The organism is Streptomyces sp. NPDC006326, from assembly GCF_040612915.1.
Taxonomy (GTDB): domain Bacteria; phylum Actinomycetota; class Actinomycetes; order Streptomycetales; family Streptomycetaceae; genus Streptomyces.
This window is the reverse complement of sequence record NZ_JBEXRC010000002.1, coordinates 57672-113108: the sequence shown is the minus strand read 5'-3', so window position 1 is coordinate 113108 and position 55437 is coordinate 57672. Positions and strand designations below refer to the sequence as shown.

Here is a 55437-nt window from a genome sequence, read left to right as displayed (position 1 = left end):
GGTCTGTGCGTCCGGGGCGGGCCACACCAGGAGCCGGCGCGGGTTGTCCAGCGGCTCCGGGGGCAGTTCGTCGTCCACGGGCTGCGGCACGGGCCGGTTGACCACCTCGACGGCGCCTCCGGGTCCGTCCAGCGGCTCGGGGCCCTCGGCGGCGCCCGCCTCCGGGGCTCCTATCGCGAAGGCCCGGCCCTGAGGTGCGGGCTCGGCGAGGCGGCGTCGGCGTCCGGAGCCGCTCGTGGCACCGGCGCCGCCGGTCGCGTCCACCGAGATGCCCTGGCCGAGGGTGCCGAGGGCGCGCACGCTGATCGGCTGCGCGGCATCGGCGGGGGCGTCCTGGGGCCGACGTGCCCCCGGCACCGCGAGGGGACCGGCGGCCTCGTTCTCCGGTGCGGGGCGGGCGCCGGGAACGGGCCACGCAGGGGTGGCGGGCAGCGCACGCCGCCGCCCGGTCGGCTGTACGGGTTCCTCCGCGGCCGCGGCCGCGGCCGCGGACGGCTGCGCGGCGCCGGCCTCGGGCGCGGCACCGGGCGCACCCAGCACCCGCCGCGCGCGCCGCCCGGCCGGAGCCTCGCCCGTCCCCTCGGCCGCGGCTTCGGCCGCGGTTTCGGGATCCGCGGAAGCGGGGACGGCTGCCGGTGCCTGGGCCGGGGTCGGGCCCGCGGGAAGGGCGAAACCGCCCTCGGGGGCGATGGGCCGCGCTGGGGCCGGGGTGGGGCCGAGCCCGGTCGCGGGCACGGGACCGCCCGGCTGGGGCGCCGCCACCGGGCCGAGGGCGCGACGCCGCGCGGCGGGATGCCCGGTCAGCGGAAGGGGCGGCACGGAGGGGATCCCGGGCACGCCCGGCGCCCCGGCCACCGGAGCCCCGCTCGGTACCGGGGTCGGCTGCGGGCCCACCGGCACCGGCGGCAGCGCGGGCATGCCGCCGGCCGGCGCCGCTACGGGCCGGGCGGAGCCTTCCGCCCCGGCCTCTGCGCTGCCGTCGCCGGCCCGGCCACGGCGGCGTCCGGTCCCCAGACCCGCCGGGTTCACCGGGGACTGGGCCAGCTCCGGCCCGGCCCCGGGCGTACCGGCGGCGCCGTCGGCACCCGGCGCCTCGCCCGCACGCCGCCGGCCCGACGGCAGCGCCAGCGCGGTTCCGCCCTCGGCCCCGCCGGGCGCCTGCGCCTCCTCGGCCGCGTCCTCCAGGAACGCGTCCACGCCGCGCCGGGCCCGCCGCCGCGCGGGCGGCGACGGCTCCTTGGCGGCCTCCGGTTCCGGCTCCGGCTCCGGATCGGGCAGGGTCACCGTCCCGGCTCCCGAACCCAGCGGCAGCTCCAGCACGTACGCCCCGCCGGGAGCCCCCGGAACCTCCACGGTCTGCAGGACGCCTCCGTGCTCGGTCACGATGCCCCGCACGATCGGCTCGTGCACCGGGTTCCCGCCCTCGTACGGCCCGCGCACCTCGATCCGTACGACCTCCCCGCGCTGAGCGGCGGCGACCACGATCGTCGAGTCGCCGTACCCACTGCCCTGGGGGGTCTTGCCGGTGGCGTCCACCCCGGCGACGTCCGCGACCAGGTGCGCCAGTGCGGTCGCGATCCGCTCCGCGTCGACCTCGGCCTCGATGGTCGGGGCGTGGACGGCGAACTGGACGCGGCCCGGGCCGATCAGCTCGACCGCTCCCTCGACCCCGGCCGCGACGACCCCGTTGATCAGGACGTTCTTCTTCTTGAGCTTCTCGCTGCCGGCGTCGAGCCGCTGGAAGCCGAGCACGTTGTCCACCAGCGTGGTCATCCGGGAGTACCCGGCGGCCAGGTGGTGGAGCAGCTGGTTGGCCTCCGGCCAGAGCTGTCCCGCGTCGTCCGCGGCGAGCGTGGCCAGCTCACCGCGCAGCTCCTCCAGCGGCCCGCGCAGGGACTCGCCGAGGACCGCCAGCAGCTGCGCGTGCCGCGCGGCCAGCGCGTCGTAGGGCCGCCGGTCGGTGAAGGTCATCACGGCGCCGACGAGCAGTTCGCCGTCCCGTACGGGGGAGGTGGTCAGGTCGACGGCGACCGGCTGCCCGGCCTTGTTCCACAGCACCTGCCCGCGCACCCGGTGCTTGCGCCCGCTGCGCAGGGTGTCGGCGAGCGGGGACTCCTCGAAGGGGAACGGCGAGCCGTCGGCCCGGGAGTGCTGGACGAGCCCGTGCAGCTCCCGGTTGCCGAGGTCGGTGGCGCGGTAGCCGAGGATCTGCGCGGCGGCCGGGTTGACGAGGACGACCCGGCCCTCGGTGTCCGTGCCGACGACGCCCTCGGCGGCGGCCCGCAGGATCATCTCGGTCTGCCGCTGCGAGCGCGCGAGCTCGGCCTCGGTGTCCACGGTCTCGGAGAGATCGCGGACGACGAGCATCAGCAGCTCGTCACCGGTGTACGGCTGCGGTTCGCGGTAGGCGTCGCGGCCGTCGAGGTGGGCGGCGGTGACCTCGACGGGGAACTCGGAGCCGTCGGTGCGGCGCGCGATCATCCGCTTGGGCTTGGCGCGGCCGCCCTCGTCCTCGCCGGGCCGGCGCATGGAGCCGGGGATCAGCTTGGAGTCGAAGTCGGGAAGGAGGTCCAGTACGCCGCGTCCGACGAGGGCGGTGCCGGGGCTCTCCATCACCTCAAGGGCGATCGAATTGGCGTTGACCACCGTGCCGTTGGCGTTGACGAGCACCAGCGCGTCCGGGAGTGCGTCGAGTATTGCTGCGAGGCGAGCAGCGCCTCGGGATGGCCTGCTGCTCACGACGAGCTTCCTCCCTGACCACGACTACCGGCATGTCACGGGAGGAGTCTAAGGGCACGGCCCCGGCCCGAGGTGGCCGATGGCGCGCTGATCCCGCGCGTCCCCTGCATCCTCCCAGGTCAGGAGCGCTTACCCGGAAGCACAGGTTCCAACTCGTTCCAACGTGCGATCTCGCACCCGTTCGTCCGCTGGAACACGGCGTCCACCCTGCGGCCTTGCCACGTTCCGGTGATGCGCGCGGTGGCCGGCCCGCCGTCCTGCATGGTGCACATCTGCCGCTTGTCGGCCGGGGCGAAGGGGTCCTTGCCCTCCTTCGCGAGCTGGTCGAGGCGGGCGCAGGCTCCTTCGGCCTCGGGGTGGTTCCCGCCGACGGGATCGCACTCAAGCCGGTACTCGCCGTCGGCCAGGGGGTTGCCGGTGCCGGAGACGGCGATGACCAGCCGGTCGGGTGTCGCCAGCAGGCGGCCCAGCGGCAGCGGGGGAAGCGGCCCCGCGGCCGTGGCGGCCAGGGCGGAGGTGACGGCGAAGGCGGCGAGACGCAGCATGGGGGCACTCCAGGTCGTCCGTACGTCGTACGCCTGCCCAACGACGCGGCGGGTGCCGACGTTGCGTACGGCCCGCCGGGGTGCCGGGGGCGTGGGGGCGCACCGGAGTGCAGGCAACGTGCTCCGCGCGTGCTTAAGGCTTTGCTCCGGGGCCAGCTGTCCTAGTACCGTGGGAGCGGATTGGTGACCGGCCCTGCGACTGTGTCATCATCTGCACGCACCCTCGTACGCGGGGGTGTGCTGGAGGCGTCGCCTAGTCCGGTCTATGGCGCCGCACTGCTAATGCGGTTTGGGGCTTACCCCCCCATCGAGGGTTCAAATCCCTCCGCCTCCGCACCTCACCGAAGCCCCGGTCCCCACGGACCGGGGCTTCGGTGCATTCCGGCCAGTGCCTTCCGCCCCAACACCTGCCCGACGCCCGTGCGAACCGGGCCGGATGATCTCGCTTGGGAGCGTTTTCGCAGGTCAGGGCCGGTTTGGATAACGGATTTCGCGTCCCGCCGAGGTCCATGTATTGTTGTTCTCGCAAGGCCAACGGGGCGAAAAACCCCGAGAAGCCCAAGCACTCGTAGCTTAACGGATAGAGCATCTGACTACGGATCAGAAGGTTGCAGGTTCGAATCCTGCCGAGTGCACAGCCGAAGAGGCCCCCCGGTTCGCCGGGGGGCCTCTTGCGTTGCCGGGGGGCCCGTCCTCCTCTGTGAGGAGGGGGACCCCGGACGGGGTTCGGGGTGGGGGTCCGTCCGGTGGGGGACGATCTCGGGCGGGGGCGTGGGTACCGTGCGGGGAGATCCGTCGAAACCGCAGGGGGGACTCTCATGGGACTGTTCGGCAACGCGCACACCGTCGATCCGGTGTCGGCGCAGCGCGACTACGCGCGGCTGCTCGGGCACGGGGAGCAGGTGCATGCCGCGTTCCTGCTGATACGGGACACCATCCTGTTCACCGACCGGCGGCTGGTGCTGGTCGACAAGCAGGGGCTCACCGGGAAGAAGGTGGAGTACCACTCCATCCCGTACCGGAGCATCACGCACTTCTCGGTCGAGACCGCCGGCCACTTCGACCTCGACGCCGAGCTGAAGATCTGGCTCTCCGGCAGCGCGGCCCCGATCGAGAAGACGTTCACCAAGGGCGTGGACATCTACGAGGTGCAGGCGATCCTCACCCAGTTCGTCGCCCGGTAGCCCCCGGGTCCGGTGGGCCGGGGGCTACCGCGAGGGTCCGGTGGCCGCTCACAGGACGCGGGGGAGGCCGGTCACCGAGAGGACCAGGGAGTAGAGCGACGTGGTCGCGGTGATGAAGAGGCGGTTGTTCTTCGGGCCGCCGAAGGCGATGTTCGAGACCGGTTCGGGGACGCGGATGCGGCCGATCAGGGTGCCGTCCGGGGCGTGGCAGTGCACGCCGTTCTCCATCGCCGCCGCCCACAGCCGGCCCTGGTCGTCGAAGCGGATGTTGTCGACGGGGCGGCAGGTCGCGAAGACGCGGTCGCCGGTCAGGGTGCCCTCGTCGGTGACCTTGAAGGCGCGGATGTGGCCGGCCCGGGTGTCCGCGGCGTAGAGCTCGCTCTCGTCCGGGGAGAAGACCAGGCCGTTGGGGCCGAGGAAGCCGTCGGCGACCAGGCGTACCTCGCCGGTCGCCGGGTCGGCCCGGTAGAGGTTGCAGGCGCCGATCTCGCTCTCCGCGCGGTGGCCCTCGTAGTCGCTGGTGATGCCGAAGTCCGGGTCGGAGAACCAGATCGAGCCGTCCGAGCGGACCACCGCGTCGTTCGGGCTGTTGAGGCGCTTGCCCTCGAAGCGGTCGGCGATCACGGTGAGGGTGCCGTCCGGTTCGGTGCGGGTCACGCGCCGGTTGCCCTGCTCGCAGGTGATCAGGCGGCCCTCGCGGTCCAGGGTGTTGCCGTTGGGGTGGCCGGCCGGGGTGCGGAAGACGGAGACCGCGCCGGTCGCCTCGTCCCAGCGCAGCATGCGGTCGTTGGGGATGTCGCTCCAGACCAGCTGCCGCCAGGCCGGCAGGTACAGCGGGCCCTCCGCCCAGCGGCAGTCGTCGTGCAGCCGCTCCAGGCGCGCGTCGCCGTTGGCGCAGCGGCCGGTGCGGAAGCGCTCGTCCAGGATCTCGTACAGGTTGAGATCGGCAATGGATGACATGCTTCCCCCTGGGGTATGGAACGCCGAATGGTGTTCGGCTCAGGGGTGAGATTGCAGGATCATGTACCGTCTGCGCAAGGGATTCCATGGACATCGGGTTGGGAAGGGAAGATCGCGTGGACGACATCGACCGGGCGCTCGTCCTGCGTCTGCAGCAGGACGCGGGCCAGTCGTACGCCGCCCTCGGCGCCGCCGTCGGACTCTCGGCCGGAGCCACGCACGAGCGCGTACGCAAGCTGCGCGAACGGGGGGTCATCCGCCGCACGACGATCGACGTGGATCCCGCGGCCGTCGGGAGCGGGGTGCTCGCCTACGTGATGGTCGACTCCAACGCCTGGATGGGGGACTCCCGCCCCGCGTTCGAGGCCATCGCCGAGATCCAGGAGGCGCACATCATCGCGGGCAGTGCGTCCGTCCTGGTCAAGGTGCGTACGGCCTCCACCGAGCAGCTCCAGGACGTGCTGCGGCGCCTCTACGCCATCGAAGGGGTCAGCGGTACGCACGCCACCGTCGTCCTGGAGACCTTCTTCGAGCGGGCCCTGCCGCTGTGACCTGGTGGTGCACCGGGATCCGGTGGAACGACGGGCGGCCCGCCGTCGGGTGGTACGCCGAGGGGCGCGGCGAGCGCACCAGCCCGCTCGTCTACGGACAGCGCCCGGCGTTCGCGGCGCGCGGGGAGCGGCGCTGCCTGGGGGTGCGCCGGGCCGGGAAGCGGACCCCGTGTCCCACCACCGCGACCGTGCCCGCCCGGGCGGGGAACGCCCAGTGCCCCGAATGCGCCCGCCTGGACCGGTCGTTCTCGGTGGCTGCCGACACCAACGCCGCCGATCCGCGTCCGTACCGGGTCTACCTGGCCTGGTTCGGGCCGGGCATGGTCAAAGTCGGCATCACCGTCGAGGAGCGCGGCCCGGTGAGGCTGCTGGAGCAGGGGGCGGTGACCTGGGCCTGGCTGGGTCGGGGGCCGCTGATGGCCGCCCGCCGCACCGAGGAACTGCTGCGGGCCGCCCTCGGGGTGCCGGACCGGATCGCGTACGCCCGCAAGCGCGCCGTACGAGGGCACCTGCCGGCCGTCGAGGAGCGGGCCCGGGAGGTCGCCGAGCTGCATGCCAGGGCCGGCGCGCTGGAGGGATGGCCGGAGTCGCTGGACCGCCTCGGCTGCGAAGTCGCCGACAACGCGGGCGCCTTCGGGCTGGCGGGTCCCGCCGGACTGCCCGCCCCGACGACGGTGGTCACCGCGATGGCGCCCGGCGGGACCGTCGTCGGCCGCCTCGTCGCCGCGGCGGGCCCCGATCTGCACTTCGCGGACGGGCTCGTGGTCGACACCCGCCTGCTGGCCGGATGGGAACTCGTCGCCCCCGGTGCCGATGCCGTCGAGGGCGCGGCCGGGGTGCCGGTCGCCGGGATCCCGCTCATGCCCCCCGGGGACCGCGGCGACGGCGGCGGGCAGGACGGTCTCTTCTGACCGACGCCGCGACCACGGCCCTGGTCGGCGGGTCAAAACTTGGATCCCTTTGGCCTCCCGGGCCTGTTAGCTGTGGACAGGCCGGGGGGTCGGCGCCGAGGGTGGTGGCCATGACCATCCAGCCCGTACCGGCTTTCGAACCGCCTTATGTGATGGCGGTGTTCAGCAACGTCCGCACACCCGACGACACCGGGTACCCGGAGACCCTCGCCCGGATGAACGAGATCGTCCGGGGCAATCCCGGCTTCCTGGGCTACGAGTCCGCCCGGACCCCCGGCGGCCTCGGCATCACGGTCGCCTACTTCCGCGACCACGAGTCCCTGGCTCTGTGGCGGCAGGACCTGGAGCACCAGGCGGCCATGAAGCAGGGCCGCGCCGACTGGTACGAGAGCTACACCCTGCACGTCGCCACCGTCGAGCGGAGTCACGGCTTTGCCCGCAACGACTGAGGCGGTCCGCGCCTTCCGGGAGCGGCTCGGGCTGCCCGGACTCGTCGATGTCCACACGCACTTCATGCCCGCGCGGGTCCTGGAGAAGGTGTGGGACTACTTCGACGCGGTCGGCCCGCTGACCGGCGTCGCCTGGCCGATCACCTACCGGCACGAAGAGGAGCAGCGGGTCGCGCTGCTGCGCGCGTTCGGGGTCCGCGCCTTCACCTCCATGCTCTACCCGCACAAGCCGGAGATGGCCGCCTGGCTCAACTCCTGGTCCGCGGACTTCGCCGCCCGCACGCCCGACTGCCTGCACACCGCGACCTTCTTCCCCGAGGAGCAGGCGGCCGCGTACGTCCGCCAGGCCGTCGAGGCGGGCGCCCGGGTCTTCAAGGCGCACCTCCAGGTCGGCGGTTACGACCCGAACGACGAGCGGCTCGAACCCGTCTGGGGCCTGCTCGCCGAGGCCCGGATCCCGACCGTGATCCACTGCGGTTCGGGTCCCGTCCCCGGCAAGTACACCGGGCCCGAGCCGATCGCCCGGCTGCTCGCCCGCCACCCGCGGCTGCCGCTGATCGTCGCGCACATGGGCATGCCGGAGTACGCCGACTTCCTGGACCTGGCCGACCGCCACCCCGAGGTGCGGCTGGACACCACCATGGCCTTCACCGACTTCTCCGAGCAGTTCAGCGGGTTCCCGCCGGGGGACCTCGGACGGCTGGCGGACCTCGGCGACCGGATCCTCCTCGGCACCGACTTCCCGAACATCCCCTACCCCTACGAACACCAGCTCCTCGCCCTCGAACGGCTCGGCCTCGGCGACGACTGGCTGCGCGCGGTCTGCCACGACAACGGAGCCCGCCTGTTCGGACTGGGACCCACCCCCTGAGGGGCGTTTCTCAGGAAATTCACAGGGAGGGACAAGAACGCTCTCAGAGGCGGCGGCCAGCGTGGTCGTATGACAGCGACGACCACCTCCCACGCGTCCACGTCCGCCGGCACGCCCACCGCCCTCGTACGTCCCGACGGCTCCCCGTGCCGGGTGCTCGTCGTCGACGACGAGGCCTCGCTCTCCGAGCTGCTGTCCATGGCCCTGCGCTACGAGGGCTGCGAGGTCCGCAGCGCGGGGGACGGGGCCGGCGCGGTACGGACCGCACGGGACTTCCGGCCGGACGTCGTGGTGCTCGACATCATGCTCCCCGACATGGACGGGCTGGCCGTGCTCGGCCGGCTGCGCCGGGAGCTCCCGCAGGTCCCGGTGCTGTTCCTGACCGCCAAGGACTCCGTCGAGGACCGGATCGCCGGTCTCACGGCGGGCGGCGACGACTACGTCACCAAGCCGTTCAGCCTGGAGGAGGTCGTGGCCCGGCTGCGCGGACTGGTCCGCCGCTCGGGTGCGGCGCAGGCCGCGCGCGGCGGCTCCGTACTGGCCGTGGGTGACCTGCGGCTCGACGAGGACAGCCACGAGGTGTCCCGGGGCGGTCAGGAGATCCACCTGACCGCCACCGAGTTCGAGCTGCTGCGCTACCTGATGCGCAACCCGCGGCGCGTGCTGAGCAAGGCCCAGATCCTGGACCGGGTGTGGTCCTACGACTTCGGCGGCCAGGCCAATGTCGTCGAGCTGTACATCTCCTACCTGCGGCGGAAGCTGGAGAGCGGTCCGGGCCTGCCCCCGATGATCCACACCCGGCGAGGCGCCGGATACCTGATCAAGCCGGCCGAGTAGTGCCCGTGCGACTGCCCCGCCCCGCATTCGGGGGTGCCCGCCCGCTGCGCACGCCGCGGTCCTGGTCCCTGCGGGCCCGGCTCGTGGTCTCGGCGGTGGCCTTGATCGCGGTCGTGGGCGCGGCCATCGGGGCCGTCACCACCCTCGCGCTGCGCTCCTACCTCGTCGACAAGCTCGACGAGCAGCTGCGCGTCTCCGTCGAGATGGCGACCCACGGCGCCGGAGCGGCGAAGGCCGCCCGCGACAAGGACGCCTTCATCCTGGGTCCCGGCAGCCCGCTCGGCACCGCCGGGATCCGGCTCGACGCCAACGGCCGGGCCGTCGGTACCGGCGGCCGCAGCGCAGCCGTCGGCGGCCCCGGGTACGAGCCCCGCCGGCCCCTCACCGCGGTCCAGGCGGCCGCCTTCGAGCGGGCCGCCCGCAAGGCCGCCGGACAGGACCGGCCCGAGGCCGTCGACCTGGACGTGCCGGGGCTCGGTGCCTACCGGGCGCTGACCGCCCCCGACGGCAGCCTGATCCTCGGCTTCCCGCTCGCCGAGGTCGACTCCACCGTGAGCACCCTGATCGCCGTCGAGGTCTTCGTGACCCTGGCCGGTCTGATCGCCGCCTCCCTCGCCGGACAGGCCCTGGTCGGGGTCGCCCTGCGTCCGCTGCGCCGGGTGGCGGCCACCGCCACCCGTGTCTCCGAACTTCCGCTGCACAGCGGCGAACCGGCCCTCCACGAGCGGGTGCCGGACGCCGAGGCCGATCCGCGCACCGAGGTCGGCCAGGTCGGCGCAGCCCTCAACCGGATGCTGGGCCACGTCTCCTCCGCCCTCACCGCCCGCCAGCAGAGCGAGATGCGGGTCCGCCAGTTCGTCGCCGACGCCAGCCACGAGCTGCGCACCCCGCTCGCCTCCATCCGCGGATACGCCGAACTGACCCGCCGGGGCCGGGAGGAGACCGGCCCCGACACCCGGCACGCCCTGGGCCGCATCGAGTCGGAGGCGACCCGGATGACCGGGCTCGTGGAGGACCTGCTGCTGCTGGCCCGGCTCGACGCGGGCCGTCCGCTCTGCTCCACCGACACCGACCTGGCCCCGCTCGTCATCGACGCCGTCAGCGACGCCCGGGCCGCCGGGCCCGAACACCACTGGCGGCTGACCCTCCCCGACGAGCCCGCGCCCGTCCGCGCCGACCCGGCCCGGATCCAGCAGGTCCTGGTCAACCTGCTGGCCAACGCCCGCACACACACCCCGCCCGGCACCACCGTCACGGCCCATGTTTCACGTGAAACATCCGCCGTCCGGCTGCGGATCGAGGACGACGGGCCCGGCATCCCGCCCACCCTGCTCCCCCACGTCTTCGAGCGGTTCGCGCGCGGTGACGCCTCGCGCTCGCGCAACGCGGGCTCCACCGGCCTCGGCCTCGCCATCGTCGAGGCCGTGGTGACCGCGCACGACGGGCGGGTCGACGTACGCAGCGAGCCGGGGCGGACCTGCTTCGAGGTCCTGCTGCCCCTGGCCGCGGACCCGGAGCGCCCCAGGCGGAACCGACCGTCGCACAACGCCCGGATGCCCAATGCGCTGACCCCCCAGACGCAGACCTCCCAGACGCGGAACGCCCAGACGCAGAACTCACAGTCAAGGCACAGGCTCAGCACACAGCGGTGACAGCCCGCCGGGCGAGGGTCGGGGCATGCCAATCGACACCTCTCTGGGCGCCCTCCCCGCTCGGTCGCACCTCGCGCCCGTGCCCGGCGAGCCCGTACTCGACGTGGTGATCCCGGTCTTCAACGAGGAGAAGGACCTCGGCCCGTGCGTGCGCCGGCTCCACGACCACCTCACCCGTACCTTCCCGTACCCCTTCCGGATCACGATCGCCGACAACGCGAGCACCGACCGCACCCCGCAGGTCGCGGCCGCCCTTGCGGGCACCGTCGAGGGCGTACGCAGCACCCGTCTGGAGGAGAAGGGCCGCGGCCGCGCCCTGCGCACCGTCTGGTCCCGCTCCGAGGCCCCCGTCCTCGCCTACATGGACGTGGACCTCTCCACCGACCTCAACGCGCTGTTGCCGCTGGTCGCCCCGCTGATCTCAGGGCACTCCGACCTCGCCATCGGCACCCGCCTCGCCCGCTCCTCACGGGTGGTGCGCGGAGCCAAGCGGGAGTTCGTCTCCCGCGCCTACAACCTGCTCCTGCGGTCCTCGCTCGCCGCCCGGTTCAGTGACGCCCAGTGCGGGTTCAAGGCCATCCGGCGGGACGTCGCCCAGCGCCTGCTGCCGCTCGTGGAGGACTCGGGCTGGTTCTTCGACACCGAGATGCTGGTGCTCGCCGAGCGGGCCGGACTGCGGATCCACGAGGTGCCGGTGGACTGGGTCGACGACCCCGACTCCACGGTCCACCTCGTGAAGACCGCCGCCGAGGACCTCAAGGGCGTCTGGCGGGTGGGCCGGGCCCTGGCCGTGGGCGCACTGCCGCTCGACCGGCTCGCCCGTCCCTTCGGCGACGACCCGCGCGACCGCAGCGCCCTGCCGGGACTGCCGAGCGGGCTGGCCCGCCAGCTGCTCGGCTTCTGCGCCGTCGGCGTGCTGTCCACCCTCGGCTACCTGCTCCTGTACTCCCTCTTCCGGCTCGGCACCGGCCCGCAGCCCGCCAACGCCGCCGCCCTGCTGCTCTCCGCCGTCGCGAACACCGCGGCCAACCGCCGGCTCACCTTCGGGGTCCGGGGCCGGGCCAGGGCCGTCCGCCACCAGGCGCAGGGGCTCGTCGTGTTCGCCGTCGGCCTGGCGCTGACCAGCGGCTCCCTCGCGGCCCTCGGCGCCGCCACCTCCCGCCCCGCCCACAGCACCGAACTGGCCGTCCTGATCACGGCCAACCTCGCCGCCACCGTGCTGCGGTTCCTGCTCTTCCGCGCCTGGGTCTTCCCCGAGCGGCGCACGACCCCTGTGAAGGACGACATCCGATGACCACGGCCGTACCACCCCTGGACTCCCCGTTCCCGGAACGGGCCACGACCCCGCAGCGGCAGGCGAGCGCCGGTGAGGCGGTGCACGCGCACCGGGAGCGCCCCCGCTGGGAGCGTCCCGCGTACGCGGCGCTGCTCCTGGCCACCGCCGTCCTGCTGCTGTGGAACCTGGGCGCCTCCGGCTATGCCAACTCCTTCTACTCCGCGGCCGTCCAGGCGGGCAGCGAGAGCTGGAAGGCCTTCTTCTTCGGCTCGTCGGACGCCGGGAACTCCATCACCGTCGACAAGCCCCCGGCCGCCCTGTGGCCGATGGCCCTGTCCGTGCGGCTGTTCGGGCTCGGCTCCTGGCAGATCCTCGTCCCACAGGCCCTGATGGGCGTCGGCACCACGGCCGTGCTATACGCCGCGGTGCGCCGCCACTTCGGGCCCGCGGCGGCCCTGCTCAGCGGCGCGGTCTTCGCGCTGACCCCCGTCGCCGCGCTGATGTTCCGTTTCAACAACCCCGACGCGCTGCTGACCCTGCTGCTGACGGTCACCGTCGCCTGCGTCCTGCGCGCGCTCGACGGCGCCCACACGGCATGGCTGGTCGGGGCGGGGGTCGCGATCGGCTTCGCCTTCCTGACCAAGACCCTGCAGGCCTTCGTCATCCTGCCGCCGCTCGCCCTCGTGTACGCCGTCTGCGCGCCCACCCGCCTGCGCCGCCGGCTCGGGCAACTGCTGCTCGCCGGTGCCGCGACGGTGGTGGCGGGCGGCTGGTGGGTGGCGATCGTGGAGCTCTGGCCCGCGTCCTCCCGCCCGTACATCGGCGGCTCGCAGACCAATTCCTTCCTGGAGCTGACCCTCGGCTACAACGGGCTCGGCCGGATCAACGGCAACGAGACCGGCAGCGTCGGCGGCGGTGGCCGCCCCGGAGGCGCCGGGGGCGGAGGCGGCGGCTGGGGGGAGACCGGCATCGACCGGCTCTTCTCGGCCAACATCGGCGGTCAGATCTCCTGGCTGCTGCCCGCGGCCCTGATCATGCTGGTGGCCGGACTGGTGATCACCTGGCGGGCCCGCCGCGCCGCCGACTCCCTGGAGGGCATGGCCCGCGCCGCATTCCTGGTGTGGGGCGGGGCGCTGCTGATCACCGCCCTCGTCTTCAGCTACATGCAGGGCATCTTCCACGAGTACTACACCGTGGCGCTGGCGCCCTTCGTCGCGGCGCTCGTCGGGATGGGCACCGCGCTGCTGTGGGAGGAACGGGGCAGCCGGGCCGCCGCGCTCACGCTGTCCGGGACCCTCGCGCTGACCGCGGTGTGGTCGTACGTCCTGCTGGGGCGCTCCTCCGGCTATCTGCCGTGGCTGCGCTGGACGGTCCTGGCGGCCGGTGCGGCCGCCGCCCTCGGGCTGCTCCTCGGAGCCCGGCTCGGCCGGCGCTTCGCGCTGGGAGCGGCGGCCCTGGGCCTGGGCGCCGCCCTGGCCGGTCCGCTCGCGTACTGCCTGACCACCGTGGACTCCGCGCGCGGAGGGTCGATCGTGACAGCCGGGCCGGCGGTCGCGGGCGGCCGGATGGGCATGCGGTTCCCCGGGGGCGGGGACCTGCCGCCGGGCGCCGCGCAGGGCCCGGGTCAGGGCCCGGGGCAGGGGCAGCAGGGCCAGGGGCCGCAGGGCCGGCAAGGCGGTCCGCAGGCCGGCCCCGGGGGCTCGCCGGGCAACCGGGCCCGGGGATTCCCGGGCGGCGGCCCCCTCGGCGCCGGGGCACCCGGAGCCGCCGCAGTTCCCGGCGGGCGTGCCGGGCGGGGTGGTTCCGCGGGCGGGCCCGGCGGCCTGTTGAACGGTACGAAGCCCAGCGCACAGGCCACGGCGGCGCTGCGCAAGGACGCGGACGCCTACACCTGGGCGGCGGCCGCCGTCGGCGCCCAGAACGCGGCTGGCTACCAGCTGGCCTCCGGTCAACCGGTCATGCCCGTCGGCGGATTCAACGGCAGCGACCCGTCGCCGACCCTGGCGAAGTTCCAGCAGTACGTGAAGGCCGGGCGGATCCACTACTTCATCGGTGAGGGCAACGGCTCCGGCGGCGAGGGCATGCGCGGCGGCGGCCCCGGCGGCCCCGGTGGCTCCACGAGCACCGCCATCGCGAACTGGGTACGGGCCAACTTCCGCTCCGTCACGGTTGGCACCGCCACGTTCTACGACCTGACGGCGCCTCTGAACGGCGCGTCCACCCCGTCCTGAACCAGGCGGAACGCGAGGGGCACCCTCTAGCATCAAGTGGGCGGACCGGGCATTCCGGGCTGATCCAGCTGTTGTGAGGAGGGTGCCTCCATGGTGACCGCGGCCGATCGCGGCAAGACCCGGACCAGCGTGTGGCTGGCCTCCCGGCCGACCGCCCCCGCCAGACGCCGCAGCGAGGCCCCGTCCGGCCTGGACCGGGAGCGGATCACCTGTGCGACGGTCCGGCTGCTCGACGCCGAGGGGCTGGCCCGGTTTTCCATGCGGCGGCTCGCGGCCGGGCTCGGGGTCACCGCGATGTCCCTGTACTGGTACGTGGACACCAAGCACGACCTGCTCGAACTCGCCCTCGACCGGGCCCTGGGCCAGCTCATCCTGCCGCAGACCGGTCCGGCCGGGCCCGCCCCCGAGGGCTGGCCCGGCCGGCTGCGTCTGCTCGCCTTCGGCTACCGGCGGCTGCTGGCGGACCATCCCTGGGTGGCTCCGCTGACCGCGGCGTACCCGAACATCGGCCCGCACGCCCGGGCCTTCGACGCGGCGCTCCAGCGGCTGCTCGACGCCACCGGCCTGACGGACACTGCCCGGACCGGCGCCCACCTCGCCGTATCCCAGTTCCTGCACGGCTGCGGGGGCACGGTCCGGGGGGCGACCGACGGCGATTTCGGCCTGGCGCTCGACGTCCTGGTCGCCGGCATCGAGGCGCAGGCCGCCGCGCAGGAGCCGGCCCGGGGCACGGCGTAGCGCGTCCCCCGCCCCGGGGCGCCCGGCTGCGCGGCTACTCGGCTGCCGCGGAGGCCGACGCCGAGGCCGACGCGGAGGCCGGCGCGGAGCCCGCGGCCGGGGTGTGCACCGCAGGCTTCGACTTCAGGGCGACCTCCTTGATGAACAGCACCAGGATCAGCCCGAGGAGCGCGCAGGGAGCGGCGTAGAGGAAGACGTCGCCGACGCCGTGCCCGTACGCGGACTCGACGACCTGGCGGAACGGCGCAGGCAGCTTGTCCAGGTCGGGGATCCCGCCCCCGGCGGTGCCGCCGTGGCCCATCGCCGCCGCCTTCGGGCCGAGTGCGGCGAGTCCGTCCTTGACGTAGTGGGTGACCCGGTTGGCCATGACCGCGCCGAGCGCCGAGACGCCCACGGCGCCGCCGAGCGAGCGGAAGAAGGTGACGACCGAGCTGGCCGCGCCCAGGTCCTCGGGGGCCACCTGGTTCTGGGTGGCGAGGACCAGGTTCTGCATCATCATGCCGAGACCGAGGCCGGTCAGCGCCATGTGGATCGCGATGTGCCAGTACGGGGTGTCGTACCGCAGGGTGCCCAGCAGTCCGAGGCCGGCCGTCAGCAGGACGCCGCCGGAGACGAGCCAGGCCTTCCACTTGCCGGTCTTGGTGATCACCTGACCGGAAACCGTGGAGGAGACGAAGAGCCCGCCGATCATCGGAATCGTGAGGATTCCGGACATCGTGGGGGACTCACCCCGGGCCAGCTGGAAGAACTGGCTGAAAAACACCGTGCCCGAGAACATCGCGACACCGACGAACAGCGAGGCCGCCGAGGCGAGGCTGATGGTCTTGTTGCGGAACAGGCGCAGCGGGATGATCGGGTCGCTCGCCCTCGACTCCACGAGCAGGAAGAGCACGCCGAGCACGACCGCGCCGCCGGTCATCGCCACGGTGGTCCAGGACAGCCAGCCGTACGAGTCCCCGGCCTGCGTGACCCAGATCAGCAGCAGCGACACGGCGCCGCTGATCAGGAAGGCGCCGAGCCAGTCGACCTTGACGTCGCGGCGGACGACGGGGAGGCGCAGCGTCTTCTGCAGGACGATCAGCGCGATGATCGCGAAGGGGACGCCGACGTAGAAGCACCAGCGCCAGCCCAGCCACTCGGTGTCGGTGATGACGCCGCCGAGCAGCGGACCGCCGACGGTGGCGACGGCGAACACCGCACCGAGGTAGCCGCTGTACCGGCCGCGCTCGCGCGGGGAGATCATCGCGGCCATCACGATCTGGGCGAGGGCGGACAGGCCGCCGACGCCGATGCCCTGGACCACGCGGCAGGCGATGAGCATCCCGGTGTTCTGGGACATGCCGGCGACCACGGAGCCGAGGACGTAGACGACCAGGGATATCTGGACCAGCAGCTTCTTGCTGAAGAGGTCGGACAGCTTGCCCCACAGGGGGGTCGCCGCCGTCATCGACAGCAGGGCCGCGGTGACGACCCAGGTGTAGGAGGACTGGGTGCCGCCGAGGTCGCTGATGATCTGCGGCAGGGCGTTGGAGACGATCGTGGACGACAGGATCGCCACGAACATGCCGAGCATGAGCCCGGACAGCGCCTTCATGATCTGGGGGTGGGTCATCGGGGCGGGGGCGGGCGCGGACACGCCGTCGGAAGTGGTCTCCGAGGGGCCGCCTGCCCGCACACCGGTGGGTGTGGGGCTAGCCATGTGGTTCCTTCGTCCGGAAGTGTCTAGAAGCTCGATCGGAGCCGGGACAGCAGGGTGTTGAGTACGTCGATGTCGTGGGCGGACCAGTCGGCGAGCGCTCTTTCGAGGGCGCCGGTGTACCGGGCGCCGAGCTCGGCGAGCAGTGCGCGGCCGGCCGGGGTGAGCCGCAGGATCCGGCAGCGGCCGTCCCCGGGGTCGATGTCGCGGGTGATCCACCCGCGGTCGGCCACGTGGGCCACGTGGCGGCTGGTCACGGAGATGTCGACGGCCATGTGGTCGGCGAGGCGGCTGAGCCGCATCTCGCCGTGGCGGTCGAGCACCGTGAGCACGGCGGCGGAGCCGGGCGGGCAGTCCGCGGGGAGGATGCGGGCGAGATCGCGCTTGACCGCGCCGATGCCGGTGAGCTGGCGGGCCAGCTCCTCGTAGCGGGTGGCGGTGGTCACGGGGTGTCCCCTTCTCCCTCTTTCGTCAGTTGTTGCTTAGGGCAACCATAGAAGCGATTGGTTGCTACAGGCAAATGAATCCAGGGGGTGGGGCGGTAAAGGAATCGGAAAACCCGCTAGGGTCCTGACCCATGGCTGCGAACCAGTACTCGAACCCGAACCACAACTCCCAGGGTCCCGAGGGCACCTACGACCCCGCGGGCAGCACCCAGATGTTCCGAGCGTTCGTGGAGGAGGCCGAGCCCGCGCGGGCGGCCGCCCCCGGCTCCCGCCGGCAGCCGAAGCCGGCCGGCTCGAAGACGGGGGTCTGGCTGGGCCTGGCCCTCGGCCTCGTGCTCCTCATCGGCGCGGTCGCCTGGCTGGCCCTGCGCTGAGCCGCCGGGTCCTGCGCTGAGCCGCCGGGTCCCGCGCTGAGCCGCCGGGTCCCGCGCTGAGCCGCCGGGTCCCGCGCTGAGCCGCCAGGCCCTGCGCGGAGCCCCGGGCCCCGGGCTCAGCTCCAGGTGGCCGTGGCCCGGCGGGTCTCCACGTGCATGCCCAGGGGGACCCGCCAGGACTCCACGCAGACCGTGTAGGTCTGCGTCCTCGTCGTGCCGCCCGGGACGGGTGCGGGCAGCGGCTGGGTCGTGGTGATCGTCGCCCAGTCGATGCCGAGCGCGCCGATGACGTGCGTCTCGAAGCCGACCGTGCCCGAACGCGCCGCCGTGCTGCCGCTGTTGGTGAATCCCACGGTCACCCGCTCGCACCAGCGGTCCGCCGCCGGAGCGCGCGTCAGCGGGCCGAGCGTCAGCCGCGCCGGCGTGGACGCGGGCGGCGGTGTGGTCCCCGGGGTGGTGCCGGGCGGCGTGGTGCCCGGCGGGGTGCCGGGGGTGCCGGGTGTGCCGGTGTCCGGTGGTGCGGCCGGCCCCGCCCCGGGCGCCGTGGAGGGCGGGGGCGGGGCGCCGGGCGCGGTGGTCGTGGCTCCGCCCCGGGCGGAGCCGGCCGGAGCCTGGGCCTGCGGTGCACCGGGAGACGTACGGACGGCGGACGGGGATCCGCCCGCCGCCGACGCGGTGGAGAGCGGCTGGAACTCCACCGGGTCCTGCGGCGCGACGTTGTCTCCCGCGACCCGCTCCGGGCCGGGGGCCACCGCGCCCGCGGCCGCGTAGCCGTCGCGCACGGGCCCGCCGCAGCCGGTCAGGCCCGCGGCGGCGGCCGTGCAGCACAGGGCGACGAGGGTGAAGGCGCGAGGTCCCATCCGCATCGCGGTAGTGTCACTGACTCCGCGTCAGATGGGAACCCCGTACGCACTCACCGGCCGGGCGCCGCCGTCACTCGCCGATCAGGCCCACCCGCAGCTGCGCGAGCGTGCGCGTCAGCAGCCGGGAGACGTGCATCTGGGAGATGCCGACCTCCTCGCCGATCTGCGACTGGGTCATGTTCGCGAAGAACCGCAGCATGATGATCTGCCGTTCCCGGGGCGGGAGTTTGGCGAGCAGCGGCTTCAGCGACTCGCGGTACTCGACGCCTTCGAGGGCGCTGTCCTCGTAGCCGAGGCGGTCCGCGAGCGAGCCCTCGCCGCCCTCGTCCTCGGGGGAGGGCGAGTCGAGCGAGGAGGCGGTGTAGGCGTTGCCGACGGCGAGACCGTCGACCACGTCCTCCTCCGACACCCCGAGCACGGCGGCCAGTTCGGGCACCGTCGGCGAACGGTCGAGCTTCTGTGCGAGCTCGTCGCTGGCCTTGGTGAGGGCGAGGCGCAGTTCCTGGAGGCGGCGCGGGACGCGCACGGACCAGGAGGTGTCCCTAAAGAATCGTTTGATCTCGCCCACGACCGTCGGCATGGCGAAGGTCGGGAACTCCACCCCGCGTTCGCAGTCGAACCGGTCGATCGCCTTGATCAGGCCGATCGTGCCGACCTGGACGATGTCCTCCATCGGCTCGTTGCGGCTGCGGAAGCGGGCGGCCGCGTACCGCACGAGGGGCAGGTTCAGCTCGATCAGGGTGTCGCGTACGTACGCCCGTTCGGGGCTGTCCGCGTCCAGGGCGGCAAGTCGCTGGAAGAGGGAGCGGGAGAGGGTGCGGGTGTCGATGGCTTCCGAGCGGTCGAACGCTGCAGGTGCTGCCGGCGCCTCGCTCTTGACGAGCGTGAGCACCTTGGAGCTGCCCTGATCTACGGACATGCCACCCCCTTGAGGTCGCGGACGGTCGCGTTGGGCGCGCCCGTCGGAGGAACGCAGCCTCCACCTGAATACCGGAGGCGGAGCTGCGGCAAACGCGGTTCCAGCAGAATGTCACATGTCGGCAACGCGCTGTAGCGCCATGTCGACATATGTCTCCAGCGACAGAGCGGAATGAGCCCGTTCTGTCGGGAAACGGTGGAGCGATCTCCACTCGTTCTGATTAGGCCTCGATCCTGTTTGCGGATCGCAGGCGCGCGAAGCTCCGCGCGAGCAGCCGCGACACGTGCATCTGGGAGACCCCGAGCTCCGCGCTGATCTGCGACTGCGTCAGATTGTTGTAGTACCGCAGCAGCAGGATCCTTTGTTCACGTTCGGGCAGCTGTACGAGGAGGTGCCGTACGAGGTCCCGGTGCTCGACACCGGCGAGCTCGGGGTCCTCGTAGCCGAGGCGGTCCAGCAGCCCAGGCAGCCCGTCACCCTCCTGGGCGGCCTCCAGTGAGGTGGCGTGGTAGCTGCGGCCGGCCTCGATGCACGACAGCACCTCCTCCTCGGTGATCCGCAGCCGCTCGGCGATCTCGGGCGTGGTCGGGGTGCGCCCGTGCAGGGTGGTGAGGTCCTCGGTGGCCGCGTTCACCTGGACCCACAGCTCGTGGAGCCGGCGCGGCACGTGCACGGTGCGGACGTTGTCGCGGAAATACCGCTTGATCTCGCCCACGACGGTCGGCATGGCGAACGTCGGGAACTGCACCCCGCGGTCGGGGTCGAAGCGGTCGATGGCGTTGATGAGCCCGATCGTGCCGACCTGGACCACGTCCTCCATCGGCTCGTTGCGGCTGCGGAAGCGGGCGGCCGCGTAACGGACGAGCGGGAGGTTGGCCTCGATCAGGGCCCCGCGCACCCGGTTGTGCTCGCTGGTGCCCGGCTGAAGGCCTTTCAGCTGCCCGAACAGGACCTGGGTGAGGGCCCGGGTGTCGGCCCCCCGGCTCTGCGGCCTGGGGGCGGCCGGCGGCTCCTCGGGGGCGGCCTGGGGGACGGCCTCGGGCCGGGCGTGCGGGGGCTCGGCCGGCCGGGCGCCCTGCTGGGGATGCGGCTGGGGGTGCGGCTGGGCGTGCGGCTGGGCTTCCTGCTGGGGCGGGACCTGCTCGATCTGCTCGATCCCGTGCTGGGGACCGTGCTGTGACCCGTGCTGGGGTCCGTGCTGGGGGTCCTGCTGGGGTGGCACCTGAGGCGCAGTACTGGCCGGCACGGTCACGCCACCCCTTCATGTAACTCATCCGTCAAAAGCGGTCATAGCATCACAAGACATGTGCACTGTGTGCAAGCACCGTATATCGCCGTGTTGAGGGCAAGTTGGGCATAATGGGGTGTTTTGGGTGGGGCCACGACAAGGCCGCCCCGCCGGGCGCCGCGGGCGCGCGGCGGGGGCGGCGTGCCGGTAACGCAAAGCCCCCCACCCGTCGGAGTGGGGGGCCGGGAGTCCGGAAACCGCTTCAGCGTCGGGTCAGCGCACCAGTTCCGTCATGAACGCGCCGATCCCGTGGGCGGCGTCGGAGATGCCCTGGAAGCCTATTTTGACGATGTCGGCCGCCTTGACCGGCTGGGTGATGATCACGAAGAGGACGAACACCAATAGTCCACCCATGATCATCTTCTTGGTTTCCATGAGCGGTGTCGGCCTCCCCCACAGGCTGTGCGCAGTCGGGTGAGTCTAACCGGTCATGTCCGGGCCCTCACCCGGTCTTCACGGACCAAGGACCCGCCGTCCCGGGCCTTTTGCCGGTGCGCGGGGGACTTCGCCCGGACGGCTACTGGATGGCGCCGGCCAGGCCCAGGACGGGCTCGACGGGGGCGATCACGGGCGCCAGGTGGTTCGGCAGGTCCATCAGCTGGCCGAGCTGGTTCAGCCCGGGGGTGATCTGGCCGCCGATCTCCTGCACGGAGCCGGGGGTGGCCCCTTCCGGCATGCCGGGGGCGGCCTGCGGCAGGTCCGGGAGGGTGAGCGGGGTCAGCGGGGCGGCGGAGGCGGCCGGTGCGGCGAGGCCCGCGGCGGCCCCCGCGAGGGCGAAGGCGGCGAGCATGCGCTGGGTCTTGGTCATGCCGTGACAACGGCCGAGCGGGCGGCCGGTCACGCGCGGCCGCCCCCGCCCCACCGGAGCGGAGTACGCCCCGGCGCCCGTTCGGGACCGGCCTCCGCGCAGCGGGAAACGCCGAGAGCCGGGAAGCCCCGAGCCGGGAAACGCCGAGAGCCCCGACCCTTGCGGGGCGGGGCTCTCGGTCGAAGCGGTAGTGGAGGGATTTGAACCCCCGATGGGTTGCCCCATACTCGCTTTCGAGGCGAGCTCCTTCGGCCACTCGGACACACTACCGAGATGGATCCTAGCCTAAGGATCGGCATCCACTGAAATCGGTGCGCCCGAGCCGCCTCAGAGCTCTCTGAAGAAGTCCGTGAGCTGCCGCGCGCACTCCTCGCCGAGCACGCCACGGACCACTTCGGGACGGTGGTTGAGCCTGCGGTCCCGTACGAGGTCCCACAGCGACCCCGCCGCGCCCGCCTTCTCGTCCGCGGCCCCGTACACGACGCGGGCCACGCGCGACTGGACGAGCGCGCCCGCGCACATCACGCACGGCTCCAGGGTCACCACCAGGGTGCACCCCGCGAGCCGCCATTCCCCCAGCCGGGCGGCCGCCCGGCGCAGCGCCAGTACCTCGGCGTGCGCCGTCGGGTCGCCGGTGGCTTCCCGTTCGTTGTACCCGGTGGCCAGGAGGCCGCCGTCCGGGCCCAGCACGACGGCGCCGACCGGCACGTCGCCGGCCGGCACCGCCCGGGCGGCCTCCTGGAGCGCCAGGCGCATGGAGTCCCGCCACGGGTCCCGTACGGGATCGGGACCGTGCGTGGGGTGGTGCATGGCGATCACTAGCGGACGGCCTCCAGCACCTCGGTGGCGCCGAGGGATTCGGCGATCTCCGAGAGGGCGTCCCCGTCGAGGGTCATCAGTTGTTTGTGGCTGACGCCGAGGTCGTCGAGCAGCCGGGGGTCGCCGAGCGGACCGGCCGGGACCGGCTCCGCGCCCGGCCCGACCTCCTCGTCCTCGCCGTCCTCCAGGCCGGTGAACGCGGAGATGGTGTCCTCATCGCCGTCCTCGGTGCCGTCCAGGTCCAGTTCGTCGAGTTCGTCGTCCTCCTCGTCGCTGCCCAGCAGCTCGTCGGTCAGCATCGAGCCGTAGGAGCTGCGGGAGGCCGCGGCGGCGTTCGACACGAAGTACCGCGGGTCCTCCTCGCCGTCCACGCGGACGACGCCGAACCAGGCGTCCTCCTGCTCGATGAGGGCGACCACCGTGTCGTCGTCGACAGCGGCGGCACGGGCGAGATCGATCAGATCACTGAGGGACTCGACGTCGTCGAGTTCCATGTCGCTCGCTTCCCACCCGTCTTCGGTGCGCGCGAGCAGTGCGGCGAAATACACCGTGACTCTCCCACTGGTCATAGGCGTGCCGGTTGGAGGTCCCCCCGGCCGGAGGTGGGGAGGGTTGGAACGGCCGTCCTGCTCACCGTTTCGTGCCCCGCCCAATCGGCATCGTGGCAGAAACAGCGGCGTTGCGAGAGGTCTTCCGCGCTTGCGTCGTGCCGTGCCGTGCGCTCCCGGGGGCGCGGAGGTGCGGCGGGGCGGTCTGCCGGCCGCCGCCGATCCACCTGCGTCATCCCGGCGCGGCGGCCCTTTCGGGGGGCCGTGGGCAGCGCCCCGCAGCGGGCCGTACGGCGCGGTGCGGATCGTCCCGGCGCCCCGGCCGTGTCGCGCTCCGGCGCCGGCCGCCACCAGCGGAAGGGCCGGTCGCTACCAGCGGAAGGTACGCATGCGCATCTGCTGGCGCATGCGGGCCGCGCGTGCGCGGCGGGGCTGGACGCGGTCGCGCAGGGCCCGCGCCTCCATCAGGTCGCGCAGGAACTGGGCCCGGCGCGCTCTTCGCTGCGCCGCCGTCTCCGTCGTCTCGGACTCGTCATTCTGTTGGCTCGACTGCGTGTCGGGCATCGGCCACCACCCCTGGCTGGTCCGGTCGTCCTCCTCCGCAGGCGCGAAGCAGACCCCCTGCCTCCACTTTCCCCCGGACAGCCCGATTGATGCCACCCCCGTGCAGGTCAGACGCCATCCGACAGGGTCGGTACGACGGCCACCGGGCCGTGCGCGTGGTGCAGGACGGCGTGCGCCACCGAGCCGATCATCAGGGACCCGACGCTGCGCCGCGGATGGTGGCGTCCCACCACCACCAGCGCCGCCGACCGGGAGGCGGTCACCAGCCGGCCCGCCGCGTCCCCGGGGACGGCGGCCTGCTCGACCGGCACGTCCGGATACCGGGTCCGCCACGGTGCCAGCCGCTCCGTCTGGGCCCTCAGCATCTCCCGCTCCGCCGGCACCGCGTCGCCGTCGTCGGCGAGGCCCTCCGGCGGGATCACCGTGAAGGGGCTGTCGATCACGAGGGCCGGCGCGGGCGGGACGGCGTACGCGGAGACCACCTGGACGGTGGTCCCCCGCGCGGCCGCGTCCGCGAAGGCGAAGTCCAGTACGTCGTCGGCCGTCTCGGCGGCGTGCAGGCCGAGCACCACCCGCCCGGCCGAGGGCTCCGAGGCGGCCTCCACCCCGCGCTCCGCGTGCGGGACGACCACCACCGGGCACGGGGCGGTCGTGGCCACGGCGCGGCTGTTGGAGCCGAGCAGCAGGGCGGCGAAGCCGCCGCGGCCCCGGGAGCCCATGACCAGCATCCGCGCCTCGGCTCCGATCACCCGAAGGGCCTCGGGGACGGAGCCCTCCAGCGCCTCGTAGCGCACCTCGTCCGGCAGGTCGGCGTTCTTGGCCGCGGCGAGCAGGGTGCGGATCTGCTCGGCGACCGGGTCGGCGTACTGCTCGGGCTCCGAGGCGTCGGCCAGGGCCGAGCGGCGGGCCGCGTAGAGCTGGGAGCTGTCGGGGAGCACGTGGGCGACCACGAGCCCGGTGCGGTGGCGCAGGGCTGCGGTCCGGGCCCATTCCAGCGCCGCCAGGCTGTGGTCGGATCCGTCGACGGCCGCGATCACCGGTGCGTTCCTCATCCGTCCAGCCTGCTGGGCGTGCGGGCGGGCCGCAATACGCGGCCCGGGCGGGCCCGGCCGACCGTTCGTACGCGCGCGGGTGCGCGCACCGCGTAGCCTTTTGCCTGTGGGTCGCGGAAACATGCGGCCGTTTTTGCAGGTCGCAGGTCGGAACCCGGCAGCTGAGTCTTGGAGGATGTTGTGCGTTTGCAGGTCGTCGATCACCCGTTGGTGGCGCACAAACTGACCACCCTGCGCGACAAGCGCACCGACTCCCCCACCTTCCGGCGGCTCGCCGACGAGCTGGTGACCCTCCTCGCGTACGAGGCCACCCGCGACGTCCGCACCGAGCAGTCCGACATCACCACCCCCGTCGGCCCGACCACCGGCGTGAAGCTGTCCCACCCGCGTCCGCTGGTCGTGCCGATCCTGCGCGCCGGCCTGGGCATGCTGGACGGCATGGTGCGGCTGCTGCCGACCGCCGAGGTGGGTTTCCTCGGCATGGTCCGCAACGAGGAGACCCTGGAGGCCTCCACCTACGCGACGCGCATGCCGGAGGACCTCTCCGGACGCCAGGTCTACGTCGTCGACCCGATGCTGGCCACCGGCGGCACCCTCGTCGCGGCGATCCAGGAGCTGATCAAGCGCGGCGCCGACGACGTCACGGCCGTGGTGCTGCTGGCCGCGCCGGAGGGCGTCGAGGTCATGGAGCGCGAGCTCGCGGGCACGCCGGTGACGGTGGTGACGGCCGCGGTGGACGAGCGGCTCAACGAGCACGGCTACATCGTGCCGGGGCTGGGCGACGCGGGGGACCGCATGTACGGCTCGGCCGAGTAGGAGCCGAGGAGGAACAGCCGCTCACGGGCGAGTCGCTGACGGGCGCCGCTCACGGGCGAGCCGCTCACGGACGAACCGCTCACGGACGACGTGAACGCCGCAGGGCCGCCCTCCGGGGCGGCCCTGCGGCGTTGAGGGGCGGCGGCCGCTCGGCCGGCCCTCAGCAGGTCTTGGCGGGCGCGGGCTGCGGGTGCGCGAGCACGGCCAGCTCCCGGTCCGCGGTCTCCTTCGGGCTGAGCTCCTTGAAGGCGTCGCCGAGGATCAGGTCGATGTCCGCGCCCTCGCGGGTGTCGGTCTGCTGCGTGTCGCCCTCGATCTGGGTGCCCAGTACGGAGTAGGCGCCCTTGTCGGTCGTGGGGGAGCCGAGCAGTATCCCGGTGCCCGGCACCTTCTTGTCGAAGTCCGCGGGGGCGTTGCCGACCTTGCCGATGGTGAAGCCGCGCTTCTTCAGCTCGTCGCCGACGGCCTTGGCCAGTCCCGCGCGCGGGGTCGCGTTGTAGACGTTGACCGTGATCTGGCCGGGCTCGGGGAGCGTGACGGCGGGCGGGGCCGAGGCGTTGGCGGCGGCTGCCGCGGCGCCGCCCGCCTTGGGCTTCGCCGGTGCCGCCGTCGCGCAGTCCTTGCCGGCGGCGTGGCGTTTTCCGCCGCTCCCGCCGCGGAAGACGTCCATGAGCTGCAGGGTCCCGTAGCCGAGCAGCGCGAGACCGAGGACTGCTCCGAGCGCGGTCAGGACGATCCGACGGCGCCGTCGGGGCCGGCTCATACGGGGGTAGGCCGCTCCCGTGACGCGGTACTTTCCGCCCATGCCGGGGGGAGTGAGCATGCTCATGGGCGCAGCGTAGTACCGCCCGCTCTCGATGCCCACCAAATGATGTGTTGATAGGGCAAGACCGACCCGAACGGCGCAATCCACGCGAACCGGGAAGCGCCTGGCGTGCCGGGGAGCGCCTGACGCCTGACGGCGCCGGAAAGGGAACGGACAGGCTCTGCCGGTCAGTCCATTTCGAGGACGCGCGCGTGCAGGACCTGGCGCTGCTGGAGGGCTGCGCGCACGGCGCGGTGCAGGCCGTCCTCCAGGTAGAGGTCGCCCTGCCACTTCACGACGTGGGCGAAGAGGTCCCCGTAGAACGTCGAGTCCTCGGCGAGCAGCGTCTCAAGGTCCAGCTGTCCCTTGGTGGTCACCAGCTGGTCGAGCCGGACCGGGCGCGGGGCGACATCCGCCCACTGCCGGGTGGTTTCCCTGCCGTGGTCGGGGTACGGCCGCCCGTTTCCGATGCGCTTGAAGATCACACGGAAAGCCTACCGGGCCGGTGCCTGCGGGCGCAGCCTCGCAATCCCGGTGCAAAAGTGGCACACAGGTCCAATTCGGGAGTGATGTATGAGCGAGAGCACCGACCCCGCGTCCCCGGCCGACCGGATCGCCGCCGGGTACGCCTTCACCGGGCCCGCGCTCGACCTGGGGGCCCTGCTCTGGGACGGTGCCTGTCTGCCCGACCGGCAGATCCGCATTCCGCTGTCCATGCTCAACCGGCACGGCCTGGTCGCCGGCGCCACCGGAACGGGCAAGACCAAGACCCTGCAGCTCATCGCCGAGCAACTCTCCGCGCACGGCGTCCCGGTGTTCCTCGCCGACGTCAAGGGCGACGTGTCGGGCATCTCGGCGCCCGGCACCCCCGGCGACCGCGTGGCCCAGCGGGCCGCGGAGGTCGCCCAGGACTGGCAGGCCACCGGATGTCCCGGCGAGTTCTACGCACTGGGCGGGATCGGCACCGGCATTCCGCTACGGGCCACGGTGACGAGTTTCGGCCCCGTCCTGATGTCGAAGGTGCTCCAGCTCAACCAGACGCAGGAACAGTCCCTCGGCCTGATCTTCCATTACGCCGATTCCAAGGGCCTGGAGCTGATCGACCTCAAGGACCTGCGCGCGGTCGTCGCCTTCCTCGTCTCCGACCAGGGCAAGGCCGAGCTCAAGGGCATCGGGGGGCTGTCCACGGTGACGGCCGGGGTGATCCTGCGGGCGCTGACGGCGTTCGAGCAGCAGGGCGCCGCCGAGTTCTTCGGAGAGCCCGAGTTCGACACGGCCGCTTTCCTGCGCACGGCCCCGGACGGGCGCGGGGTGGTCTCCGTACTGGAGCTCCCGGCGGTCCAGGACAAACCGCAGCTGTTCTCCACCTTCCTGATGTGGCTGCTGGCCGACCTCTACACCGACCTGCCCGAAGTGGGCGATCTGGAGCGGCCCAAGCTGGTCTTCTTCTTCGACGAGGCGCACCTGCTCTTCCACGGCGCCTCGAAGGCCTTCCTGGAGTCCATCACCCAGACGGTGCGCCTGATCCGCTCCAAGGGGATCGGGGTGTTCTTCGTGACGCAGACCCCGAAGGACGTGCCGGCGGACGTGCTCGGCCAGCTCGGCAACCGCGTCCAGCACGCCCTGCGCGCCTTCACGCCCGACGACGCGAAGGCGCTGAAGGCCACCGTGAAGACCTTCCCCACCTCCCCCTACGACCTGGAGGAGCTGCTCACCGGGCTCGGGACCGGCGAGGCGGTGGTCACCGTGCTGAGCGAGAAGGGTGCGCCGACCCCGGTGGCGGCGACCCGGCTGCGCGCCCCGCAGTCGCTGATGGGCCCGATCGCGCCGGAGGCGCTGGACCGGGCCGTGAAGTCCTCGGCCCTGTACGCGCGGTACGCCCAGCCGGTGGACCGGGAGTCGGCGTACGAGAAGATCAGCGCCGAGCAGGCGGCGGCGGAGGAGGCGGCGGAGCGGGCCGCGGCCGCGGCGGAGGCGGAGAGGGAAGCGGAGAAGGAGCACCGGGCGGCCGCGAAGGCGGGGCGGGGCGCGCCGAAGGAGCGGTCGCTGGCCGAACAGGTCGTCGGCAGCGGTCTGTTCCGCTCGCTGGCCCGCTCGATCGGTACCCAGCTGGGGCGGGAGATCTCCCGGTCGGTCTTCGGGACGGCGAAGCGGCGCCGTTGACGTACCCGCGCCCCGGGCCGCGCGGGCGGTGGGACCCGTCGGGCCGGGCACGGGCCGGGGCCGCATGTGACGTATCAGGCCGCGGGAGTTGCGGACCGGGTGCTGCCGGGCGGCCCGCCGCTGACAGACTTCGACCATGCGGACCGAACTCACCGACACCACCTCCAGCAAGGTCGACCGGGCCCTGCTCGACGCCCGCCGGGCCATCGGCAGCCCCACCATGGGCCTGGTGCTGACGCTCGTCATCGCCACCGACGAGGAGAACGCGTACGACGCCGTCCGCGCGGCCTCCGAGGCCTCCCGCGAGCACCCGTGCCGGATCATCGCGGTGATCAAGCGCACCTCGCGCGGTCCGCACAAGCTCCGCCAGACCCGTCTGGACGCCGAGCTGCGGGTCGGCTCGGACGCCGGGAGCGGGGAGATCGTGGTGCTGCGACTGCACGGGGCGCTCACCGCCCAGGCCGGCTCCGTGGTCCTGCCCCTGCTGGTGCCGGACGCGCCGGTGGTGGCGTGGTGGCCGGCCGACGCCCCCGAGGACCCGGCCCGGGATCCGCTGGGCGCACTGGCGCAGCGCCGGATCACGGACGCCGAGGCGGCGCCGGACCCCGTCGGCGTACTGGACGAGCGGGCTGCGGCCTACGCCCCCGGGGACACCGACCTGGCCTGGACCCGGCTGACGCCCTGGCGGTCCCTGCTGGCCGCCGCCCTGGACCAGAAGCCGCTGCCGGTGACGGCCGGGGCGGTGGAGAGCGAGGCCGACAACCCGAGCGCCGAGCTGCTGGCGCGCTGGCTGGAGGACCGGCTCGGGGTGCCGGTCGAGCGGATCACCACGGACGGGCCGGTGATCACGCGGGTCCGGCTGGAGACCACCGGCGGGGAGATCCAGGTGGACCGCCCGAACGGGGCCCTGGCCACCCTGGTCCTGCCGGGCAGCCCGGACCGCAAGGTGGCCCTGAAGATCCGCGGCAAGGCGGAGCTGGTCGCGGAGGAGCTGCGGCGCCTGGACGCGGACGAGGTCTACGCCTCGGCGCTGCGCCGGCGCCCGGCCCGGGCGGCGCTCCCCGCGTAGCGGTCCCGTCGTCCACGGGCCGGCCGGGGGTGGGTCAGCCCCTGATTCCCTGATTCCCCGGTCAGTCCGTCAGTCCGCGGTTTTGCGCGCCTTGGCGGCTGCCTTCATCTCCTGCTTGTGCGCTCGCACCTTGGCCAGCGATTCCGGCCCCGTGATGTCGGCCGCGGAGCGGTAGACGTTCGCCTGTCCGTAACCGCCGGCCGCCTCGCGCCATCCCGTGGGGCGGACGTGCAGCTGCTTGCCCAGCAGCGCCAGGAAGATCTGCGCCTTCTGCTCGCCGAAGCCGGGGAGCGCCTTGAGCCGCTCCAGCAGCTCCTTCCCCGTCTCCACCCCGCGCCACAGGGCCTCCGCGTCCCCGTCGTAGTGCTCCACGAGGTACGCGCACAGCTGCTGGACGCGCTTCGCCATCGATCCCGGGTAGCGGTGCACGGCCGGCTTCTCGGAGAGCAGCGCGGCGAAGGCCTCCGGGTCGTACGCCGCGATGGCGTGGGCGTCCAGGTCGTCCGCGCCGAGTCGCCGGGCGATCGTGTACGGCCCCGAGAACGCCCATTCCATCGGCACCTGCTGGTCGAGCAGCATGCCGACGAGCGCGGCGAGGGGGCTGCGGCCGAGGAGCTCGTCGGCCTCCGGCTGCTGGGCCAGCCGCATCGTGATGTCCATGCCTCCAGCGTCCCGCGCGGGCGCGTTCCCCGCGCGGTCGCCGCACCGCCCGCCTAGCGTGAGAAGAACGCGGAACGCGACCTGCACCACACACGCAACGGCACGACGACACAGGAGTCGATCGATCATGGCTGAGTTCCCCGAAGGCGCTCCCTGCTGGGTGGACGCGATGTTCAAGGACGTGGAGGGCGCCAAGAGCTTCTACGGCGAGGTGCTGGGCTGGACGTTCGGCGACGCGAGCAGCGAGTACGGCAACTACACCCAGGCCTACTCCGACGGCAAGGCGGTCGCGGCCGTGGTCCCGCCCATGCCGGGGGGCGAGGCCCCCTCGCAGTGGTGCCTCTACTTCGCCTCGCCCGATGCCGAGGCGACCGCCGACAAGATCAGGTCGGCGGGCGGGCAGCTGATGATGGAGCCGATGCAGGTGGGCACCTTCGGCACGATGGTGCTTGCGAAGGAGCCGAGCGGCGCGGTGTTCGGCGTGTGGCAGCCGGGCGAGCACCGGGGCTTCGAGAAGACCGGCGAGCCGGGCGCGTACGCGTGGGCGGAGGTCTTCACCCGGGAGCCGGACAAGGCGGACGCGTTCCTGAAGCAGGTCTTCCCGTACGGCGTCCAGCGCATGGAGCCCGGTGACGACCCCGAGGCGGCCGGGATGGACTACAAGATCTACAGCGTCGGCGGCCCGCAGAACCCGGTGCTCGGCCGGATGCGGATGGGTGAGGAGTTCCCGCCGGAGATCCCTCCGTACATCCAGGTCTTCTTCGCCGTGGCGGACTGCGACGACGCCGTCGCCAAGGCGCAGTCGCGCGGCGGGACGCTCCATTTCGGGCCCATGGACAGCCCGTTCGGCCGGTTCGCTGCGCTGACGGACCAGCAGGGGGCGGCGTTCGCGGTGATCGACATGGGGAAGACGGCGGGCGAGATGCCGAAGATGACGGACGCGTAGCCGTCCCCCGGGGTCATGGGGCGGCGCAGCCGTTGCAGGTGCCGGGGGACGGGCTGCGGAAGGCGCGGTCGCATTTCTCGCAGCTCTGGAAGGGGTCCGGCGGGACGAAGGGCGCGCTGCGGGCCGGCGGTGCCAGGAGGGGCGGGAGCTGGGCCGTCAGGCGGTGGGCCACCAGGCCCGCCGGGCTGCGGGGGCGGTCCGGGAGGTTCGCCACGAGGGCGCTGGTCACCGCCTGATGGGTGGCGCCGCGCTCCAGCCAGGCCTCGACGCCCCCTGCGAGGCGTTGGACGTCCCGTTCGCCGAGGAGGAGGCGGGGGTCGACCCGGCGCAGTTCCGCCAGGAGTTCCTCGGCCAGCTGCCGCCGGGCGGGGTTGTCCGGGTTGCGGGGCGCCGGGAGGGCCGCCCGGGGCTCGGCCGGTGGTGTCGCCAGCGTCGGTGCCGCGGGCGCCGCAGGGGGCGGGGGCGGGGGCGACGGTTCGGCTTCGGGCCCGGCTTCCGCTGCGGGCTCCGGCTGAGGCTCCGGGGCGGCTTCCGCTGCGGGCTCCGGTGCGGGCTCCGGGGCGGGCTTCGGCTCCGGCGGAGGTGGGGTGGCGGCCTTCGGCGCGTTGCAGAACACCGTACGGGTGACGATCCGCCCGTCCGGAAGCTTTTCCGGGAGCCGCCTCAGGTACCCGTACGCCTCCAGCTCGCGCAGCGCCTTGCCGATCGCGGTCTCGCCGAGCGGCAGCTGCCTGGCCAGGGCTTTGATGCCGACCGGGGTGCCCGGGGGCACCGACTGGATGTACGAGGCGAGGGCCCGCGCGTTCATCGACAGGTGGGGGTGCCGGATCAGGTCGTTGCTGACGACCGTGAAATTGCGGGTCTGCCGGACGTTGGCGTGTTGAACGCCGTACGCGGCGCGCGAGCGCGCGTTAGAGTGCTGGAAAGCCATCGGGAAGTTGGATCCTTCTCGTGGTCAGGCCCTCGCTCGGGATTGCCGTCCCGGCGGGGGCTGCCTTATGTCCGGTTGTCGGGGCGAGCATATGCCAGGCAACCGGCATGAAATCCAGTCGAGTTGGGCCGGTTCACCCGTGCGAGTGAGCGGCGCTGCGGGGAGGCTGGAGGGGTGGGGCTGGAGTCCTTTCTCTTGTTTTTTTGTCAAAGACAAAAAAGCGTCGTGACGCGCCGGGTCCCGGTGCTTCGCGACCCGCCCGCGCGACCGGCCCCGGCTTTCCTCCCGGGGGCGAACGGAGGATCGTGGGGGGTGAACCTGTACGCACCTGCCCCCGCCCTCCCGCCGGGTGCCCTCGGCGGCGACGTCGGCAGCCTTCGCCACACCGGGAGGCGCGTCATGCGCAAGGTCATGGACTGCAGGGAGTACCCCAGTGAGGTGGGGTGCACCCTCACCATCACGGGTGAGGAAGACGAAGTCATGGGGGCGGCCGTCCAGCACGCCGTTTCCGTGCACGGTGAGCAGGACACCCAGGAGTTCCGCGACGCGCTGCGCGGCATGCTGAAGCCCGAGGTGCCGCAGCACGCCTGAGCCCACCCGCCTCACAGCCGGCAGCCGCAGGGGCCAGCCGGGCGGGTGGTTGCGGGCGGCGGATGCGAGGGGTCGTCGGCGGGCCGGGGCGGGGCTGGTTAGCGTCGATCTTGTCCGTTCCCTCCTCCGGGACCGGGCGAGGACACCCCTACGCAAGAGGTCGAGCCACTCATGAGCCTGAGCATGCGCAACCAGTTCGCCGGAACCGTCACCGCCATCACCGCCGGCCAGGCCATGGCCACGGTCAGAGTGCGTCTGGAGGGCGGCCAGGACATCACCGCCGCCATCACCAAGGACGCCGTCAAGGACCTCGGCATCGCGGACGGCTCCGCCGTCACCGCCCTCGTGAAGGCCACCGAAGTCGCCCTCGCCACCGGCCCCGTCGAGGGCATCAGCATCCGCAACCAGCTCCGCGGCACCGTCTCGGGCATCGACGCCGGCGCCGCCATGGCCTCCGTCAAGGTGGACGTCGACGGGGGCGGCCTGACCGCCGCGATCACCCGGGACGCCGTGGACGCGCTCGGCTTGGAGGCCGGGTCACCGGTGGTCGCGCTGATCAAGTCCACCGAGATCTCCCTGGCGACCGCCTGATCCCGAAGGCCGAGGCCGCCGCAACGGGCCCGAGGGCCCGGAACGCAGCCGGAACGTAGAAGGGTCCCGCTGCAAGCAGCGGGACCCTTCTCCACACGGCCCATGGCGAAGGACCGCCGGAGAGCCGGCGTGCGAACTAGGCTGCCGCGCGTGTCGAATGCCGAGGAAATACCAGAGCTGCCGGAACCGGATGCCCTGCCCTTGTCCCGTTGGGAGCGCTTGGGCGCATCGCTGGCGGGGTGTTCCCTCGCCGGAGCCGGGGTTGTCGCCGTCTTCACGACCGGCAACCAGGCGGGCTCCGTCGCGCTCCTCCTGGTGGGTGCTGTTCTTCTGATCATGGCGATCAACGGGTCCCCGCTCACGCGCGCTCGCTATCAGGACTACGAGCTGCTGATGACGCGCCGCAGGCGCAGCCTCGCAACGACGATCGAGCAGGAGGAACCGCAGGACGCTCGGCACGCCTTGCAGGTGCTGAGCGCCATCGATCCGAGGTCTACAGACGATCCGGTCGTCGCCCAGGTCTCTGCTTCCGTCTATGAGCGCGAAGTAGCCGACCACCTTGAGAGGGCCTACCCCGGCACGCGCCGTGTGGGTGGCCCGGAGGACCTTGGCATCGACATCCTCGTACAGGCCCCTACTGCCCGGATCGGGGTACGGGTCAAGCCAGGGCGAAGCATGCTGTCCAGCTCCCAGCTCCGCATCGAGGTCGAGGCAGCCGTGGCGGTCAACGGCATTCGAAGAGATCCCATCGACGGCTTGCTGCTGGTCACGAACCGGCCTCTCCCGCAGCAGCTCGACCGACGACTCAGGGAACTGCAGACGCCGGGCCTGCCGGTGGCTGTCGTGCGATGGATGGACGATCAAGACGATGCGATCCTCGGAGCGAAGGTCGAGGAGCTCGTCTCCCGTATCAGCTAGATCGGTTGGTCCCCGGCAGCCACTACGCGGCTACTTGCGGCCCTCCGGGCCGTACCACTGGAGGGGCTGGCCGGTCACTGCGGCGATGCATTCGAAGTCGTGGTCACGGTGCAGGAGGGTGAGTCCCTGCAACTCGGCAGTCGCGGCGACGACGAGGTCCACCGCACCGGCGCTGCGGTGCTTGCCTTGCTTGGTGAGGGCTTCATCGGAAGCTGTCTGGGGCCCCTCGGTGAAGGGCTCTGTGGACAAAGACCAGGACGACGCCGCCCGAGGACACGCGAAAGGCCCCCCTGCGAACAGGGGGGCCTTTCGACATCGTGCCCGGTGAGGCACTGGCGGAGGATACGAGATTCGAACTCGTGAGGGGTTGCCCCCAACACGCTTTCCAAGCGTGCGCCCTAGGCCACTAGGCGAATCCTCCGCCGCAAACAATACAAGACGTTGAGGGGTGCTCGCGAACGTGATCGCCGGGCGGGGGTCGGGCGGCGATCGGGCCGGGGGCCGGCTCGATTCCGGGGGCATCCATCCGCTAGGGTGGGGCCAGCCCCTCACGTGGCGCTATCTCACCCAACTCCCCCAGGGCCGGAAGGCAGCAAGGGTAAGTGGGCTCTGGCGGGTGCGTGGGGGGCGCCTTGCGTTCCGGGGCCGGGGGTCGGCGGGCCGCCTTTGTCGGTGGGCCCGGATAACCTCGTAGACGTGTCGTCCCTTGCGCTGTACCGCCGCTACCGCCCCGAGTCGTTCGCCGAGGTCATCGGGCAGGAGCATGTCACTGTTCCCCTGATGCAGGCCCTGCGGAACAACCGGGTCCATCACGCGTACCTGTTCAGCGGCCCGCGTGGCTGCGGCAAGACCACCAGCGCGCGCATCCTGGCCCGCTGCCTGAACTGTGAGCAAGGTCCCACGCCCACCCCCTGCGGGGAGTGCCAGTCGTGCCGGGACCTGGCGCGCAACGGGCCCGGGTCGATCGACGTGATCGAGATCGACGCCGCCTCGCACGGTGGCGTGGACGACGCCCGTGACCTGCGGGAGAAGGCCTTCTTCGGGCCCGCCTCCAGCCGCTACAAGATCTACATCATCGACGAGGCCCACATGGTCACCTCGGCGGGCTTCAACGCCCTCCTGAAGGTGGTCGAGGAGCCTCCGGAGCACCTCAAGTTCATCTTCGCGACCACGGAGCCGGAGAAGGTCATCGGGACCATCCGGTCCCGTACGCACCACTACCCCTTCCGCCTCGTGCCGCCCGGGACGCTGCGCGACTACCTCGGCGAGGTCTGCGGGCGTGAGGGGGCCAAGGTCGAGGACGGTGTGCTGCCGCTCGTCGTCCGGGCCGGCGCCGGGTCCGTGCGTGACTCCATGTCCGTCATGGACCAGCTGCTCGCCGGGGCCGGGGAGGAGGGTGTGACCTACGCCATGGCCACCTCCCTGCTCGGGTACACCGACGGTTCACTGCTCGACGCCGTCGTCGACGCCTTCGCCGCCGGCGACGGGGCCGCCGCCTTCGAGGTCGTCGACCGGGTGGTCGAGGGCGGCAACGACCCGCGCCGGTTCGTCGCCGACCTGCTGGAGCGGCTGCGGGACCTGGTGATCCTGGCCGCCGTGCCCGACGCCGGGGAGAAGGGGCTCATCGACGCCCCCGCCGACGTGGTGGAGCGGATGCAGGCCCAGGCGTCGGTGTTCGGGGCCGCGGAGCTCAGCCGGGCCGCCGACCTCGTCAACACCGGGCTCACCGAGATGCGGGGCGCCACCTCGCCGCGGCTGCAGCTGGAGCTCATCTGCGCGCGGGTGCTGCTGCCCGCCGCCTTCGACGACGAGCGGTCCGTGCAGGCCCGGCTCGACCGGCTGGAGCGCACCGGTGGCGGTGTCGCTCCCGGCGTCGTGGTCCCGGCCGCCGCCGCGCCGGCCGCGATGGGGTACGTGCCCGGGCCCGAGGGGCACGCCATGGCCCCGGTGTCCGCGCCGCCCGCACACCCCGCGCCCGTGGCGAGTGCGCCCGCGCCCGCCCCGGCGCCTGCGCCCACGCCGGCCCCCGCTCCCACTCCCGCCCCGGCTCCCGCGGCCGCTGCTCCGACCGCCGCACCCGGCGCCTGGCCCGGCGCCGCCCAGCCCGGTGCGGGCGCCCCGCCCGCGCCCGGTGCCTGGCCGGGAGCCCCGGCTGCCGCGCAGGGCTCCGCCCCGGCGGCCGGCGGCGGCTCCGGGACCGCCGCCCGGGGGGCCTGGCCCAGCGCGGCCGCGCCCGGGCAGGGCGCCCCCGCCCCGACGCATCCCGCGCCTGCCGTGACCCACGCCCCGGCCGCCCCCGCCCCCGCGGCGCCTCCCGCGGGCGGCCCGGGCATGGCCGCCGGCGCCGGGCAGGTGCAGGCGATGTGGCCCGGGATCCTGGAGGCCGTCAAGAACCGCCGCCGCTTCACCTGGATCCTGCTCAGCCAGAACGCCCAGGTCACCGGCTTCGACGGGACGACCCTCCAGCTCGGCTTCCCCAACGTCGGCGCCCGCGACAACTTCGCGAGCAGCGGCAGTGAGGACGTGCTCAAGGCGGTCCTGGCCGAGCAGTTCCAGGTCCACTGGAAGATCGAGGCCGTGGTCGGAGGCGGCGGCCAGCCGCTCCCGCAGGCTTCCTCGTACGCCGCCCCGCCCGCTCCCTCGTACAGTCCGCCGGCCGTCCCGCAGGCTCCCGCTCCGCCGCAGCACCCCCAGCCGTCGCCCCAGGCGCCGCAGCAGTCGCAGCCGCAGCAGCAGTCCCATCAGGCGGCTCCCGCGCCGCAGCCGCCCGTCCAGCAGGCTCCCCCGCCGGTCGCCCCTGAGGACGACGTACCGGAGGAGGACGACCCCGATCTCGTCGAGAGCGCCCTGACCGGACACGACCTGATCGTGCGCGAGCTCGGAGCCACCGTTATAGAGGAATACACGAACGAGTAGGGCCGTCTCATTGGGTGGCCGCACGAAGGGCATCCCGTCGCGCGGGCTAGGCTGCATGGCGTGAAGGTCCTCGTCATCGGCGGCGGCGCCCGCGAACACGCCCTGTGCCGCTCTCTGTCCCTCGACCCCGACGTCAACGCGCTGTACTGCGCCCCCGGCAACGCCGGCATCGCCGAGGTGGCGGAGCTGCGCCCGGTCGACGCCCTCGACGGCGCGGCCGTGGCCCGCCTCGCCACCGAGCTCGGCGTCGACCTGGTCGTCGTCGGCCCGGAGGCGCCGCTGGTGGCCGGGGTCTCCGATGCCGTCCGCGCGGCCGGCATCCCCGTCTTCGGCCCGTCCGCCGAGGCCGCCCTGCTGGAGGGCTCCAAGGCGTTCGCCAAGGACGTGATGGCCGCCGCCGGCGTCCCGACCGCCCGCAGCTACGTGTGCGCCACCGCGGAAGAGGTCGACGCGGCCCTCGACGCCTTCGGCGCCCCGTACGTGGTCAAGGACGACGGACTCGCGGCCGGCAAGGGCGTCGTGGTCACCGAGGACCGGGAAGCGGCCCGCGCCCACGCCCTCGGCTGCGACCGCGTCGTCATCGAGGAGTACCTCGACGGCCCCGAGGTCTCCCTCTTCGCCATCACCGACGGTGTCACCGTGCTGCCGCTCCAGCCCGCGCAGGACTTCAAGCGCGCGCTCGACGGCGACCAGGGACCCAACACCGGCGGCATGGGCGCGTACTCGCCGCTGCCCTGGGCCGACGCCAAGCTGGTCGACGAGGTCATGGCGACCGTGCTCCAGCCGACCGTCGACGAGCTGCGCCACCGCGGCACGCCCTTCTCCGGACTGCTCTACGCCGGCCTCGCGATCACCTCGCGCGGCGTCCGCGTCATCGAGTTCAACGCCCGCTTCGGCGACCCCGAGACCCAGGTGGTCCTGGCCCGGCTGCGCACCCCGCTCGCGAGCGTGCTGCTGAACGCCGCCCGCGGCACCCTCGACGCCGAGCCGCCGCTCAGCTGGCGCGAGGACGCCGCCGTCACGGTGGTCATCGCCTCCCACAACTACCCGGACACCCCGCGCACCGGCGACCCCATCGAGGGCCTCGACGAGGTGGCGGCGCAGGACGGCCCGGACGCGTACGTGCTGCACGCCGGGACCCGGCGCGAGGGCGACGCGGTCGTCAGCGCCGGCGGCCGCGTGCTGTCCGTGACGGCGACCGGTTCGGATCTGGCGCAGGCCCGTGAGAAGGCGTATAAGGCCGTCTCGCGGATCAGGCTGGACGGATCCCAGCACCGCACGGACATTGCGGCCAAGGCGGCCGAAGGCCGCTGAGCAGCAGGCCCCGGCGCCGCGGGCCCGGTGCACACCCCGGTGTGCACCGGGCCCGCGCGCGTGTCCGCGTGCGAGTGCATCCGGCCGCGTTCGAACGCAGCCACCTTTACCCAAAGCCATTCCATCGGGTGATCGTCGCCCGGTCCGGCTGACTGCCGCGCGCTCCCCAACTAGGGTGCGGCGCAAGCATTCCGGCACTTGGCCCACCGGCATTGCGATGTCAGTGGCGGGTGTCACAGTGGGGGAGTGAGCAAAACCGCCGCAGGGCAGAGGGGGTGAGGTCCGGCCGTGTCCGGAACCGGTTCGATCGTCGAAGTGGGCGCGCCGTCCGCGCGCTCCCGGGCCTTGGCCGTGCTGCGGGTCCGCAGCAGGGCCCTGGCCGTCGCCGTGGCGCCCGCCGCCCTCGCGGTGGTGCTCGTGAGCGCCCGGATGACCGGCCGGCTGACCGGTGGATCCTGGCCGGTGGTCACCCTCGTCGTGTGCGTGCTCGCCGGGATCGTGCTGCTCGTCGGCGGCGTGTTCGCCGCGGTGGTGCTGCGCGCCCGCCCGGCCGTCACGCCGACGGTGCCGCTGACCGAGGCCGCCGCGCCCGACCTGTACCGGCTCGTGCGCGACCTCGCCGACCGGATGGACGTGCCCGCGCCCTCCGCCATAGCCCTCACCCCGGACTGCGACAGCTGGCTGGAGGACCGCACCCACGCGGCGCACCGCCGCGGCCGCGGCCGCGCCTCCGCCGGCATGGCCGCAGCCGCCGGGCCCGAGTCCGCGCCGGGTGCGGCGCCCGTGCTGGTGATCGGCTCGCCGTTCCTGTGGTGGATGCGGGTCGCGGAGCTGCGGGCGGTGCTCGCGCCGGTCGTCGCCGGTACGGGACCTTCGGCGCATCCGGACATAGCCGACGCCCGTGGCTTCGTGCGCGGGCTGGACGCAGCCGTGGACGTGGGCAGCCGACCCGGCCTGGGCTGGATCGCCCGCCCGGCCCGGCTGCTGCTGCGGCTGTGCCGGGAGGACGCCGCCGAAATGGAGCGCGGGGTGGCCGCGGCCGCCTCGGACCGGGCGCACGGGGTGGACTACGGGCTGCGGATCGTCGCCCAGGAGCAGGTCGGCCTGGCCTACGCGGGCTGGGACCGGCTGCTGACCCGGGTCGCCCTGCCGGCCTGGCGGATGGGCCGCTGGCCCGCGCACCTCGATGCCGGGGTCGTCTCCGCGCTGACGGAGCTGTCGCGCCGGGACCGGCTGGCCGACGGGTTCACCGCACGCCTGGGCGAACGGCCCGCGTGCGATCTGCTGGAGCAGCCGGGAGCGGTCGACGAGGCCGCCTCGCTGCTGGCCGCGCGGCTGTTCCACGGCGGTCCGGCCAAGGCGGGACCGGACTGGTCGCCGGTGGAGTGGTCGGCGTATCCGGAGGAGGTCGTGGACCGCAAGTGGCGGGCCGAGGCGGCCCGGCTGCATGCCGCGCTGGACGCCCTCGCCGTCCCGGCGGGTCCGGGGCCGACGCTGGACCGGGTGCTCGGCTACCTCGCGGCCCCCGCTGGCGGCGCGGCCGGGGAGGCGCTGGCCGGGCGGCTCAGCGGCGATCTGGCCCGGGAGGAACGTTCCTCGGGAGGGGCGGCGGACGCCGGGGCCGGGACGGCGAAGGCGCGGGGGGTGGACACGGTGCCGCTGTTCCCGTTGCAGCCGCCGAGGAGCGGGCGGGACCTGCTGGCCGACCACGTCACGGCGATGGTGTGCGCCGCGGCCGTGGACTTCGTGGGAGCGGATCCGGGCCTGGACTGGCTGGACGGTCCCATCCTCCTGGTCGGCGGCGAGCGCCGCACCGACCTGGCGCCGCACGTGCTGTCCCTCGTGGAGGAGGGCGACCCCGAGCCGCTGCGCGACTGGCTCGCCGATCTCGGTGTACGCCCCGAGAAGCCGGTCCGCCTGGTCTGACGCCCCCGTCCCGCTCAGTCGCTGCTTCCTGGTCCCTGCTCCCCGCCTCGCGGTGCGAAGCGCCAATTCGCGACGAACGGTGACGGACTGAGCGCGTTATGTGATGTGCTGGGACCGGAAGCAGTTCGAAGTCCTCGACAGTGTGCCGCGCGATGGTCCGGGAAGAAGCGTCCGGGGGAGCGAGGGAGGGGAACGGTATGGGTGCGGACCCGATCCGGCGGTGGGAGTCAGGTGCGCTCGCGCACGCGGTGAACGACCCCTTCGGCCAAGGACCCCTGCCGTGGCTGCGCGGCAGCGAGCTCTACTTCGACGACACCGGCCACGTCGTGCCCTGGTACGTCGACCCCGCCCTGGCACCCGGCCAGCCGCGCCCCCGCAGCAGCAGCGGACCCCGGACCGCCGACGACATGCACCGGCAGATCAAGGGCTTCTCCTCCACCGGAGCCGTCGCGCCCGGCGAGGCCATCGACTTCCACATCACGGTGGACCCGCCCCAGCAGTTCTCCGTCGACGTCTACCGCATCGGCCACTACGGCGGCGACGGCGCCTCCAAGATCACCACCAGCCCCCGGCTCTCCGGCATCGTCCAGCCGCCCCCGCTCACCGCCGACCGCACCGTCTCCTGCCACCACTGGTGGCTGTCCTGGCGGCTCCAGGTCCCCTCGTACTGGAACGTCGGCGCGTACGTGGCCGTGCTGACCACCAGCGACGGCTACCGCTCGCACATCCCCTTCACCGTGCGGGACGACCACCCGGCCGATCTGCTCCTGCTCCTGCCCGACATCACCTGGCAGGCCTACAACCTGTACCCGGAGGACGGCCGGACCGGCGCGAGCCTCTACCACGCCTGGGACGAGGAGGGCCGGCTGCTCGGCGAGCAGGACGCCGCCGTCACCGTGTCCTTCGACCGCCCCTACGCGGGCGCCGGCCTGCCCCTGCACGTCGGGCACGCCTACGACTTCATCCGCTGGGCCGAGCGCTACGGCTACGACCTCGCCTACGCCGACGCGCGCGACCTGCACGCGGGCCGCGTCGACCCGGCCCGCTACCGCGGCCTGGTCTTCCCCGGCCACGACGAGTACTGGTCCGCCCCCATGCGCCGCACCGTCGAGCGCGCCCGCGACCACGGCACCTCGCTCGTCTTCCTCTCCGCCAACACCATGTACTGGCAGGTCGAGCTCGCGCCGTCCCCCTCGGGCATCGAGGACCGGCTCCTGACCTGCCGAAAACGCCGCGGCCCCGGCCGCCCCAGCCTGTGGCGCGAGGTGGACCGCCCGGAGCAGCAGCTGCTCGGCATCCAGTACGCGGGCCGGGTCCCCGAGCCCGCGCCGCTGATCGTGCGCAATGCCACGCACTGGCTCTGGGACTCCACCGGCGCCGCCGAGAACGACGAGCTCCCGGGCCTGGTCGCCGGGGAGGCCGACCGGTACTTCCCCCGCATCCAGCTCCCCGAGCACCAGGACCGGATCCTGCTCGCGCACTCCCCGTACCTCGACACCGAGGGCGCCAAGCGGCACCAGGAGACCTCGCTCTACCGGGCCCCGAGCGGCGCCCTGGTCTTCGCATCGGGCACCTTCGCCTGGTCACCGGCCCTGGACCGGCCGGGCCACGTCGACGAACGGGTCCAGCGGGCCACCGCCAACCTCCTCGACCGGATCTGCAAGCGCGACTGAGGCCCCCGGCAGGGCCGCACCCCGCCCGGTACGGGACAATGGGGCTGCGCTCGTACAGAACCACAGGGAGACCCCGTGTCCGGATTCGTCGAAAAGCCCGAGCCGGTCCAGGTGCCGGGCCTCGTCCACCTCCACACCGGCAAGGTGCGCGACCTCTACCGTGACGAGGACGGCCGCCTCGTCATGGTCGCCAGCGACCGGATGTCCGCCTTCGACTGGGTGCTGCCCACCGAGATCCCGGACAAGGGCCGCGTCCTCACGCAGCTCTCCCTGTGGTGGTTCGACCAGCTCGCCGACCTCGTGCCGAACCACGTGCTCAGCACCGAGCTGCCGGCCGGCGCCCCCGCCGACTGGGCCGGGCGGACGCTCGTCTGCCGGAACCTCGACATGGTGCCGGTCGAGTGCGTGGCCCGCGGCTACCTCACCGGCTCCGGCCTCGTCGAGTACAACCGGACGCGGACGGTGTGCGGGCTGGCCCTGCCCGAGGGCCTCGTCGACGGATCCGAGCTGCCCGCGCCGATCTTCACCCCGGCCGCCAAGGCCGAGGTCGGCGAGCACGACGAGAACGTCTCCTACGAGGAGGTCGCGCGTACCACCGGCGCCGAGACGGCCGCCCTGCTGCGCCGCACGACCCTCGACGTCTACTCCCGGGCCCGGGACATCGCCCGCGAGCGCGGGATCATCCTCGCCGACACCAAGTTCGAGTTCGGCTTCGACGCCGACGGCACCCTGATCGCCGCGGACGAGGTGCTCACCCCGGACTCCTCGCGCTTCTGGCCGGCCGACGAGTGGGAGCCGGGCCGCACCCAGCCCTCCTTCGACAAGCAGTACGTCCGCAACTGGCTGGCCTCCCCGGCCTCCGGCTGGGACCGCACGGCCGAAGTACCGCCGCCGGCCCTCCCCGAGGAGGTCGTCGCGCAGACCCGCGCCAAGTACGTCGAGGCGTACGAGCGGCTCACCGGCCTCCCCTGGTCCTGAGGCACCGGTCCCGCCCTCCCGGGGGCGGGACCCCGCCGGAGCCGAAGAAGCCCTGCCCGGAAGCAGCCCGGCCCGGAAGCAGCCCGGCCCGGAAGAAGCCCGGCCCGGAAGAAGAACGCGAAGAAGCCCCCGGTCGCAGGACCGGGGGCTTCTCTCGTGGAGCGGACAACGAGACTCGAACTCGCGACATCCACCTTGGCAAGGTGGTGCTCTACCAACTGAGCTATGTCCGCATGCGCCGTAACGCGGGACCTACTATACCCAACCCCGCTCGCGTGCGAGACGCACTGCCGTGTGCCGGTTCTCGGCCCCGAGTTTCATGGCCGCCGACGACAGGTAGTTGCGTACGGTCCCCTGCGAGAGGCGGGCCCGCTCCGCGATCTCCGCGACCGGCGCCCCGTCCCCCGCCAGTTCCAGGACCTCGGCCTCGCGCGCGGTCAGCGGCGAGTCCCCTGCGCTGATCGCGTCGGCCGCCAACTCCGGGTCCACGTAACGCCCTCCGGCGTGGACGGCCCGGATCAGCTCGGCCAGGCGCCGCGCCGACACCGTCTTCGGCACGAAGGCCCGTACGCCGGCCGCGAGGGCACGCTTCAGGTGTCCGGGACGCCCGTGGCTGGTCACGATCATGACCCGGCAGTCGGGGAGTTCGGCCCTCAGGGATGTGGCCACACTCACACCGTCCGCCCCCGGCATCTGCAGGTCGAGCACCGCCACGTCGGGCCGGTGCGCCCGCGCCGTCGCGAGGGCCTCCGGACCGGAGGCCGCCTCGGCGACGACCAGCAGATCGTCCTCCAGCGCCAGCAGCGCGGCCAGCGCCCCGCGGATCAGGTGCTCGTCGTCGGCCAGCAGCACACGTACGGGGTTCACGCCCGCACCTCCCGCCCGTGGGCGCCCGGGGCCGGTACGCGGGCCAGTACGCGGAACCGGCCGTCGCCGGTGGGCCCGGCCTCCAGGGTGCCGTCCACCACGGCGAGCCGCTCGCGCAGCCCGGCGAGCCCCGAGCCCGGCGGCCCGGCCGGCACCCGCGCCGCGTCGGGTACCCCGTCGTTCTCCACCAGCAGGGTCACCGCGTCCGCCCCGGCCGCCGCGAGCCGGATCACGCAGCTGCGCGCCTCACCGTGCCGCAGGACGTTCGTGGTGGCCTCCCGGACCACCCAGCCCAGTGCCGACTGCACGGCGGGAGCCGGCCGGGGGCCCTCCTCGACCTCGACCCGGCAGTCCATCCCGGCCGCGCTCAGCACCCCGCGCGCACCCTCCAGCTCCGCCGTGAGGTCCGCCTCCCGGTAGCCGCGCACGACGTCGCGGACCTCGCGCTGGGACTCCCGGGCGATCCGCTGGACCTCGGTCATCTGGTCCACCGCCTCCGGACGGCCGCGCCGGGCCAGCTGTACCGCCAGCTCGCTCTTGAGCGCGATCACCGCGAGGTTGCGACCCATCACGTCGTGCAGGTCCCGCCCGAAGCGGAGCCGTTCCTCGGCCACCGCCAGCTGTGCCTGGAGCTCCCGGGCGCGGTCGAGCTCGTGCACCGTCTTCAGCAGCCAGGAGGAGAAGCCGCAGGCCAGGGTGAACAGCAGGCTGCTGAGGAGGATGCCGAAGGCGTAGCCGGCCACCTCGCCGGCGGGGAGGCCCACGGCCGCTGCGGCGCCCGCCGTGATGGCCACCGCGGCGGGGGCGACGGCGGCCATGTGCCGGGCCTTGGCCAGGGTCAGGGTCAGGGCGCCCGTCGCGAAGCCGGTGAGGTTGATCACGAGGACGGGGGCCAGGCCCTCGTGGACCAGGAGCCCGGCGGAGCGCAGGACGAGTACGGCGATCGACAGCGCGGCGGTCAGCAGGCCCAGCGCGACGGCCGGCCGCACGGGTCGCTCGCGCCGCCCGATCACCCAGTCCAGCGCCTTCGAGCACAGCACCGCGGACAGGGTGATCTGTGCGGCCAGGGGCAGGGCCAGGGCTGCGGTGGCGGCCGTCAGGCCCTCCGGTGCGAGCCCGAGCAGTACCGCCAGGGTCTCGATCACCGCGAAGGAGTGGAACGACCAGCGGGTGTAGAGCTCGACTTTCCCCGCGCTGCTGCGTTTCCTCCACCATCCGGTCAGCTTTGACACGGTTCCCGTCCCCCGATCACCTTCTGGCGGTCCTGCGGCGCATCAGCGTATCGGGGCGTACGACAAAGGCCCTGATCAATGATCAGGGCCTTTGTCCTCTGAGCGGACGACGAGACTCGAACTCGCGACATCCACCTTGGCAAGGTGGTGCTCTACCAACTGAGCTACGTCCGCATACTCGCTCCGATCGAATGACCGGTGGGCGATGCGAGCATCACTCTACCTGATCCACCGGAGTGGCCGGTAAAGCGTGCAGAGCGGGTGACAGGAATCGCACACTGCGCCTTCCTCCTGGAAGGAGGATGTTCTGCTACTGAACTACACCCGCACGACCTTCGAGGCTGTGACCTGCGGTCTGGCCCCTCGGCGTGATCCACACACTAGCGGATCGGAGGGGGTGGATGGCAAATCGGCCCTCAGTGAGCCTCGTTGTAGGCCTCGTAGACCCGCTTCGGGATGCGGCCGCGGGGCGGCACGTCCATCTGGTTGGAGCGGGCCCAGGCCCGGACGACCGCGGGGTCCGGCGCGATGGAGGTGTGCTTGAAGGCCTTGCCGGAGCGGGCCTGCCGGCGTCCGGCGGCGACGAAGGGGGCGAGGGTCTTCCGCAGTTTCTTTGCGTTGGCCACATTGAGGTCGATCTCGTACGACTTACCGTCGATCCCGAACACGACCGTTTCCGCCGCTTCTCCGCCGTCGATGTCGTCGGAGATCGTGACTACTACGCGCTGCGCCACGGATATCGGTCCCTTCGCGCGACGTCGCCACCCGTTGACGTGCGGTGATGTCGCCTGTATGGATGTTTCGGAGCAATGCATCTTTCGTTCCCCGTGGTGGGGCGACAAAAGCCGCCGTCTCGGGGGATTCCTTTGTACCGCGATTCCCATTGCATTGCGAAGCCCAGTTAATTCTCTCCGCGTGTCCCGCCGCAATGCCGGGTGAGTGGTTTTCCGGCGGATTTTGCGAAGCGTTGGTGAAGCCGAAACCGGGCGGCGATCATGGGCCCGGGATATCTACCCGCGTAGAAATTTGAGACGGGTACGCTGAGGGAACCGCCTCCGCACCAACACCCACGGGAGTGCCCGATGGCACGCGTCGTAGTCGACGTCATGCTCAAGCCGGAGATCCTCGACCCTCAGGGCCAGGCGGTGCAGCGTGCACTGCCGCGCCTGGGCTTCGAGGGGATCGCCGACGTCCGTCAGGGGAAGCGCTTCGAGCTTGAGGTGGAGGGCCCGGTCGACCAGACCGCCCTCGACCGCATCCACAAGATGGCCGAAACGTTCCTCGCCAACACCGTCATCGAAGACTTCACCGTGAAGGTCGAGGCCTGACGGTGACCACTCGCATCGGAGTCGTCACGTTCCCCGGAACGCTCGACGACCGTGACTCGCTGCGCGCCGTCCGCCTCGCGGGCGCCGAGCCGGTCTCGCTGTGGCACCGCGACAAGGACCTGCACCAGGTCGACGCGGTCGTCCTCGCGGGCGGCTTCTCCTACGGCGACTACCTGCGCGCCGGTGCCATCTCCCGGTTCTCGCCGGTGATGGAGACCATCATCGACCAGGCCAAGGCCGGCATGCCGGTCCTCGGCATCTGCAACGGCTTCCAGGTCCTCACCGAGGCCCACCTGCTGCCGGGCGCGATGCTCCGCAACAACCACCTGCACTTCATCTGCCGCGACCAGAAGCTGCGGGTGGAGAACGCGGAGACCTCGTGGACCGGCGACTACGCCGCCGGCCAGGAGATCTCCGTACCGCTCAAGAACATGGACGGCCGCTACGTCGCCGACGAGCGCACGCTCGACGAACTGGAGGCCGAAGGCCGCGTGGCCTTCCGGTACCTCGACATGAACCCGAACGGGTCGCTGCGCGACATCGCCGGCATCACCAACGCCGCGGGCAACGTCGTCGGCCTCATGCCGCACCCCGAGCACGCGGTCGAGCCGCTGATCGGGACGGGCCGCACCGACGGCCTCGGATTCTTCACCTCGATCCTGAAGAAGCTGGTCTCCGCATGACTCTCGACACCGTCAAGCACGCCGCCGAGACCCCGGACTCGGCGCAGCCCTGGAAGGAACTCGGCCTCAAGGAGGACGAGTACGCCCGCATCCGGGAGATCCTCGGCCGCCGCCCCACGGGCGCCGAGCTCGCCATGTACTCCGTCATGTGGTCCGAGCACTGCTCGTACAAGAGCAGCAAGGTCCACCTGAAGCAGTTCGGCGAGAAGGCCCCCGAGAACGACGCCATGCTCGTCGGTATCGGCGAGAACGCCGGCGTCGTCGACGTGGGCCAGGGCTACGCGGTCACCTTCAAGGTCGAGTCGCACAACCACCCCTCGTACATCGAGCCCTACCAGGGCGCGGCCACCGGCGTCGGCGGCATCGTCCGCGACATCCTCGCCATGGGCGCCCGCCCGGTCGCCGTGGTCGACCCGCTGCGCTTCGGCGCGGCCGACCACCCCGACACCAAGCGCGTCCTGCCGGGCGTGGTGGCGGGCATCGGCGGCTACGGCAACTGCCTGGGCCTGCCGAACATCGGCGGCGAGGTCGTCTTCGACGCCTGCTACCAGGGCAACCCGCTGGTCAACGCCGGCTGCATCGGCGTGATGAAGCACGAGGACATCCACCTCGCGAAGGCCTCCGGCCCCGGCAACAAGGTCATCCTCTACGGCGCCCGCACCGGCGGCGACGGCATCGGCGGTGTGTCCGTGCTGGCCTCGGAGACCTTCGACGACACGAAGCCGACCAAGCGCCCCGCCGTCCAGGTCGGCGACCCCTTCCAGGAGAAGCTCCTCATCGAGTGCACCCTGGAGATCTTCAAGGAGAAGCTGGTCGCGGGCATCCAGGACCTCGGCGGCGCCGGCCTGTCCTGCGCCACCTCCGAGCTGGCCTCCGCCGGCTCCGGCGGCATGCGCGTCGAGCTGGACACCGTCCCGCTGCGCGATGCGACGCTCTCGCCCGAGGAGATCCTCATGAGCGAGTCGCAGGAGCGCATGTGCGCGATCGTCGAGCCGCAGCACGTCGACCGCTTCATGGAGATCTGCGAGAAGTGGGACGTCATCGCCACCGTCATCGGTGAGGTGACCGACGGCGAGCGCCTGGAGATCTTCTGGCACGGCGAGCAGATCGTGGACGTGCCCCCGGGCACCGTCGCCCACGAGGGCCCGGTCTACCACCGGCCCTACGCCCGCCCCGAGTGGCAGGACGCCCTCCAGGCCGACGACGCGGGCAAGCTGCCCCGCCCGCAGACCTCCGAGGAGCTCCGCGCGCAGGTCCTGGCCCTGGTCTCCTCCCCGAACCAGGCCTCGAAGTCCTGGGTCACCGACCAGTACGACCGCTTCGTGCAGGGCAACACCGTCCTCGCGCAGCCCGAGGACGCGGGCATGGTCCGCATCGACGAGGAGTCCAACCTCGGCGTGGCCATGGCCACCGACGGCAACGGCCGCTACGCCAAGCTCGACCCGTACACCGGCGCGCAGCTGGCGCTGGCCGAGGCGTACCGCAACGTCGCCGCGACCGGCGCCAAGCCGCTGGCCATCTCCGACTGCCTGAACTTCGGCTCCCCCGAGGACCCGGGCGTCATGTGGCAGTTCGCCGAGGCCACCCGCGGTCTCGCCGACGGCTGCCTGGAGCTGGGCACCCCGGTCACCGGCGGCAACGTCTCGCTGTACAACCAGACCGGTGACACCGCGATCCACCCGACCCCGGTCGTGGCGGTCCTCGGTGTGATCGACGACGTCAACCGCCGTACGCCGATGGCGTTCAAGGAGGCCGGCCAGCTGCTCTACCTGCTCGGCGACACCGCCGAGGAGTTCGGCGGCTCGGCCTGGTCGCAGGTCGTCCACGACCACCTCGGCGGCCTGCCGCCGAAGGTGGACCTGGGGCGCGAGAAGCTGCTGGCCGACATCCTGATCTCGGCCTCGCGCGACGGCATGATCGACGCCGCGCACGACCTGTCCGACGGCGGCGTGATCCAGGCGCTCACCGAGTCCTGCCTGCGCGGCGGCAACGGCGCCCGGATCGTGGTCCCGGAGGGCCTGGACGCCTTCACGTTCCTGTTCTCCGAGTCGGCGGGCCGGGCCATCGTGGCCGTCCCGCGCAGCGAGGAGCTCCGCTTCACCGACATGTGCGGTGCGCGCGGCCTGCCGGCCACCCGCATCGGTGTGGTGGACGGCGAGGAGATCGAGGTCCAGGGCGAGTTCACGCTCCCCCTGGCGGAACTCCGCGAGGCCCACGAGGCGACGATCCCGGCCCTGCTGGCCTGATCCGCCGTTCTTCCCGCGAGCCCCCGGCCGGATTCCCTCCGGCCGGGGGCTCGCGGTGTTGGTAGCGTCGCCCGGGTCGCCGCAGGGACACGAACGGGGGGCGGGATGTTCGAACCACTGGAGCCGTCGCGCGGGGGCCCGCTGCCGGACCGGGGCCGTCGGCGCAATGCGGTGAACCTGCTGCTGCTCCTCGCGGGCGTGGGCGGTCTGGCCTTCGGGAGCTGGGCGCTGTACGACGCGTACGCGACCGGTCAGGCGCGCACGGCGAGCCGCGCGCTGATCACCCGGGCCTGTGCCGGGCTGGTGGACCCCGACGAGGTCATGCGCCTGGACGGCGGCGCCGACCGGGTGGTGCTCGGCGGCGAGGACCCCAGCACCATCGACTTCGACACCATTCCGGACCGCTGCGTGCTGAGCCGCCTGGAGGGGGACAGCCTCGGCCGGGAGTTCAAGTACGGCCATTTCACGCTGTCCTTGCAGGGGCTGCCCCAGGCGCGTGACCTGCACCTTTCCGGTGAGGGCTGGAAGCCCCCGTTCGCCGTCCTGCGCTCCGGCCCGCAGGGCGATGTCACCGCGCGGACCACGCTTCCCGACCGGATGCCGCTCGGGGACGGCCGGCTCGGTGACTACGGGCCCGATGACGTCACCGTCGTGGCCCGCTGCGAGCAGCCGGCCAGGGCCGGTACGACCTCGCTGGTCGTGACGGCGGCCTCCCCCAGCACCCGGCACGAGACCGGGGACCGCCCGATCCTGGCGCGCCTGGCCCGCCGGGCCGCCGAACACGCAGCCGAGGAGTACGGCTGCCGCACGGGGCTGCCCGGGCTCCCGGACGAACTGCCCCCTCCGGTGACCGCCCTCGGGCCCGCCGGCGGGCGGACGGACAGCTGCGGCTGGTACGCCGCCCACCTGCGGACGGCGGACCGCGAGCAGTTGCCCGACCGGGCCGCCGGCGTCCCCGTGCCGGGAGCCGCCCGCGAGGAGGGCTGCCTGCTCGCGATGAGCCCCGAGGGGAACGAGCGGGTCCTCGGCCTCCTCACCGGTGCGGAACGGGAGGACGCCGCCACGTCCCTCGGACACTCGCCCTGGTGGCTGCGGACCCGGTCGTACTTCGGTGACGACGCGGCCGCGGTCACGGTGACCGGCGGGCGCAGACCGGACCCGGTGGTCCCCGGGACGGCCGGCCGCACCAAGGACCTGCTCTACGGCTCGATGAGCTGCGCAGGGCGCCCCGCCACCCTCACCATGGTCGTCCCGTACACCTACCGGTCGGTGCTCGGGCCGCGCCTGGACGGGCTGTTCACGGCCTACGCCACCGACACCGCGCAGCGGCGCGGCTGCACCGGACTCGTGCTGCCCGGGCCCGAGTAGGGTCGGGACCATGCCGCCTGCCAAGAAGAAGCCGCGTCGCTACGATCCCGCGAAGATCCGTGCGGCCGTCACCGCGCAGTTCGGACATGTCACCCGGGCCGTCGGCGAGTTGGGGCCCGAGCAGCTGGAACGGCCCAGCGGGGTCGGCGACTGGACCGTGGCCGACCTCGCCGCGCACGTCGCCTGGATCGCGGACTCGCTGGCTTCCGGCCTGGCCCGGCCGCCCGGTGCCGTCGTCGAACTCACCGCCATCGAGTGGCCCTTCGCGACCGCCTCCCTCGCCGGGAAGATCTCCGAGGCCGCCCGGGAGACCCTCGGCGGGGCGCCGTTGCCCGAGCTGTACGAGCGGGCGGCGGCCCGGATGGCAAAGGCGCTCGACACGAACCCCGGCAGCCGGGTGCTGGACCTGTGGGTCGGTGACATGACCCTCGCCGACTTCCTGGTCACCCGCTGCGTGGAGCTGGTGGTCCACACCGACGACCTCAACCGCGCCACCGGACTGGACATCCCGATCGAGCGGCAGGCCCTGGCCGCCTGTACCCGGCTGCTCGCCGACGCCCTGGCGCTGAAGGCCCCGGGCGGCTCGGTCGAGGTGCGGATCCCGCCCTTCGCGGTGGTCCAGTGCATCGAGGGGCCCCGCCACACCCGCGGCACCCCGCCCAACGTGGTGGAGACCGACCCGCTGTCCTGGATCCGGCTGGCCACCGGCCGCGCAGACTGGGCCGCGGCCCTGGAGGACGCCCGGGTGAGGGCCAGCGGGGAGCGGGCCGACCTGTCCGGGCTGCTGCCGGTGATGCGCTGATGCGCTGATGTGGGCGATGTGGGCGATGCGGGCGATGCGGCCGCCGGGGGCGGAACCGGACGGGGGCCGGGCCCGTCCCAGGGACATGCGTACCCTCAGGCACCCCAGAGGGCTCGCCACCGGCGGGCCGGCCCTCGTACCGGTCGCCGTACTGGCCCTCGTGCTGGCCCTGACCGGCTGCGCCGGATCCCCGCAGGACGGGAGCGACCCCGCCATGACCGCACGCTCCTCCGCCACGTCCCCCGTCCCGGACGCCCCGCTGACCGTGACGGACTGGGCCGTGACCTCCCTGTCCGGCGCGCCGGTCCCGGCCGGGTCCACGGGCCGGGCCCGGTTCGCCCTCACCCCCGACGGCACCGCCGCGGGCAGCCTCGGCTGCAACCGGTTCAGCTCCCCGGCCGCCGTCGAGGGCGACAGCGTCACCTTCGGCCCGCTCACCAGCACCCGGATGGCCTGCGAGGGCCCGGCCGGCGAAGTCGAGCGCGCCCTCACCGGCCTGTTCGGCGCGGGCCCGCTCACCTGGCGGATCCAGGGCCGGACCCTCACCCTCACCGCCGCCGACGGCCGGGCCCTGACCGCCGAGGCGGCCTCCGCCGCGGAGTGAGACCGCGGGTCAGGACGGGTACGGGAGGAGCCCCGCGTCGGTGCGCTCCCAGGCCGCCCGCAGCTGCGCCAGCAGAGCCGGCTCGGCCGCCGCCCGGTCGGCCTGCTCGCGCAGGTCCGCCGCCAGGTCGAACAGCTGGTCACGGCCCGACCTGCCCCGGTAGTACTTCCAGTTCCCGCGCCGCAGCGCCCGCTCCCCGCGCACCCGCCAGAACAGGTCCCGCCCGGCCGGCTCCTCACCCCGCAGCAGGTACCCGGCCAGGCTCACCCCGTCCAGCGGGTACGCCCGGTGCGGCCGGGTCCCGGCCACCTCCAGCAGGGTCGCCGTCCAGTCCGGGCTGAACACCGGCACCCGGCTGACCTGGCCGCCGTCGACGCGGGCGGGCCAGCGCAGGATGTTCGGCACCCGGATCCCGCCCTCCTGGAGGGACGCCTTGTTCCCCGACAGCGGCCAGTTGTACGAGAAGCGCTCGCCGCCGTTGTCGCTGGAGAAGACGACCAGGGTGTCCTCCTCCTGGCCCGAGCGCTTCAGCGCCTCCAGCACCCGGCCGACCGAGCGGTCCAGGTCCTCCACCATCTGCCGGTACTTCTCCACCGAGCCACCGTCCTGGTGCCACAGCGCCCGCGCGTCCCCCGCCTTGATCCGCCGGACGATCTCGGCGCTCTCCGCGGTGTCCCCCTCGGCGATCCACGGCCAGTGCGGGGTGGTGAAGTTCAGGTTCAGCAGCCAGGGCTTGCCGTGGTGGTCGCGGGAGACGTACGCGGCGGCCCGCTCCGTGATGATCCGCGTGTAGTAGCGCAGGTCCTTGTACTCGGTGTCGCCCTCGTACAGGTCGTACTCGCCGCCCAGGCCCAGCTTGGAGTAGTACTCCAGCGCCCCGCCGAAGTTGCCGAAGAACTCCTCCCACCCCGACCGGGTCGGGCTGTAGTCCGGCAGGTAGCCCGCGTGCCACTTGCCGATCAGCGCCGTGGCGTAACCGGCGTCCCGCAGCAGCGAGGCCAGCGTCGGGTGCGTGGGGTCCAGGCCCGCCGTCCGGTCCGCGATCGGCTCGGCCAGCCCGCCCTTGGTGCGGCCCGGGTAGCGGCCGGTGTAGAGGCTGAAGCGGGTCGGGGAGCAGGTGGCCGAGCCCGCGTAGGCGTCTGTGAACCGGACCCCTTGGCGGGCGAGCCGGTCCAGGTGAGGGGTCCTGATGTGCGGGGCGCCGTAGGAGGACAGGTCGGCCCAGCCGAGGTCGTCGCCCAGGATGACCAGGATGTTGGGCCGCCGGGAACGGCGCTCGCGGTCGGCCCGGAACTCCCGCTCCCCGGGAGCGGCCTCCCGGGCATCGGCGGAGGCGCTCCCCGACGGCCCGGCCGAGCGGTTGGAGGCGTGGGCGGGAGCCGCCCCCAGCCCCGCCGCGGCGGCCGCGGCGCCCGCTCCGACGGCGCCCCCGAAGGCACGCCGGGACAGCTTGCTGTTGTGCGAAGACACAGGTACTCCAAGGCACGGCTCGCCAGCCTGCCCCCGGCGGGACGCGACAGGGCGCGCCGCACGGCTGGGCGGGCCGGGGCGAAACGGAATGGCGAAAAGGGGATGACCGGTTGCGGCTACGCGAAACAGCGACAGATGGCGCTCGCGACACGGACCAGGTCCACGTGCCGGCGCTCGACGAGGGTGACGTGACGGTCACCGAGAGGCTGCATGGGGCGAGAGCCTGTACGAATGGCCTCGTAGATGTCAACAAATGATCCGCATACCGAGACGGAGGTCCCCGTCACCCTCTGTGCTGTGACATTTCCCGGGCGTCCCCAATTCGGACCAGTGGTCGATCTCGCCTACACTCGGAGGCGTGCCTCGTGGTGATGGACGACTCAACCACGACCTGCTCCCCGGCGAAAAGGGCCCCCAGGACGCTTGCGGCGTCTTCGGTGTCTGGGCTCCGGGTGAAGAGGTCGCCAAGCTCACCTACTTCGGACTGTATGCGCTGCAGCACCGTGGACAAGAGTCCGCGGGAATCGCTGTGAGCAACGGTTCCCAGATCCTCGTCTTCAAGGACATGGGCCTCGTTTCCCAGGTCTTCGACGAAACCTCTCTCGGCTCGCTCCAGGGTCATATCGCGGTCGGTCACGCCCGCTACTCGACCACCGGAGCCTCCGTCTGGGAGAACGCGCAGCCCACCTTCCGCGCGACCGCCCACGGCTCGATCGCCCTGGGTCACAACGGCAACCTGGTGAACACCGCCGAGCTCGCCGAGATGGTCGCCGACCTCCCCCGTCAGGACGGCCGTGCCACCCAGGTGGCGGCCACCAACGACACCGACCTGGTCACCGCCCTGCTCGCGGGGCAGACCGACGAGGACGGCAAGCCCCTGACCATCGAGGAGTCGGCCGCCAAGGTCCTCCCCCAGGTCAAGGGTGCGTTCTCGCTGGTCTTCATGGACGAGGGGACCCTCTACACCGCCCGTGACCCGCAGGGCATCCGCCCGCTGGTCCTCGGCCGCCTGGAGCGCGGCTGGGTGGTCGCGAGCGAGACCGCCGCCCTCGACATCTGCGGCGCCAGCTTCGTCCGCGAGGTCGAGCCGGGCGAGCTCATCGCGATCGACGAGAACGGCCTGCGCACCTCCCGCTTCGCGGAAGCAAAGCCCAAGGGCTGTGTCTTCGAGTACGTGTACCTGGCCCGCCCGGACACGGACATCGCCGGCCGCAACGTCTACCTCTCGCGCGTCGAGATGGGCCGCCGGCTGGCCAAGGAAGCCCCGGTCGAGGCCGACCTGGTGATAGCGACGCCGGAGTCCGGCACGCCCGCCGCCGTCGGCTACGCCGAGGCCAGCGGGATCCCGTACGGCTCGGGCCTGGTCAAGAACGCCTACGTCGGCCGGACCTTCATCCAGCCCTCGCAGACGATCCGCCAGCTCGGCATCCGCCTGAAGCTCAACCCGCTGAAGGAAGTCATCCGGGGCAAGCGCCTCGTGGTCGTCGACGACTCGATCGTCCGCGGCAACACCCAGCGCGCCCTGGTCAAGATGCTCCGCGAGGCCGGCGCGGCCGAGGTCCACATCCGGATCTCCTCGCCGCCGGTGAAGTGGCCGTGCTTCTTCGGCATCGACTTCGCCACCCGGGCCGAGCTGATCGCCAACGGCATGACGGTCGACGAGATCGCCACGTCGCTCGGCGCGGACTCGCTCGCGTACATCTCGCTCGACGCGATGATCGAGGCGACGACCATCCAGAAGCCCAACCTCTGCCGTGCCTGCTTCGACGGCGAGTACCCCATGGAGCTGCCCGACCCGCAGCTGCTGGGCAAGCAGCTCCTGGAGAGCGAGCTCGCGGGCGGCACCGACGCCGCCGACGCGCTCCGCCGGCCGTAACGGCCCGCACCTCCCGCTCAACCTGCGCCGGGCCCCTTCTTTCCGGCTTTTCCGGGGGCCCGGCACCACAGCAGTAACGACACGAAAGCTCTCTCCTGTCATGACAGAGAAGACCACCGGTGCCAGCTACGCAGCAGCAGGTGTCGACATCGAAGCGGGAGACCGCGCCGTCGAGCTGATGAAGGAGTGGGTGAAGAAGACGCAGCGCCCCGAGGTCCTCGGCGGCCTCGGCGGCTTCGCCGGCCTCTTCGACGCCTCTGCCCTCAAGCGCTACGAGCGCCCGCTGCTCGCCTCCGCCACCGACGGGGTCGGCACCAAGGTCGACATCGCGCGCCAGATGGGC

At 72.8% G+C, this 55437-nt stretch carries 54 protein-coding genes, 7 tRNA genes, 1 other RNA gene and 1 pseudogene (2 of these 63 running past the window's edge); 34 read left to right on the top strand and 29 right to left on the bottom strand.

Annotation, left to right across the window (positions count from 1 at the left end):
- A protein-coding gene (locus ABZ128_RS02215; protein WP_356845556.1) for a PAS domain-containing protein crosses the window boundary here: on the bottom strand, positions 1–2739 show its 5' portion. The gene continues 660 nt to the left of window position 1, outside the view; 2739 of the gene's 3399 nt are visible here — the first part of the coding sequence; the start codon lies at positions 2737–2739; its stop codon lies beyond the left edge, outside the window.
- A 119-nt stretch (positions 2740–2858) separates the two neighbouring features.
- Entirely contained in the window at positions 2859–3284 is a 426-nt protein-coding gene (locus tag ABZ128_RS02210) for an SSI family serine proteinase inhibitor (RefSeq protein ID WP_356845555.1), read from the bottom strand.
- Between the two features lie 242 nt (positions 3285–3526).
- On the opposite strand from ABZ128_RS02210, the gene ABZ128_RS02205 reads away from it, so the two are divergent.
- The 3 genes from ABZ128_RS02205 (at position 3527) to ABZ128_RS02195 (ending at position 4468) form a co-directional block, all read left to right on the top strand.
- Positions 3527–3618, top strand: a tRNA-Ser gene (locus tag ABZ128_RS02205).
- A gap of 228 nt (positions 3619–3846) precedes the next feature.
- Positions 3847–3919 (top strand) — tRNA-Arg (locus ABZ128_RS02200).
- A gap of 183 nt (positions 3920–4102) precedes the next feature.
- Positions 4103–4468 (top strand): PH domain-containing protein, encoded by a 366-nt coding sequence (locus ABZ128_RS02195; protein WP_356845554.1) that lies wholly within the window; start codon positions 4103–4105, stop codon positions 4466–4468.
- A 48-nt stretch (positions 4469–4516) separates the two neighbouring features.
- On the opposite strand, the gene ABZ128_RS02190 is transcribed toward ABZ128_RS02195, so the two are convergent.
- Positions 4517–5428, bottom strand: coding sequence for an SMP-30/gluconolactonase/LRE family protein (locus tag ABZ128_RS02190; protein WP_356845553.1), 912 nt, complete (start codon positions 5426–5428; stop codon positions 4517–4519).
- 116 nt (positions 5429–5544) lie between these two features.
- Between ABZ128_RS02190 and ABZ128_RS02185 the strand changes: the two genes are divergently transcribed.
- The 9 genes from ABZ128_RS02185 (at position 5545) to ABZ128_RS02145 (ending at position 14944) form a co-directional block, all read left to right on the top strand.
- Positions 5545–5979: an Lrp/AsnC family transcriptional regulator gene (locus tag ABZ128_RS02185; protein WP_356845552.1), complete on the top strand. Its 435-nt coding sequence runs from the start codon at positions 5545–5547 to the stop codon at positions 5977–5979.
- Positions 5976–6890 carry a DUF2797 domain-containing protein gene (locus tag ABZ128_RS02180; protein ID WP_356845551.1) on the top strand — a complete coding sequence of 305 codons (915 nt, stop codon included), beginning with the start codon at positions 5976–5978 and terminating at the stop codon, positions 6888–6890. Before ABZ128_RS02185 ends, ABZ128_RS02180 begins: the two co-directional genes overlap by 4 nt.
- A 110-nt stretch (positions 6891–7000) precedes the next feature.
- On the top strand, positions 7001–7339 hold the full coding sequence (locus ABZ128_RS02175) for an antibiotic biosynthesis monooxygenase (RefSeq protein WP_356845550.1): 339 nt from the start codon (positions 7001–7003) through the stop codon (positions 7337–7339).
- The gene (locus ABZ128_RS02170) at positions 7323–8210 is read left to right on the top strand and encodes an amidohydrolase family protein (protein WP_356845549.1); all 888 of its coding nucleotides are present in this window, start codon (positions 7323–7325) and stop codon (positions 8208–8210) included. The genes ABZ128_RS02175 and ABZ128_RS02170 overlap by 17 nt, the downstream gene beginning before the upstream one ends.
- 69 nt (positions 8211–8279) lie before the next feature.
- Entirely contained in the window at positions 8280–9047 is a 768-nt protein-coding gene (locus tag ABZ128_RS02165; protein WP_356845548.1) for a response regulator transcription factor, read from the top strand.
- 5 nt (positions 9048–9052) lie between these two features.
- Positions 9053–10699 carry a HAMP domain-containing sensor histidine kinase gene (locus ABZ128_RS02160; protein ID WP_356845547.1) on the top strand — a complete coding sequence of 549 codons (1647 nt, stop codon included), beginning with the start codon at positions 9053–9055 and terminating at the stop codon, positions 10697–10699.
- A 25-nt stretch (positions 10700–10724) separates the two neighbouring features.
- Positions 10725–11993, top strand: a complete 1269-nt coding sequence (locus tag ABZ128_RS02155; protein ID WP_356845546.1) for a bifunctional glycosyltransferase family 2/GtrA family protein — start codon at positions 10725–10727, stop codon at positions 11991–11993.
- Positions 11990–14206: a glycosyltransferase family 39 protein gene (locus tag ABZ128_RS02150; RefSeq protein ID WP_356845545.1), complete on the top strand. Its 2217-nt coding sequence runs from the start codon at positions 11990–11992 to the stop codon at positions 14204–14206. Before ABZ128_RS02155 ends, ABZ128_RS02150 begins: the two co-directional genes overlap by 4 nt.
- 90 nt (positions 14207–14296) lie before the next feature.
- On the top strand, positions 14297–14944 hold the full coding sequence (locus ABZ128_RS02145; RefSeq protein ID WP_356845544.1) for a TetR/AcrR family transcriptional regulator: 648 nt from the start codon (positions 14297–14299) through the stop codon (positions 14942–14944).
- A 34-nt stretch (positions 14945–14978) separates the two neighbouring features.
- On the opposite strand, the gene ABZ128_RS02140 is transcribed toward ABZ128_RS02145, so the two are convergent.
- Both ABZ128_RS02140 and ABZ128_RS02135 read right to left on the bottom strand, forming a co-directional pair.
- A complete protein-coding gene (locus tag ABZ128_RS02140; protein WP_356845543.1) occupies positions 14979–16643 on the bottom strand; it encodes an MDR family MFS transporter in 1665 nt (554 codons plus the stop codon).
- A 23-nt stretch (positions 16644–16666) separates the two neighbouring features.
- On the bottom strand, positions 16667–17086 hold the full coding sequence (locus tag ABZ128_RS02135) for a MarR family transcriptional regulator (RefSeq protein WP_356845542.1): 420 nt from the start codon (positions 17084–17086) through the stop codon (positions 16667–16669).
- A 131-nt stretch (positions 17087–17217) separates the two neighbouring features.
- Here ABZ128_RS02135 and ABZ128_RS02130 point away from each other — a divergent pair, with 131 nt between their 5' ends.
- The gene (locus ABZ128_RS02130) at positions 17218–17460 is read left to right on the top strand and encodes a hypothetical protein (RefSeq protein WP_356845541.1); all 243 of its coding nucleotides are present in this window, start codon (positions 17218–17220) and stop codon (positions 17458–17460) included.
- 116 nt (positions 17461–17576) lie between these two features.
- Here the strand turns inward: ABZ128_RS02130 and ABZ128_RS02125 are convergent, their stop codons facing one another.
- From ABZ128_RS02125 to ABZ128_RS02080, 10 genes are all read right to left on the bottom strand, one after another.
- Positions 17577–18326, bottom strand: coding sequence for a hypothetical protein (locus ABZ128_RS02125; protein WP_356845540.1), 750 nt, complete (start codon positions 18324–18326; stop codon positions 17577–17579).
- Positions 18327–18393: 67 nt separating this feature from the next.
- Positions 18394–19242 (bottom strand): RNA polymerase sigma factor SigF, encoded by an 849-nt coding sequence (locus ABZ128_RS02120; RefSeq protein ID WP_356845539.1) that lies wholly within the window; start codon positions 19240–19242, stop codon positions 18394–18396.
- 220 nt (positions 19243–19462) lie between these two features.
- Positions 19463–20464 (bottom strand): RNA polymerase sigma factor SigF, encoded by a 1002-nt coding sequence (locus tag ABZ128_RS02115; protein WP_356845538.1) that lies wholly within the window; start codon positions 20462–20464, stop codon positions 19463–19465.
- Positions 20465–20743: 279 nt separating this feature from the next.
- A complete protein-coding gene (locus ABZ128_RS02110) occupies positions 20744–20905 on the bottom strand; it encodes a hypothetical protein (RefSeq protein ID WP_356845537.1) in 162 nt (53 codons plus the stop codon).
- Between the two features lie 142 nt (positions 20906–21047).
- A complete protein-coding gene (locus ABZ128_RS02105) occupies positions 21048–21338 on the bottom strand; it encodes a hypothetical protein (RefSeq protein ID WP_356845536.1) in 291 nt (96 codons plus the stop codon).
- 185 nt (positions 21339–21523) lie between these two features.
- Positions 21524–21608: transfer RNA gene (locus tag ABZ128_RS02100), tRNA-Ser, on the bottom strand.
- A gap of 57 nt (positions 21609–21665) precedes the next feature.
- Positions 21666–22148: a tRNA adenosine(34) deaminase TadA gene (gene tadA, locus ABZ128_RS02095; RefSeq protein ID WP_356845535.1), complete on the bottom strand. Its 483-nt coding sequence runs from the start codon at positions 22146–22148 to the stop codon at positions 21666–21668.
- Between the two features lie 8 nt (positions 22149–22156).
- A complete protein-coding gene (locus tag ABZ128_RS02090; RefSeq protein ID WP_356845534.1) occupies positions 22157–22705 on the bottom strand; it encodes a hypothetical protein in 549 nt (182 codons plus the stop codon).
- Positions 22706–23074: 369 nt separating this feature from the next.
- Positions 23075–23269, bottom strand: coding sequence for a hypothetical protein (locus tag ABZ128_RS02085; protein ID WP_356845533.1), 195 nt, complete (start codon positions 23267–23269; stop codon positions 23075–23077).
- Positions 23270–23376: 107 nt separating this feature from the next.
- Complete coding sequence (locus tag ABZ128_RS02080) at positions 23377–24321, bottom strand: universal stress protein (RefSeq protein ID WP_356845532.1); 945 nt, start codon at positions 24319–24321, stop codon at positions 23377–23379.
- A 180-nt stretch (positions 24322–24501) separates the two neighbouring features.
- Between ABZ128_RS02080 and upp the strand changes: the two genes are divergently transcribed.
- Positions 24502–25137 (top strand): uracil phosphoribosyltransferase, encoded by a 636-nt coding sequence (gene upp, locus ABZ128_RS02075; protein WP_356845531.1) that lies wholly within the window; start codon positions 24502–24504, stop codon positions 25135–25137.
- Between the two features lie 160 nt (positions 25138–25297).
- Here upp and ABZ128_RS02070 read toward each other — a convergent pair whose 3' ends face one another.
- Both ABZ128_RS02070 and ABZ128_RS02065 read right to left on the bottom strand, forming a co-directional pair.
- Entirely contained in the window at positions 25298–25966 is a 669-nt protein-coding gene (locus ABZ128_RS02070; RefSeq protein WP_356845530.1) for a LytR C-terminal domain-containing protein, read from the bottom strand.
- 164 nt (positions 25967–26130) lie between these two features.
- Complete coding sequence (locus tag ABZ128_RS02065) at positions 26131–26427, bottom strand: type II toxin-antitoxin system VapB family antitoxin (protein ID WP_114058229.1); 297 nt, start codon at positions 26425–26427, stop codon at positions 26131–26133.
- A gap of 88 nt (positions 26428–26515) precedes the next feature.
- On the opposite strand from ABZ128_RS02065, the gene ABZ128_RS02060 reads away from it, so the two are divergent.
- Positions 26516–28105, top strand: coding sequence for a helicase HerA-like domain-containing protein (locus ABZ128_RS02060; protein WP_356845529.1), 1590 nt, complete (start codon positions 26516–26518; stop codon positions 28103–28105).
- A 136-nt stretch (positions 28106–28241) separates the two neighbouring features.
- Entirely contained in the window at positions 28242–29174 is a 933-nt protein-coding gene (gene opcA, locus ABZ128_RS02055) for a glucose-6-phosphate dehydrogenase assembly protein OpcA (RefSeq protein ID WP_356845528.1), read from the top strand.
- 69 nt (positions 29175–29243) lie between these two features.
- Here the strand turns inward: opcA and ABZ128_RS02050 are convergent, their stop codons facing one another.
- Positions 29244–29834: an HhH-GPD-type base excision DNA repair protein gene (locus ABZ128_RS02050; protein WP_356845527.1), complete on the bottom strand. Its 591-nt coding sequence runs from the start codon at positions 29832–29834 to the stop codon at positions 29244–29246.
- A 127-nt stretch (positions 29835–29961) separates the two neighbouring features.
- Here ABZ128_RS02050 and ABZ128_RS02045 point away from each other — a divergent pair, with 127 nt between their 5' ends.
- On the top strand, positions 29962–30780 hold the full coding sequence (locus tag ABZ128_RS02045; RefSeq protein ID WP_356845526.1) for a VOC family protein: 819 nt from the start codon (positions 29962–29964) through the stop codon (positions 30778–30780).
- Positions 30781–30793: 13 nt separating this feature from the next.
- Here ABZ128_RS02045 and ABZ128_RS02040 read toward each other — a convergent pair whose 3' ends face one another.
- Positions 30794–31711 (bottom strand): helix-turn-helix domain-containing protein, encoded by a 918-nt coding sequence (locus ABZ128_RS02040; RefSeq protein WP_356845525.1) that lies wholly within the window; start codon positions 31709–31711, stop codon positions 30794–30796.
- Between the two features lie 399 nt (positions 31712–32110).
- Between ABZ128_RS02040 and ABZ128_RS02035 the strand changes: the two genes are divergently transcribed.
- The 3 genes from ABZ128_RS02035 (at position 32111) to ABZ128_RS02025 (ending at position 33811) form a co-directional block, all read left to right on the top strand.
- Complete coding sequence (locus tag ABZ128_RS02035) at positions 32111–32302, top strand: DUF1059 domain-containing protein (RefSeq protein WP_356845709.1); 192 nt, start codon at positions 32111–32113, stop codon at positions 32300–32302.
- 171 nt (positions 32303–32473) lie between these two features.
- Positions 32474–32893, top strand: coding sequence for a TOBE domain-containing protein (locus ABZ128_RS02030; RefSeq protein ID WP_356845524.1), 420 nt, complete (start codon positions 32474–32476; stop codon positions 32891–32893).
- Positions 32894–33043: 150 nt separating this feature from the next.
- Complete coding sequence (locus ABZ128_RS02025; protein ID WP_356845523.1) at positions 33044–33811, top strand: hypothetical protein; 768 nt, start codon at positions 33044–33046, stop codon at positions 33809–33811.
- Positions 33812–33841: 30 nt separating this feature from the next.
- Here ABZ128_RS02025 and ABZ128_RS02020 read toward each other — a convergent pair.
- Positions 33842–34015: pseudogene (locus ABZ128_RS02020) on the bottom strand (VapC toxin family PIN domain ribonuclease); the annotation flags it as partial.
- A gap of 129 nt (positions 34016–34144) precedes the next feature.
- Positions 34145–34232: transfer RNA gene (locus ABZ128_RS02015), tRNA-Ser, on the bottom strand.
- A 119-nt stretch (positions 34233–34351) separates the two neighbouring features.
- On the opposite strand from ABZ128_RS02015, the gene ffs reads away from it, so the two are divergent.
- From ffs to ABZ128_RS01985, 6 genes are all read left to right on the top strand, one after another.
- An RNA gene (ffs, locus tag ABZ128_RS02010) (signal recognition particle sRNA small type) lies at positions 34352–34446 on the top strand.
- A gap of 61 nt (positions 34447–34507) precedes the next feature.
- Positions 34508–36727, top strand: coding sequence for a DNA polymerase III subunit gamma and tau (locus ABZ128_RS02005; RefSeq protein WP_356845522.1), 2220 nt, complete (start codon positions 34508–34510; stop codon positions 36725–36727).
- Between the two features lie 60 nt (positions 36728–36787).
- Entirely contained in the window at positions 36788–38041 is a 1254-nt protein-coding gene (purD, locus tag ABZ128_RS02000) for a phosphoribosylamine--glycine ligase (RefSeq protein WP_356845521.1), read from the top strand.
- 288 nt (positions 38042–38329) lie between these two features.
- Positions 38330–39967: a hypothetical protein gene (locus tag ABZ128_RS01995; RefSeq protein ID WP_356845520.1), complete on the top strand. Its 1638-nt coding sequence runs from the start codon at positions 38330–38332 to the stop codon at positions 39965–39967.
- Positions 39968–40164: 197 nt separating this feature from the next.
- Complete coding sequence (locus ABZ128_RS01990) at positions 40165–41640, top strand: N,N-dimethylformamidase beta subunit family domain-containing protein (RefSeq protein ID WP_356845519.1); 1476 nt, start codon at positions 40165–40167, stop codon at positions 41638–41640.
- 75 nt (positions 41641–41715) lie between these two features.
- Positions 41716–42618 (top strand): phosphoribosylaminoimidazolesuccinocarboxamide synthase, encoded by a 903-nt coding sequence (locus ABZ128_RS01985; protein ID WP_356845518.1) that lies wholly within the window; start codon positions 41716–41718, stop codon positions 42616–42618.
- A gap of 157 nt (positions 42619–42775) precedes the next feature.
- Here ABZ128_RS01985 and ABZ128_RS01980 read toward each other — a convergent pair.
- The 6 genes from ABZ128_RS01980 to ABZ128_RS01955 all read right to left on the bottom strand — a co-directional run bounded on the left by ABZ128_RS01980 (position 42776) and on the right by ABZ128_RS01955 (position 45451).
- Positions 42776–42851, bottom strand: a tRNA-Gly gene (locus tag ABZ128_RS01980).
- Between the two features lie 22 nt (positions 42852–42873).
- The gene (locus ABZ128_RS01975) at positions 42874–43485 is read right to left on the bottom strand and encodes a response regulator transcription factor (protein WP_356845517.1); all 612 of its coding nucleotides are present in this window, start codon (positions 43483–43485) and stop codon (positions 42874–42876) included.
- Positions 43482–44717: a histidine kinase gene (locus ABZ128_RS01970; RefSeq protein WP_356845516.1), complete on the bottom strand. Its 1236-nt coding sequence runs from the start codon at positions 44715–44717 to the stop codon at positions 43482–43484. The genes ABZ128_RS01975 and ABZ128_RS01970 overlap by 4 nt, the downstream gene beginning before the upstream one ends.
- A 101-nt stretch (positions 44718–44818) precedes the next feature.
- Positions 44819–44891, bottom strand: a tRNA-Gly gene (locus tag ABZ128_RS01965).
- A gap of 82 nt (positions 44892–44973) precedes the next feature.
- A tRNA-Gly gene (locus tag ABZ128_RS01960) sits at positions 44974–45045 on the bottom strand.
- A gap of 88 nt (positions 45046–45133) precedes the next feature.
- Positions 45134–45451, bottom strand: a complete 318-nt coding sequence (locus tag ABZ128_RS01955; protein WP_356845515.1) for an Lsr2 family protein — start codon at positions 45449–45451, stop codon at positions 45134–45136.
- A 348-nt stretch (positions 45452–45799) separates the two neighbouring features.
- Between ABZ128_RS01955 and purS the strand changes: the two genes are divergently transcribed.
- From purS to ABZ128_RS01925, 6 genes are all read left to right on the top strand, one after another.
- Complete coding sequence (purS, locus tag ABZ128_RS01950; RefSeq protein WP_356845514.1) at positions 45800–46045, top strand: phosphoribosylformylglycinamidine synthase subunit PurS; 246 nt, start codon at positions 45800–45802, stop codon at positions 46043–46045.
- Positions 46046–46047: 2 nt separating this feature from the next.
- Complete coding sequence (gene purQ / locus ABZ128_RS01945; RefSeq protein ID WP_356845513.1) at positions 46048–46728, top strand: phosphoribosylformylglycinamidine synthase subunit PurQ; 681 nt, start codon at positions 46048–46050, stop codon at positions 46726–46728.
- Positions 46725–48974 (top strand): phosphoribosylformylglycinamidine synthase subunit PurL, encoded by a 2250-nt coding sequence (gene purL, locus ABZ128_RS01940; RefSeq protein ID WP_356845512.1) that lies wholly within the window; start codon positions 46725–46727, stop codon positions 48972–48974. Before purQ ends, purL begins: the two co-directional genes overlap by 4 nt.
- Before the next feature lie 105 nt (positions 48975–49079).
- On the top strand, positions 49080–50342 hold the full coding sequence (locus ABZ128_RS01935) for a hypothetical protein (protein WP_356845511.1): 1263 nt from the start codon (positions 49080–49082) through the stop codon (positions 50340–50342).
- Positions 50343–50352: 10 nt separating this feature from the next.
- Entirely contained in the window at positions 50353–51144 is a 792-nt protein-coding gene (locus ABZ128_RS01930) for a sterol carrier family protein (protein WP_356845510.1), read from the top strand.
- Between the two features lie 85 nt (positions 51145–51229).
- Positions 51230–51748 (top strand): META domain-containing protein, encoded by a 519-nt coding sequence (locus ABZ128_RS01925; protein WP_356845509.1) that lies wholly within the window; start codon positions 51230–51232, stop codon positions 51746–51748.
- A 9-nt stretch (positions 51749–51757) separates the two neighbouring features.
- Here the strand turns inward: ABZ128_RS01925 and ABZ128_RS01920 are convergent, their stop codons facing one another.
- Together ABZ128_RS01920 and ABZ128_RS01915 are read right to left on the bottom strand one after the other, a co-directional pair.
- Positions 51758–53218 carry a sulfatase-like hydrolase/transferase gene (locus ABZ128_RS01920; protein WP_356845508.1) on the bottom strand — a complete coding sequence of 487 codons (1461 nt, stop codon included), beginning with the start codon at positions 53216–53218 and terminating at the stop codon, positions 51758–51760.
- A 116-nt stretch (positions 53219–53334) separates the two neighbouring features.
- Entirely contained in the window at positions 53335–53430 is a 96-nt protein-coding gene (locus ABZ128_RS01915) for a putative leader peptide (RefSeq protein WP_356845507.1), read from the bottom strand.
- 146 nt (positions 53431–53576) lie between these two features.
- Here ABZ128_RS01915 and purF point away from each other — a divergent pair, with 146 nt between their 5' ends.
- Positions 53577–55094, top strand: coding sequence for an amidophosphoribosyltransferase (gene purF, locus ABZ128_RS01910; protein WP_356845506.1), 1518 nt, complete (start codon positions 53577–53579; stop codon positions 55092–55094).
- Positions 55095–55194: 100 nt separating this feature from the next.
- On the top strand, positions 55195–55437 hold the start of the coding sequence (gene purM / locus ABZ128_RS01905; RefSeq protein ID WP_356845505.1) for a phosphoribosylformylglycinamidine cyclo-ligase. 828 nt of this gene lie beyond the right edge of the window; 243 of the gene's 1071 nt are visible here — the first part of the coding sequence; it begins with the start codon at positions 55195–55197; its stop codon lies beyond the right edge, outside the window.

Coding starts and splice junctions, on each gene's coding strand:
- ABZ128_RS02210 (WP_356845555.1), bottom strand. CDS start 3,284: ATGCTGCGTCTCGCCGCCTTCGCCGTCACCTCCGCCCTGGCCGCCACG.
- ABZ128_RS02195 (WP_356845554.1), top strand. CDS start 4,103: ATGGGACTGTTCGGCAACGCGCACACCGTCGATCCGGTGTCGGCGCAG.
- ABZ128_RS02190 (WP_356845553.1), bottom strand. CDS start 5,428: ATGTCATCCATTGCCGATCTCAACCTGTACGAGATCCTGGACGAGCGC.
- ABZ128_RS02175 (WP_356845550.1), top strand. CDS start 7,001: ATGACCATCCAGCCCGTACCGGCTTTCGAACCGCCTTATGTGATGGCG.
- ABZ128_RS02165 (WP_356845548.1), top strand. CDS start 8,280: ATGACAGCGACGACCACCTCCCACGCGTCCACGTCCGCCGGCACGCCC.
- ABZ128_RS02155 (WP_356845546.1), top strand. CDS start 10,725: ATGCCAATCGACACCTCTCTGGGCGCCCTCCCCGCTCGGTCGCACCTC.
- ABZ128_RS02150 (WP_356845545.1), top strand. CDS start 11,990: ATGACCACGGCCGTACCACCCCTGGACTCCCCGTTCCCGGAACGGGCC.
- ABZ128_RS02145 (WP_356845544.1), top strand. CDS start 14,297: ATGGTGACCGCGGCCGATCGCGGCAAGACCCGGACCAGCGTGTGGCTG.
- ABZ128_RS02140 (WP_356845543.1), bottom strand. CDS start 16,643: ATGGCTAGCCCCACACCCACCGGTGTGCGGGCAGGCGGCCCCTCGGAG.
- ABZ128_RS02130 (WP_356845541.1), top strand. CDS start 17,218: ATGGCTGCGAACCAGTACTCGAACCCGAACCACAACTCCCAGGGTCCC.
- ABZ128_RS02125 (WP_356845540.1), bottom strand. CDS start 18,326: ATGCGGATGGGACCTCGCGCCTTCACCCTCGTCGCCCTGTGCTGCACG.
- ABZ128_RS02120 (WP_356845539.1), bottom strand. CDS start 19,242: ATGTCCGTAGATCAGGGCAGCTCCAAGGTGCTCACGCTCGTCAAGAGC.
- ABZ128_RS02110 (WP_356845537.1), bottom strand. CDS start 20,905: ATGGAAACCAAGAAGATGATCATGGGTGGACTATTGGTGTTCGTCCTC.
- ABZ128_RS02105 (WP_356845536.1), bottom strand. CDS start 21,338: ATGACCAAGACCCAGCGCATGCTCGCCGCCTTCGCCCTCGCGGGGGCC.
- tadA (WP_356845535.1), bottom strand. CDS start 22,148: ATGCACCACCCCACGCACGGTCCCGATCCCGTACGGGACCCGTGGCGG.
- ABZ128_RS02085 (WP_356845533.1), bottom strand. CDS start 23,269: ATGCCCGACACGCAGTCGAGCCAACAGAATGACGAGTCCGAGACGACG.
- ABZ128_RS02080 (WP_356845532.1), bottom strand. CDS start 24,321: ATGAGGAACGCACCGGTGATCGCGGCCGTCGACGGATCCGACCACAGC.
- ABZ128_RS02070 (WP_356845530.1), bottom strand. CDS start 25,966: ATGAGCATGCTCACTCCCCCCGGCATGGGCGGAAAGTACCGCGTCACG.
- ABZ128_RS02060 (WP_356845529.1), top strand. CDS start 26,516: ATGAGCGAGAGCACCGACCCCGCGTCCCCGGCCGACCGGATCGCCGCC.
- opcA (WP_356845528.1), top strand. CDS start 28,242: ATGCGGACCGAACTCACCGACACCACCTCCAGCAAGGTCGACCGGGCC.
- ABZ128_RS02050 (WP_356845527.1), bottom strand. CDS start 29,834: ATGGACATCACGATGCGGCTGGCCCAGCAGCCGGAGGCCGACGAGCTC.
- ABZ128_RS02045 (WP_356845526.1), top strand. CDS start 29,962: ATGGCTGAGTTCCCCGAAGGCGCTCCCTGCTGGGTGGACGCGATGTTC.
- ABZ128_RS02040 (WP_356845525.1), bottom strand. CDS start 31,711: ATGGCTTTCCAGCACTCTAACGCGCGCTCGCGCGCCGCGTACGGCGTT.
- ABZ128_RS02035 (WP_356845709.1), top strand. CDS start 32,111: ATGCGCAAGGTCATGGACTGCAGGGAGTACCCCAGTGAGGTGGGGTGC.
- ABZ128_RS02030 (WP_356845524.1), top strand. CDS start 32,474: ATGAGCCTGAGCATGCGCAACCAGTTCGCCGGAACCGTCACCGCCATC.
- ABZ128_RS01990 (WP_356845519.1), top strand. CDS start 40,165: ATGGGTGCGGACCCGATCCGGCGGTGGGAGTCAGGTGCGCTCGCGCAC.
- purS (WP_356845514.1), top strand. CDS start 45,800: ATGGCACGCGTCGTAGTCGACGTCATGCTCAAGCCGGAGATCCTCGAC.
- purL (WP_356845512.1), top strand. CDS start 46,725: ATGACTCTCGACACCGTCAAGCACGCCGCCGAGACCCCGGACTCGGCG.
- ABZ128_RS01935 (WP_356845511.1), top strand. CDS start 49,080: ATGTTCGAACCACTGGAGCCGTCGCGCGGGGGCCCGCTGCCGGACCGG.
- ABZ128_RS01930 (WP_356845510.1), top strand. CDS start 50,353: ATGCCGCCTGCCAAGAAGAAGCCGCGTCGCTACGATCCCGCGAAGATC.
- ABZ128_RS01925 (WP_356845509.1), top strand. CDS start 51,230: ATGCGTACCCTCAGGCACCCCAGAGGGCTCGCCACCGGCGGGCCGGCC.
- ABZ128_RS01915 (WP_356845507.1), bottom strand. CDS start 53,430: ATGCAGCCTCTCGGTGACCGTCACGTCACCCTCGTCGAGCGCCGGCAC.